This window comes from Telluria sp. Soil_C_11 (genome assembly GCF_057657395.1).
In genome coordinates, this window is the sequence record NZ_JBDGIN010000005.1 from 279,636 (window position 1) to 321,550 (window position 41,915).

The 41,915-nt window shown below is 66.1% G+C and carries 38 protein-coding genes and 1 pseudogene (1 of these 39 only partly in view); 26 read left to right on the forward strand and 13 right to left on the reverse strand.

All coding sequences use genetic code 11. The annotated features are described in order from the left end of the window. Positions 1 to 392, forward strand: the 3' portion of a protein-coding gene (locus tag AC3A6M_RS11555; protein WP_487852862.1) for a UPF0149 family protein. 298 nt of this gene lie to the left of the window's left edge; 392 of the gene's 690 nt are visible here — the last part of the coding sequence; the start codon falls outside the window, past its left edge; its stop codon occupies positions 390 to 392. Here AC3A6M_RS11555 and AC3A6M_RS11560 read toward each other — a convergent pair. From AC3A6M_RS11560 to AC3A6M_RS11575, 4 genes are all read right to left on the reverse strand, one after another. Continuing rightward, on the reverse strand, positions 361 to 711 hold the full coding sequence (locus tag AC3A6M_RS11560) for a cupredoxin domain-containing protein (protein WP_487852863.1): 351 nt from the start codon (positions 709 to 711) through the stop codon (positions 361 to 363). The two genes, AC3A6M_RS11555 and AC3A6M_RS11560, sit on opposite strands and share 32 nt — an antisense overlap. Further along, positions 708 to 1,235, reverse strand: a complete 528-nt coding sequence (locus AC3A6M_RS11565; RefSeq protein WP_487852864.1) for a DUF4142 domain-containing protein — start codon at positions 1,233 to 1,235, stop codon at positions 708 to 710. The genes AC3A6M_RS11560 and AC3A6M_RS11565 overlap by 4 nt, the downstream gene beginning before the upstream one ends. 74 nt (positions 1,236 to 1,309) lie before the next feature. Next, positions 1,310 to 1,999, reverse strand: coding sequence for an RNA polymerase sigma factor (locus tag AC3A6M_RS11570; protein ID WP_487852865.1), 690 nt, complete (start codon positions 1,997 to 1,999; stop codon positions 1,310 to 1,312). 161 nt (positions 2,000 to 2,160) lie between these two features. Next, positions 2,161 to 3,330: an HPP family protein gene (locus AC3A6M_RS11575; protein ID WP_487852866.1), complete on the reverse strand. Its 1,170-nt coding sequence runs from the start codon at positions 3,328 to 3,330 to the stop codon at positions 2,161 to 2,163. A gap of 150 nt (positions 3,331 to 3,480) precedes the next feature. Between AC3A6M_RS11575 and AC3A6M_RS11580 the strand changes: the two genes are divergently transcribed. The 3 genes from AC3A6M_RS11580 to AC3A6M_RS11590 all read left to right on the forward strand — a co-directional run bounded on the left by AC3A6M_RS11580 (position 3,481) and on the right by AC3A6M_RS11590 (position 6,675). Next, positions 3,481 to 3,825 (forward strand): MarR family winged helix-turn-helix transcriptional regulator, encoded by a 345-nt coding sequence (locus AC3A6M_RS11580; RefSeq protein ID WP_487852909.1) that lies wholly within the window; start codon positions 3,481 to 3,483, stop codon positions 3,823 to 3,825. 20 nt (positions 3,826 to 3,845) lie between these two features. Continuing rightward, on the forward strand, positions 3,846 to 5,603 hold the full coding sequence (locus AC3A6M_RS11585) for a chloride channel protein (RefSeq protein ID WP_487852867.1): 1,758 nt from the start codon (positions 3,846 to 3,848) through the stop codon (positions 5,601 to 5,603). Positions 5,604 to 5,709: 106 nt separating this feature from the next. Then, the gene (locus AC3A6M_RS11590; protein WP_487852868.1) at positions 5,710 to 6,675 is read left to right on the forward strand and encodes an MBL fold metallo-hydrolase; all 966 of its coding nucleotides are present in this window, start codon (positions 5,710 to 5,712) and stop codon (positions 6,673 to 6,675) included. A gap of 15 nt (positions 6,676 to 6,690) precedes the next feature. Here AC3A6M_RS11590 and AC3A6M_RS11595 read toward each other — a convergent pair whose 3' ends face one another. Together AC3A6M_RS11595 and orn are read right to left on the reverse strand one after the other, a co-directional pair. Next, positions 6,691 to 9,159: an ATP-binding protein gene (locus AC3A6M_RS11595; RefSeq protein WP_487852869.1), complete on the reverse strand. Its 2,469-nt coding sequence runs from the start codon at positions 9,157 to 9,159 to the stop codon at positions 6,691 to 6,693. A gap of 87 nt (positions 9,160 to 9,246) precedes the next feature. Then, positions 9,247 to 9,831: an oligoribonuclease gene (orn, locus tag AC3A6M_RS11600; protein WP_487852870.1), complete on the reverse strand. Its 585-nt coding sequence runs from the start codon at positions 9,829 to 9,831 to the stop codon at positions 9,247 to 9,249. A gap of 124 nt (positions 9,832 to 9,955) precedes the next feature. Here orn and AC3A6M_RS11605 point away from each other — a divergent pair, with 124 nt between their 5' ends. From AC3A6M_RS11605 to AC3A6M_RS11630, 6 genes are all read left to right on the forward strand, one after another. After that, positions 9,956 to 11,245, forward strand: coding sequence for a M48 family metallopeptidase (locus AC3A6M_RS11605; protein ID WP_487852871.1), 1,290 nt, complete (start codon positions 9,956 to 9,958; stop codon positions 11,243 to 11,245). After that, positions 11,242 to 11,586, forward strand: coding sequence for a 4a-hydroxytetrahydrobiopterin dehydratase (locus tag AC3A6M_RS11610; RefSeq protein WP_487852872.1), 345 nt, complete (start codon positions 11,242 to 11,244; stop codon positions 11,584 to 11,586). The genes AC3A6M_RS11605 and AC3A6M_RS11610 overlap by 4 nt, the downstream gene beginning before the upstream one ends. Continuing rightward, a complete protein-coding gene (rsgA, locus tag AC3A6M_RS11615) occupies positions 11,583 to 12,506 on the forward strand; it encodes a ribosome small subunit-dependent GTPase A (protein ID WP_487852873.1) in 924 nt (307 codons plus the stop codon). Before AC3A6M_RS11610 ends, rsgA begins: the two co-directional genes overlap by 4 nt. A gap of 40 nt (positions 12,507 to 12,546) precedes the next feature. Continuing rightward, positions 12,547 to 13,473, forward strand: a complete 927-nt coding sequence (argF, locus tag AC3A6M_RS11620; RefSeq protein WP_487852874.1) for an ornithine carbamoyltransferase — start codon at positions 12,547 to 12,549, stop codon at positions 13,471 to 13,473. 97 nt (positions 13,474 to 13,570) lie between these two features. Continuing rightward, positions 13,571 to 14,803 (forward strand): argininosuccinate synthase, encoded by a 1,233-nt coding sequence (locus AC3A6M_RS11625; protein ID WP_487852875.1) that lies wholly within the window; start codon positions 13,571 to 13,573, stop codon positions 14,801 to 14,803. A 179-nt stretch (positions 14,804 to 14,982) separates the two neighbouring features. Continuing rightward, a complete protein-coding gene (locus AC3A6M_RS11630; protein ID WP_487852876.1) occupies positions 14,983 to 15,303 on the forward strand; it encodes a YkgJ family cysteine cluster protein in 321 nt (106 codons plus the stop codon). On the opposite strand, the gene murB is transcribed toward AC3A6M_RS11630, so the two are convergent. After that, the gene (gene murB, locus AC3A6M_RS11635) at positions 15,300 to 16,322 is read right to left on the reverse strand and encodes a UDP-N-acetylmuramate dehydrogenase (RefSeq protein WP_487852877.1); all 1,023 of its coding nucleotides are present in this window, start codon (positions 16,320 to 16,322) and stop codon (positions 15,300 to 15,302) included. The two genes, AC3A6M_RS11630 and murB, sit on opposite strands and share 4 nt — an antisense overlap. Before the next feature lie 119 nt (positions 16,323 to 16,441). Between murB and AC3A6M_RS11640 the strand changes: the two genes are divergently transcribed. The 8 genes from AC3A6M_RS11640 to AC3A6M_RS11675 all read left to right on the forward strand — a co-directional run bounded on the left by AC3A6M_RS11640 (position 16,442) and on the right by AC3A6M_RS11675 (position 26,683). Beyond that, complete coding sequence (locus AC3A6M_RS11640; RefSeq protein ID WP_487852878.1) at positions 16,442 to 16,927, forward strand: YajQ family cyclic di-GMP-binding protein; 486 nt, start codon at positions 16,442 to 16,444, stop codon at positions 16,925 to 16,927. A gap of 102 nt (positions 16,928 to 17,029) precedes the next feature. Continuing rightward, positions 17,030 to 18,295, forward strand: a complete 1,266-nt coding sequence (locus AC3A6M_RS11645; protein ID WP_487852879.1) for a nitronate monooxygenase — start codon at positions 17,030 to 17,032, stop codon at positions 18,293 to 18,295. A 65-nt stretch (positions 18,296 to 18,360) separates the two neighbouring features. After that, complete coding sequence (locus tag AC3A6M_RS11650; RefSeq protein WP_487852880.1) at positions 18,361 to 20,754, forward strand: sensor domain-containing protein; 2,394 nt, start codon at positions 18,361 to 18,363, stop codon at positions 20,752 to 20,754. A gap of 335 nt (positions 20,755 to 21,089) precedes the next feature. Next, a complete protein-coding gene (locus tag AC3A6M_RS11655) occupies positions 21,090 to 22,490 on the forward strand; it encodes a sensor histidine kinase (RefSeq protein ID WP_487852881.1) in 1,401 nt (466 codons plus the stop codon). Positions 22,491 to 22,547: 57 nt separating this feature from the next. After that, entirely contained in the window at positions 22,548 to 23,327 is a 780-nt protein-coding gene (locus tag AC3A6M_RS11660) for a LytR/AlgR family response regulator transcription factor (RefSeq protein ID WP_487852882.1), read from the forward strand. A 75-nt stretch (positions 23,328 to 23,402) separates the two neighbouring features. Further along, a complete protein-coding gene (locus tag AC3A6M_RS11665; protein WP_487852883.1) occupies positions 23,403 to 24,557 on the forward strand; it encodes a PAS domain-containing sensor histidine kinase in 1,155 nt (384 codons plus the stop codon). Positions 24,558 to 24,645: 88 nt separating this feature from the next. Then, positions 24,646 to 25,668 (forward strand): porin, encoded by a 1,023-nt coding sequence (locus tag AC3A6M_RS11670; RefSeq protein ID WP_487852884.1) that lies wholly within the window; start codon positions 24,646 to 24,648, stop codon positions 25,666 to 25,668. A 142-nt stretch (positions 25,669 to 25,810) separates the two neighbouring features. Continuing rightward, the gene (locus tag AC3A6M_RS11675; protein ID WP_487852885.1) at positions 25,811 to 26,683 is read left to right on the forward strand and encodes an endonuclease/exonuclease/phosphatase family protein; all 873 of its coding nucleotides are present in this window, start codon (positions 25,811 to 25,813) and stop codon (positions 26,681 to 26,683) included. Positions 26,684 to 26,815: 132 nt separating this feature from the next. Here the strand turns inward: AC3A6M_RS11675 and AC3A6M_RS11680 are convergent, their stop codons facing one another. After that, on the reverse strand, positions 26,816 to 27,322 hold the full coding sequence (locus tag AC3A6M_RS11680; RefSeq protein WP_487852886.1) for a hypothetical protein: 507 nt from the start codon (positions 27,320 to 27,322) through the stop codon (positions 26,816 to 26,818). Position 27,323: 1 nt separating this feature from the next. Beyond that, the gene (locus tag AC3A6M_RS11685) at positions 27,324 to 28,265 is read right to left on the reverse strand and encodes a CysB family HTH-type transcriptional regulator (RefSeq protein ID WP_487852887.1); all 942 of its coding nucleotides are present in this window, start codon (positions 28,263 to 28,265) and stop codon (positions 27,324 to 27,326) included. 182 nt (positions 28,266 to 28,447) lie between these two features. Here AC3A6M_RS11685 and AC3A6M_RS11690 point away from each other — a divergent pair, with 182 nt between their 5' ends. Genes AC3A6M_RS11690 through cobA form a run of 6 tightly spaced genes read left to right on the forward strand, consistent with a single transcriptional unit; the run spans position 28,448 to position 34,557 of the window. Next, positions 28,448 to 30,139, forward strand: coding sequence for a nitrite/sulfite reductase (locus AC3A6M_RS11690; protein WP_487852888.1), 1,692 nt, complete (start codon positions 28,448 to 28,450; stop codon positions 30,137 to 30,139). Beyond that, on the forward strand, positions 30,132 to 30,698 hold the full coding sequence (locus AC3A6M_RS11695) for a DUF934 domain-containing protein (protein WP_487852889.1): 567 nt from the start codon (positions 30,132 to 30,134) through the stop codon (positions 30,696 to 30,698). Before AC3A6M_RS11690 ends, AC3A6M_RS11695 begins: the two co-directional genes overlap by 8 nt. Before the next feature lie 20 nt (positions 30,699 to 30,718). Further along, a complete protein-coding gene (locus tag AC3A6M_RS11700; RefSeq protein ID WP_487852890.1) occupies positions 30,719 to 31,435 on the forward strand; it encodes a phosphoadenylyl-sulfate reductase in 717 nt (238 codons plus the stop codon). Between the two features lie 41 nt (positions 31,436 to 31,476). Next, entirely contained in the window at positions 31,477 to 32,430 is a 954-nt protein-coding gene (cysD, locus tag AC3A6M_RS11705; RefSeq protein ID WP_487852891.1) for a sulfate adenylyltransferase subunit CysD, read from the forward strand. Continuing rightward, positions 32,430 to 33,782, forward strand: coding sequence for a sulfate adenylyltransferase subunit 1 (locus AC3A6M_RS11710; RefSeq protein ID WP_487852892.1), 1,353 nt, complete (start codon positions 32,430 to 32,432; stop codon positions 33,780 to 33,782). Before cysD ends, AC3A6M_RS11710 begins: the two co-directional genes overlap by 1 nt. Before the next feature lie 52 nt (positions 33,783 to 33,834). Then, on the forward strand, positions 33,835 to 34,557 hold the full coding sequence (gene cobA, locus AC3A6M_RS11715; protein ID WP_487852893.1) for a uroporphyrinogen-III C-methyltransferase: 723 nt from the start codon (positions 33,835 to 33,837) through the stop codon (positions 34,555 to 34,557). Positions 34,558 to 34,584: 27 nt separating this feature from the next. On the opposite strand, the gene AC3A6M_RS11720 is transcribed toward cobA, so the two are convergent. From AC3A6M_RS11720 to lptF, 4 genes are all read right to left on the reverse strand, one after another. Then, positions 34,585 to 37,098: a DUF4214 domain-containing protein gene (locus tag AC3A6M_RS11720; protein ID WP_487852894.1), complete on the reverse strand. Its 2,514-nt coding sequence runs from the start codon at positions 37,096 to 37,098 to the stop codon at positions 34,585 to 34,587. Between the two features lie 160 nt (positions 37,099 to 37,258). Further along, positions 37,259 to 37,630 carry a sirohydrochlorin chelatase gene (locus AC3A6M_RS11725; protein ID WP_487852895.1) on the reverse strand — a complete coding sequence of 124 codons (372 nt, stop codon included), beginning with the start codon at positions 37,628 to 37,630 and terminating at the stop codon, positions 37,259 to 37,261. 8 nt (positions 37,631 to 37,638) lie between these two features. Next, positions 37,639 to 38,823: an LPS export ABC transporter permease LptG gene (lptG, locus tag AC3A6M_RS11730; RefSeq protein WP_487852896.1), complete on the reverse strand. Its 1,185-nt coding sequence runs from the start codon at positions 38,821 to 38,823 to the stop codon at positions 37,639 to 37,641. Beyond that, positions 38,820 to 39,968, reverse strand: coding sequence for an LPS export ABC transporter permease LptF (gene lptF, locus AC3A6M_RS11735; RefSeq protein WP_487852897.1), 1,149 nt, complete (start codon positions 39,966 to 39,968; stop codon positions 38,820 to 38,822). The genes lptG and lptF overlap by 4 nt, the downstream gene beginning before the upstream one ends. A gap of 86 nt (positions 39,969 to 40,054) precedes the next feature. On the opposite strand from lptF, the gene AC3A6M_RS11740 reads away from it, so the two are divergent. Next, positions 40,055 to 41,551 (forward strand): leucyl aminopeptidase, encoded by a 1,497-nt coding sequence (locus AC3A6M_RS11740; protein ID WP_487852898.1) that lies wholly within the window; start codon positions 40,055 to 40,057, stop codon positions 41,549 to 41,551. Between the two features lie 95 nt (positions 41,552 to 41,646). Then, positions 41,647 to 41,915, forward strand: a pseudogene (locus tag AC3A6M_RS11745) (IS3 family transposase); the annotation flags it as partial.

Genomic DNA, 41,915 nt, shown 5'->3' on the forward strand with positions numbered 1-41,915 from the left:
CGCTCTACGTCGAGCACGAAGTCGACGGCGAAACCCTGATCGACGCCGAAGCCTGGTGCTGGGGCTTCTGGGAGGGCATGGACCTGCGCCCCGGCTCCTGGGACGCCATCTGGGATTCGGAAGCGGGTCCGCTGATGCGCCCGATCTACCTGCTGGGCGCCGACGAGATCGACGAAAGCGAGCTGGCCGAGGTCGAGGATCCGCGCCTGGCGCACAAGCTGGCCCTCGAGATCGAAGCCAACCTGCCCGCCATCCACCGCTTCTGGCTGCCGCGCCGCAAGGCCGCGGTCGAGACCGTGCGCCGCGACGAGCCGAAGGTCGGCCGCAACGACGACTGCCCCTGCGGCAGCGGCAAGAAGTTCAAGAAGTGCTGCGGGGCCGAGCAGGCTTGACGGCAGCCGCCTTCGCCTCGACCTCGACCCTGCCCGTCATCACCGGATGCAGGGTGCAGAGGTAGTCGAAGGTTTCTCCTTTCCCTACCTTGTGGCGCCAGCTCTGCCCCGGCTTCAGGTCGCCCGACCGGATGCCGGCGGCGGCCGCGGTGACGTTGTGGACGAACATGTCCTTGTTCACCCAGGTGATCGTATCGCCGGGCCGCACCGCCACCACCTTCGGCGTGAACGCCATGCCGTCGATGACCACGCGGTGGTCGGCGGCCAGCGCGGCGGCCGCCCACGACAACAAGCCTATCGCCACCGCCGCGGACTTCATTTCAGCTGCGCCTGGATGTGCTTCGCATGCTCCAGGTGGGCCACGAAGGCCGGCCGCACCTTGACCAGCAGCGCCTTCAGCTCGGCGTTGGAGGCGCTCGGGATCAGGGTCTTGTCGAGCGCATCGAGCACGGTCTGGTGGTAGCTCACCTCGTTGTCGACATAGGCCCTGTCGAAATCGGCGCCGGACAGGCCCTTCAGGCGGTCGCGGGTCGATTCGCCGCCCTGGGTGAGCGATTTGCTGGTGTCGTTCGCCTCCGGCGTGACGTGCAGTTTCTTCACCAGCGCCACGGCCTGCTGGTTGACGCCGGAGTGGTCGGTCACCATCCGTTTGGCGAAGTCGCGGACTTCCTTGTTCCTGGTTTTCGATTCGGCCAGCTTGCCGGCATCGATGTCGACCGTGTTGGCGGCGACGACGATGGCGGCGATCTGCGCATCGTTGGGGCCGGCCGGGTTGGCAAAGGCCAGCGGGCTGGCGGCCAGCAGCGCGATCAACATCGGGGCAAGGGTTTTTTTGATGGTCATGGCAGTCTCCATTGGTGACAGGAAGTGGAACATGCCATTCGATGCAGCAAACCGTCGCCGCGTTCCCGGAAAGTTCAGCCCGGCGTTTCTCCGCTTTCTTCACCCAGGCGCCGCATGACGCCCTCGACGATGCGGTCGCAGCGCGCGCCGTCGAAGCCGAACGCATCCTCCATCGCGAAGTCGAGTTCCCGCGCCAGCGCCTCGCGCAGCATGGCGCGCGCACGGAAGTAGCGGCTGCGCACGGTCGCCTCGGGAATGCCCAGCAGCTTGCCGGTCTCGTCGACGCTGAGCTCCTCGACGGCGCGCAGGATGAACACGGTGCGGAACACTTCCGGCAGGCCGTCGATCTTCGCTTCGATCAGGCCGCGGGCCTGGGCGCGCAGCGCGGCCTGCTCCGGCTGTCCGGACGCGTCCTGGTCCGGTGCGCCGCCGTGCTGCTCCATCACCGGCTCGGCGCCCAGTTCGATGACCTCGGCCATCCGCCCGGTACGGCGGCGGCGCATCAGGGCGGCATTCATCACGATGCGGGTCAGCCAGGTGGCGAGCGAGGAATCGCCGCGGAAGTCCGGCAAGGCACGGTAGGCCTGGAGATAGGCTTCCTGCAGCGCATCCTCGGCTTCGGCATCGTCGCGCAGGATGCTGCGCGCGACCCGGTAGAGCCGGCGGTTGTAGCGCCGCATCAACAGGGCGAAAGCAGCCTGCTCCCCGCCCACCACGCGCTGCCGGAGGGCGGCGTCCGAATCGTCGTCGACTGCAAGCTGCATGGGAGTCTCCCTGTAAAGTTCTTGCGCATTCGATGCACGCCGGGGACGCAACGTTCCCAAAATCCATAGCCAAAAACCGGGGTCAGACTCCGGTTTTTGGAAATATTCTGAGTGATATTGCCAAAATCGGGAGTCTGACCCCGGTTTGATTGGGCGCAAACTTAGGCTGCGGCAGTCAGCCGGCTTTCGTACAGGGCCGCCAGCAGGTCGGAATGGCTGACGATGCCGGCGAACACGCCGTGCGCATCCACCACCGGAATGTGGTGCAGGCCCTGGTTGGTCATCAGCGGCACCAGTTCGGCGATCGGCTCGTCCACCCCCACCGTCTTCACGTGGCGCCGCATGATCTCCACCACCTTGCCGGGACGGGAACCACGCATGCCCAGCAGGTGGCCGAACAGGCCGCGCAGGCGCTCGCCGAGGGTCTGGTAATCGTCCAGTCCCGCATGGTGCAGGAAATCGTTCTGGCCGACCATGCCGACCACGCGGCGCGCCTTGTCCAGCACCGGCAGCGCGTGCAGGCCATGCCGGCGCAGCAGCGGCCAGGCTTCGGCCAGCGGCATGCCGGGCCGCACCGTGACCGCATCCTTCGACATGATCATGCCGCAGGTGATGACGCCGAAGCGCCGTCCATAGGCCTGCGCCTCGGTCTCGAGCAGGATCGCTTCGAGGTCGTCGCGGCTGATGTCCAGCACCTGGCCATAGCGCGCCAGCGCGGCGTCCAGGTCTTCCTTGGTGAAGCCGAGGCGCGCGGTCGGCACCGGGTCGCGGGTCGCGTGCACGTTCTGCAGCATCGATTGCTGGGTGTGCGGATAGCGGCGCCCGGTCAGGTTGTTGAAGACCAGCGCGACCAGCACGATCAGGGTCGAGTTCAGGCACACCGGCACGAAGGCGAAGCCGAAGCCGGCCGCGTGCACGGCCGGGCCGCCCAGCACCGTGGTCAGCGCTACCGCGCCGCTGGGCGGGTGCAGGCAGCGCAGCAGGAACATCACCAGGATCGCCAGCGCGCCCGCCAGCGGCGCGGCCAGCAGCGGATTGCCGATCGCCCTGGCGCAGGCGATGCCCACCAGGGCGGAGATGGTGTTGCCGCCGATGACAGACCACGGCTGGGCCAGCGGACTGGCCGGCACGCAGAACAGCAGCACGGCCGAGGCGCCCATCGGCGCCACCAGGGCCAGCGGCAGGGTCGCGGTGCCGAGCACCAGCATGCTGAGGCCCGCGGTCAACAGCAGGCCAAGGAGCGCCCCGGCGACGGAACGCATGCGCTCGTGGCGCGGGACGGTATTACGTTGCGGCACGAAGGCGCGCATCCACTGCAAGGTCTGGTCCAAGATAAAACTTCTACGAAAAAAACATCACAATATGATATATTATCCGGCTCCTCTCTGCCACTACCCCTGTTCGTGAAACGTCCACCCCCGCTGTCCACATCCGCGCTTTCAAAGTCCGACTTTGCCGCATTGTCCGAGTTCCGCTACCAGATGCGGCGCTACGAGCACTTTTCCGAAAACGCCGTGCAGGCCGAGGGCATCACGCCCCTGCAATACCTGCTGCTCCTGCACATCAAGGGTTTCCAGGGCCGCGAGTGGGCCACGATCGGCGAGCTGGCCGAGCGCCTGCAGGCCAAGCAGCACGGCGTGGTGGCCCTGGTCACGCGCTGCGAAGACGCCGGCCTGGTCGAGCGGCGCGCCAACCTCGATGACCGCCGCCGCGTCGAAGTGCACCTGTTGCCGGCCGGCGAAGCCATCCTGACGCGCCTGGCCGAGATCCACCGCGCCGAACTGCGCGCCCTGCAAGGCGTGTTCACGATTCCCGACCTGTCCTGATAAACAGCTTTACACCGACGATGCCTACTCACCACCATGTACCCGAGCGCCGCGACTTTTCCGGCGACCTGCGGCTGCTCCTGATCGCCGCGATCGCCGCCGTCATCGGCGGGCTGGCCGTGCTTGCCGCCCACGTGCTGCTGCTCCTGATCCGCTTCTTCACCGACCTGTTCTTCTACCAGCGCTTCTCGGTGGCCGACCTGTCGCCCGCCCACCACACGCTGGGCGCCTGGGTGATCGCGGTGCCCGTCATCGGCGGCATCGTGATCGGCCTGATCGCCCGCTACGGCACCGAGCAGATCCGCGGCCACGGCATTCCGGAAGCGATCGAGGCGATCCTGTTCAAGGACAGCGCGATGTCGCCCAAGGTGGCGGTGCTAAAGCCGCTCGCTTCCGGCATCGCGATCGGCAGCGGCGGCCCGTTCGGCGCCGAAGGCCCGATCATCATGACCGGCGGCGCGATCGGTTCCCTGGTCGCCCAGCACTTCCACCTGACCGGCGGCGAACGCAAGTCGCTGCTGGTGGCCGGCGCCGTGTCCGGCATGACGGCGGTGTTCGGCACCCCGGTGGCGGCGGTGCTGATGGCGGTCGAGCTGCTGCTGTTCGAACTGCGCCCGCGCAGCCTGCTGCCGGTGGCGGTGGCGTGCGCGGTGGCCGGCTTCCTGCGCCCGCTGGCGATGGACGCGGGGCCGCTGTTTCCGCTGCAGACCGCGCCGGTGGCGCCGATCGCCCTGCTGTCCTGCGCCGCCGCCGGCCTGCTGTGCGGGGCACTGGCCTGGTTCATGTCGACCACCCTGTACAAGGTCGAGGACTGGTTCCACCGGCTGCCGATCCACTGGATGTGGTGGCCGGCGCTGGGCGCGCTGGCGGTCGGCATCGGCGGCTGGTTCCAGCCGCGCGCCCTGGGCGTGGGCTATGACGTGATCGGCGACCTGTTGCACAACCACCTGGCGATGGGCGCGCTGGCCGCCCTGCTCGGGGTGAAACTCGTGATCTGGCTGATCGCGCTCGGCTCCGGCACGTCGGGCGGGGTGCTGGCGCCGCTGCTGATGCTCGGCGCCGGCCTCGGTTCGCTGCTGTCGCCCTGGCTGCCGGGCGCCGAACCGGCCCTGTGGCCGCTGGTGTTCATGGCCGCCACCCTGGGGGGCATGATGCGCGCGCCGGTGATGGCGGTGGTGTTCGCGTTCGAGCTCACGCACGATGCCAACGCCCTGCTGCCGCTGCTGGCCGCTGCCGCCGGCGCCTACGGCTTCACGGTGCTGGCGATGGGCCGCTCGATCCTGACCGAAAAGATCGCGCGCCGCGGCCACCACATCTACCGCGAGTACGGCATCGACCCGCTCGAGCGCCATAGCGTGGCCGAAGTCATGACGGCGCAGGTCCAGAGCGTCGACGCCGGCGCCACCGTGGCGGCCGTGCTGGCATCGCACTTCGGCCCGGACCAGCGCCACCGCGCCTTCCCCGTCACGCGCGACGGCCTGCTGGTCGGCATGCTCGACCGCGAAGCGCTCGGCGGCCGGGCCCCGGAAGCGCCGGTAAGCAGCCTGTTCGGGATCAACCGCCCGCCCGTCGCGCTGGCCGGAGAAACCTGCCGCATCGTCGCCACCCGCCTGGCCGTGCACGGCATCGAGCGCCTGCCGGTGGTGGCCAGCGCGGCCGAACCGCGCCTGCTCGGCATCGTCAGCCGCAGCGACCTGATCAAGGCCACCGCCGGCCTGCACGCCGAGGAGCACGAGCGCCGGGTCCTGCGCCGCAATCCGCTGGCGCGCCGGGCCTGAGGGAGCGTCCGAACCCTGCGCTGGGTCGAGCGATTTGCTGAACAATCATGTACGATAGGCAATCCGCGCATCCGCGTGATTGCCTATCCACCTTGAGGACAAGAACATGATGAAACCGCTCAAGCGCACCCTGCCCGCCCTGCTGTCCACGTTCGCGCTGGCCGCCGCCCTCGCTCCCGCCGCCCAGGCCGCCGCGCCGATGGTGAAGAGCCCGGCTCCCGGCTTCTTCCGCGTGATGGTGGGCGACATCGAGGTCACCCCGATCAGCGACGGCACCGTCGACCTGCCGGTCGACCAGCTGCTGCGCCAGAAGCCGGAGCAGACCCGCGCCACGCTGGAAAAGAACTTCCTGAAAGTGCCGCTGGAAACCTCGGACAATGCCTTCCTGATCAATACCGGCAGCAAGCTGGTGCTGGTCGACACCGGCGCCGGCGCCCTGTTCGGCCCGACCCTCGGCAAGTTCCTCCACAACCTGAAGGCCGCCGGCTACCAGCCCGAGCAGATCGACGAGATCTACATCACCCACATGCACGGCGACCACGTGGGCGGCCTGGTCAGCGACGGCAAGCGCGTGTTCCCGAACGCGGTCGTGCGCGCCGGCAAGGCTGACGCCGACTTCTGGCTGAGCAAGGCGAACATGGACAAGGCCCCGGCCGACAAGAAAGGCTTCTTCCAGGGCGCGATGGCGTCGATCAATCCCTACGTCGAGGCCGGCAAGTTCAAGGCCATCGAAGGCAACGGCGAGCTGGTGCCGGGCGTGTCGGCGGTGGCGGAACACGGCCACACCCCGGGCCATACGACCTACCTGGTCGAGAGCCATGGCCAGAAGCTGCTGCTGATCGGCGACCTGATCCACGTGGCCGCCGTGCAGATGGAGAACCCGCAGGTGACGATCGGCTTCGACAGCGACGAGAAAGCTGCTTACGCCGCCCGCAGGAAGGCCTTCGACGAAGCCGCGAAGAACGGCTGGCTGGTGGGCGGCGCCCACCTGCAGTTCCCCGGCCTCGGCCACCTGCAGACCCAGGGCAAGGGCTACCGCTGGGTGCCGGTCAACTACACCCAGATGCGCTGACCCGGGCGCCTGCCTTCAGGAGCCGATGACTTCGGCGAGGATCGCCGCCAGTTTGTCCAGGTCGACCGGCTTGACCATGTGATGGTCGAAGCCGGCTTCCAGGGCGGCGCGCCGGTCCTGCTCCTGGCCGTAGCCGGTGATCGCCACCAGCAGCGCCGGCCGGGTGCGCGGATCGGCGCGCAGGCGGCGCGCCAGCTCGTTGCCATCCATTTCCGGCAGGCCGATGTCCAGCAGGGCCGCGTCCGGCCGTTCGCGCTGCGCCGTTTCCAGCGCGCGCAGCGAATCGTTCTCCACCATGACTTCATAGCCGCAGGCTTCCAGCAGCATCGCCAGGGTGGCCGCGGCGTCGACGTTATCGTCCACCACCAGCAGGCGCGCCGCATGGCCGTCCAGCGCCGCGGCAATGGCGACGCCGCCCTCCCCGCCGCGGGCCGCCGGCTGCATCAGCGGCAGGCTCACGATGAAGCTGCTGCCGCGCCCCAGTCCCGGGCTGTCGCACACCACGGTGCCGCCATGCAGCTCGACCAGGTGCTTCACCAGCGCCAGCCCCAGCCCCAGCCCGCCCTGCGAGCGGTCGGACGAGCGCTTGGCCTGGGCGAACAGCTCGAACACGCGGACCGCCAGCTCCGGCTCCATGCCGATGCCCTCGTCGCGCACCGCCAGCACCAGGCGGTCCGCACGGGTGCGGGCTTCGACCGCGATGCGGCGCTCCTCGGGCGTGTACTTCGAAGCGTTGTTGAGCAGGTTGGCCAGCACCTGCACCAGGCGCGCCTTGTCGCCGAGGACCGTGGCGTCGGGATCGGCCAGGTCCACCGCCAGCGCCTGGCGCCGCGCCTCGAACAGCGGGCGCACCTGTTCGATCGCCTCGTCGACGATGGTGCGCGCCGCGACCGGCGCCCGCGCCAGCGTCACCAGTCCGCGCGTGACGCGCGAGACGTCCAGCAGGTCGTCCACCAGGCTGGTCATGTGCCTGACCTGGCGCCCGATGATGGCGCTGCTCTGGCGCACCCGCGCTTCGTCGAGGCGGCCGATCTTCAGCAGGTCGGCGGCGGCGCTGATCGGCGCCAGCGGGTTGCGCAGCTCGTGCGCCAGCATGGCCAGGAATTCGTCCTTGCGCTGGTCGGCGGCGCGCAGCTTTTGCTCGGCCTGCTTGCGCTCGGTGATGTCGAGGAAGAAGCTGACGATGCCGCCGTCGCCGGCCGGATAGGCGCGCACCTCGTAATTGCGCACCTCGCCGTCCGGCAGGCGGTGCAGGTACTCGGCGGAGCCGGCGACGCGATTGTGCATGACCCGGTGGTACATGCGGCCCATGTCGGTATCCAGCGCTTCCGGCCAGACCTCCCAGTGATTGCGGCCGATGACCTGCGCCGCAGTGCGGCTGCCCAGGCGCAGCCCCTCGGCGTTCATTTCCAGCACGGTCCAGTCGCGGGCGATCAGGCCGAAGCCCTCGGCGATCGAATCCAGGATCGCCTGGCTGCGGTCGCGCTCGTCGCGCAGGGCCTGCTGGGCGCGCGCCAGGTCGACCGCGCTCCACAGGCGTTCGGACATGCTGCGCGCCAGCGCGATCTCGGCCTCGCTCCAGCGGTGCGGATGCTCGTGCCCCAGCGCCAGGAAGGACAGCAGGCGGCCATGCTTCACCAGCGGCACCAGCAGGCTGGCGGTCACGCCCATCGCCATCAAGTAGGCCTGCTGGCAGGCTGCGGTGCGCGGATCGGTGCGCACGTCGGTGATGGCGATGATCTCGCCGGCGCGCCCGGCACTGGCCACCTCCGCGCCGAAGGCTTCGATCGCGAAGGTGTTGCCGGACAGGTTAGAGCTGCCGTGCCGCTTCCAGTCGCGCGGCACGTAGAAGGTATTGCGCTCGTCGTCGACCTCGCCGTACATCACCCGCTCCACGCCCAGCTCCTCGCCCAGCAGCGCGCTGGCGGTGGCGATCGCGTCCTCGCTGGACGCGATCGGACGCAGGGCGTCGGCCAGCGCCAGCTCGAAGGCGGCGCGCTGTTCGGCCACCACGCGGCCGGTGGTCTCGATGCAGGTGCAGTACATGCCCATCACCCTGCCCGCGCCGTCGTGCAGCGGCGAATACGAGAAGGTGAAATAGGTCTGCTCGGTATAGCCCTTGCGCTCCATGATGAGCGGCATGTCCTCGAGGAAGGAGGAGTGGCCGGCCATGGCACGTTCGGCGATCGGGCCGAGGTCGGTCCAGATCTCCCACCAGACGCGGTGGAACAGCTCGCCGAAGGCGGACGGGTGCTTGTCGCCGAGGACCGGGATGTAGGCGTCGTTGTAGAGGAAGACCCGCTGCGGGCCCCAGGCCACGAACATCGGGAAGGTCGAGCTGAGGGCCATCGACACGGCGGTGGCCAGTTCGGGCGGCCAGGATTCGGGAGGACCGAGCGGCGACGCCCGCCAGTCGCGCGCGCCCAGCAGGCGGCGCGTCTCGCTGTCGCCGAGCCCGGCGGTTATACGCAAAATATCGGCCATGGATGGATTATTCCACACTTCATGGCCGAATAATTCACATTTTCAACATTGTGCCGGGCCGGCTTCGTTCATTTCACAGCTTGCGCATCACAGCTTGATGAAATGTTCGCGGTAATAGCGCAACTCTTCGATCGACTCGACGATGTCGGCCAGCGCGGTGTGCTTCTGCGCCTTCTTGAAGCCGGACGCCAGTTCCGGCTTCCAGCGGCGGCACAGCTCCTTCAGGGTCGACACGTCCAGGTTGCGGTAGTGGAAGAAGGCTTCCAGCTTCGGCATGCCGCGCGCCATGAAGCGGCGGTCCTGGCAGATCGAGTTGCCGCACATCGGCGACTTGTTGGCCGGAACCCACTGTTTCAGGAAGGCAATCAGTTGCTCTTCGGCCTGGGCTTCGTCGACGGTCGAGGCTTTCACGCGGTCGATCAGGCCCGATTTGCCGTGCGTGCCCTTGTTCCAGGCATCCATCTTGTCCAGCGTCTCGTCGCTCTGGTGGATGGCGAACACGGGGCCTTCGGCCAGGATGTTCAGTTCGGCATCGGTCACGACGACGGCGACTTCGATGATGCGGTCGGTATCCGGATCGAGGCCGGTCATTTCCATGTCGAGCCAGACGAGGTTCATATCGTTGGGGCGCGGGGTCGTGGTCGGGGCTTGGGTTTCGTTGGCTTGTGACATAATCTGTTCTTTATAAGTGGCTCTAGGCAGTCGGGGATGGATTCGGGGTCAGAGCACGGTTCTCACGGTTGTGCTCTGACCCCGAATCCGGCCCCGAAAAACAGGATTTTCTCACAGGCACACGATGCTTTCATTCGCGTTTTCGGTTTTGTTCGTCATTTTTTTCATGCTGACCCTGGTATTGCGGTACTGGCTGGCGAGCCGGCACATCCGCCACGTCCTGCTTCATCGTGAACAGGTGCCGGCCGAATTCGCCGGCAGGATCCCGCTCGAGGCCCACCGCAAGGCCGCCGACTACACGGTCGCCAAGACCCGCTTCGGCCTGATGCATGCGCTGTACAGCGGCGTGGTGCTGATCGGCTTCACGCTGCTGGGCGGCCTGCAGGCGCTGTCGACGGCGCTGCTGCATGCCTTCGGGCCGGGCATGGCGCACCAGGTCGCGCTGGTCGTGGCCTACGTCGTCATCGCCGGGCTGCTCGACCTGCCGTTCACGTACTACTTCCAGTTCGTGCTGGAGCAGCATTTCGGCTTCAACAAGATGACGATCAAGCTGTGGCTGGCCGACACCCTCAAGGGCGCCCTGCTCGGCGCCGCGATCGGCCTGCCGCTCCTGTGGGTGGTGCTGGCCCTGATGGAGCGCAGCGGCGCGCTGTGGTGGCTGTATGCCTGGCTGGCCTTCAGCGCCTTCCAGCTGCTGCTGATGGTGATCTACCCGACCGTCATCGCGCCGCTGTTCAACAAGTTCACGCCGCTCGCCGACGACAACCTGAAACAACGCATCGAAGGCCTGATGGCGCGCGTCGGCTTTGCCTCGAAAGGCCTGTTCGTGATGGACGGCAGCAAGCGCTCGGCGCACGGCAACGCCTATTTTTCCGGCTTCGGCGCCAACAAGCGCATCGTCTTCTTCGACACCCTGCTGGAACGACTCGCCCCTGCCGAGATCGAAGCCGTGCTGGCCCACGAACTGGGCCACTTCAAGCTGAAGCACATCGTCAAGCGCATCGTGGTGGCGTTCGCGCTGTCGCTGGCCTTCCTGGCCCTGCTCGGCTGGCTGAAGAACCAGGTGTGGTTCTACACCGGCCTGGGCGTAGTGCCGCTGCTGGGCCAGAACAACGACGCGATGGCGCTCCTGCTGTTCATGCTGGTGCTGCCGGTGTTCACCTTCCCGTTCGCGCCGCTCACCTCGATCACCTCGCGCAAGCATGAGTTCGAGGCCGACGCCTTCGCCGCCAGCCATAGCGATGCGCGCGACCTGGTCTCGGCCCTGGTCAAGATGTACGAAGACAATGCCTCGACCCTGACGCCCGACCCGCTGCATTCGGCGTTCTACGATTCGCATCCGCCGGCCTCGATCCGGATCCGCCGCCTGCACGAAGCCGGCAACCTGGCCGGCGCCGGCATGGAGCCCGCATGAGCGCCGCGCTGCCGCTGGGCCAGCGCCACTGCACGCACGGCGCCCCGGCGCTGGACGATGCGGCCCTCGCCGCCCTGCTGCCCGAGGTGCCGGACTGGCGCATCGACGGCCACCGCCTGGTGCGCGAGTTCGTGTTCCGCGACTACCACGAGACCATCGAATTCGTGAACGCGCTGGCCTTCATGGTGCACCGCGAAGACCATCATCCTGACTTGCAGGTCGGCTACCGCCGCTGCACGGCGTCGTGGACCACGCATTCGGCCGGCAACCGGATCAGCGAGAACGACCTGATCTGCGCGGCCAAGGCCGACGCGCTGTACGCGGGACGGGCCGGCGCATGAACAAGACGGCTGAACTGACCGGCACCATCGTCGCCGCCCACGGCCGCCATTACCTGGCCGACGTCGACGGCGAATTCCTCCAATGCGTCACGCGCGGCAAGAAGACCAACGTCGCGGTCGGCGACATCGTGCACCTGAAGCGCACCTCGAACGACCAGGCCGTGATCGAGAAGATCGCCGAGCGCAGCACCCTGCTCTACCGCTCCGACCAATATAAATCGAAGCTGCTGGCGGCGAACATCACGCGCCTGTTCATCGTCGTCGCCACCGAACCGAGCTTCGCCGACGACCTGGTCTCGCGCGCCCTGGTGGCCTGCGAGGCGGCCGGCGTCGAGGCCCACCTGATCCTCAACAAGATCGACGTGACCGAACCGCTGGCGCGGGCGCGCGAGCGCGCGGGCCTGTACGCGAGCCTCGGCTATCCGCTGCACGAGGTCTCGGCCAGGGCCGATCCCGAAGGCACGGTGGCGACACTGATGCCGCTGCTGAAGGGCCAGTCCTCGATCTTCATCGGCCAGTCCGGCATGGGCAAGTCCTCGATGATCAACCTGCTGGTGCCGGACGCCGACATCGCCGTGCGCGAGATCTCGGAAGCGCTGGACACGGGCAAGCACACCACGACCTTCACGCGCCTGTACCGCCTGCCGAAGTCGGAAGACGGCAGCGGCGGCGGCGGCGGCCAGATCATCGACTCGCCGGGTTTCCAGGAATTCGGCCTGTACCACCTGACGGAGGGCATGCTGGAACGCGCCTTCGTCGAGTTCAAGCCCTTCCTGGGCGGTTGCAAGTACTACAACTGCCGCCACTTGGCCGAACCCCAGTGCGCGATCCTGGAGGCGGTCAAGGATGGCAAAATCGCACGCATCCGGCACGAGCTTTATGCGCAATTGCTACATGAGTCCGAACAGACCCTGTATTGATGGCATATAATTCATAGGATCCCCGCATCCCCGACATAACATGGCTGGCCAGAATCCCATCAAGCACTTCCTGCAGTTCTCCGACTTCACCCGTGAAGAATTCGAGTACGTCATCGAGCGCGCGGCTGTCATCAAGCGCAAGTTCAAGAATTACGAGATCTATCATCCGCTGATCGACCGCACCCTGGTGATGGTGTTCGAGAAGAACTCGACCCGCACCCGCCTGTCGTTCGAGGCCGGCATGCACCAGCTGGGCGGCGCGGCGATCTACCTGAACACGCGCGACAGCCAGCTGGGCCGCGGCGAGCCGGTGGAAGACGCCGGCCAGGTGATGAGCCGCATGTGCGACATCATCATGGTGCGCACCTTCGGCCAGGACATCATCGAGCGTTTCGCCGCGCACTCGCGCGTCCCGGTGATCAACGGCCTGACCAACGAACACCACCCCTGCCAGGTGCTGGCCGACGTGTTCACGTTCCACGAGCACCGCGGTTCGATCACCGGCAAGACCGTCGCCTGGATCGGCGACGCGAACAACATGCTGTATTCGTGGCTGCAGGCGGCCGAGGTATTCGGCTTCCACCTGAACGTGTCGACCCCGAAGGGCTACGACATCGACCCGGCGCTGGTCACGACGAAGAACTACACCTTCTTCGAGAACCCGCTAGATGCCTGCCAGGGCGCGCACCTGGTCAACACGGACGTGTGGACCAGCATGGGCTACGAAAAAGAAAATGCCGAACGCCTGAAAGCCTTCGACGGCTTCATGGTCGACGGCGCCAAGATGGCGCGTGCCGCACCCGACGCGCTGTTCATGCACTGCCTGCCCGCGCACCGCGGCGAGGAAGTGGCGGCCGAAGTCATCGACGGTCCGCAATCGGTGGTGTGGGACGAAGCCGAGAACCGGCTGCACGTGCAGAAGGCGCTGATCGAGTACCTGCTGCTGGGCCGCATCGAGGACAAGTAATCCGCACCATCACCACACTAATCTAGTTTGATCGTCGGCCCGGGCATCCGGGCCGGCTGACCATCATCCCCTCCCTCTCTCATTCACTGGAACTCCCATGAGCGACATTAAAAAAGTAGTCCTCGCCTACTCCGGCGGCCTCGATACCTCGGTCATCCTCAAATGGCTGCAGGATAACTACAAGTGCGAAATCGTTACCTTCACCGCCGACCTGGGACAGGGTGAAGAGCTGGAACCGGCGCGCGCCAAGGCCATCAAGTTCGGCATCAAGCCGGAAAACATCTACATCGACGACGTGCGCGAAGAATTCGTGCGCGACTTCGTGTTCCCGATGTTCCGCGCGAACACCGTCTACGAAGGCGAGTACCTGCTGGGCACCTCGATCGCGCGTCCGCTGATCGCCAAGCGCCTGATCGAAATCGCCAATGAAACCGGCGCCGACGCCATCTCGCACGGCGCCACCGGCAAGGGCAACGACCAGGTGCGCTTCGAACTGGGCGCCTATGCGCTGAAGCCGGACGTCAAGATCATCGCCCCGTGGCGCGAATGGGACCTGCTGTCGCGCGAAAAGCTGCTGAAGTACGCGGAAGACGCCGGCATCGACATCGACATGAAGCACAAGAACGGCGGCGCGCCCTACTCGATGGACGCCAACCTGCTGCACATCTCCTTCGAAGGCCGCCACCTGGAAAACCCGAGCGCGGAAGCCGAGGAATCGATGTGGCGCTGGACCGTGTCGCCGGAAGCGGCGCCGGACCAGGCCGAGTACCTCGACATCGAATACGAGCGCGGCGACATCGTCGGCCTGAACGGCGTCAGGATGACCCCGGCCCAGGTGCTGACCGAGCTGAATCGCCTGGGCGGCAAGCACGGCATCGGCCGCCTCGACCTGGTGGAAAACCGCTACGTCGGCATGAAGTCGCGCGGCTGCTACGAAACCCCGGGCGGCGCCATCATGCTGCGCGCCCACCGCGCGATCGAATCGATCACCCTGGACCGCGAAGTGGCGCACCTGAAGGACGACCTGATGCCGCGCTACGCATCGCTGATCTATAACGGCTACTGGTGGGCCCCGGAGCGCGTCGCGCTGCAGACCCTGATCGACCACACCCAGCAGAACGTCAACGGCTGGGTTCGCGTCAAGCTCTACAAGGGCAACGTGATCGTGGTGTCGCGCGACTCGAAGACCGACTCGCTGTTCGACATGAACATCGCCACCTTCGACGAAGACGGCGGCGCCTACAACCAGGCGGACGCGGGCGGCTTCATCAAGCTGAACGCACTGCGCATGCGCATCGCTGCGAAGACCAAGGCCAAGCGCGGTCAATAAACCGTTCGATGGAATGCGAAAGCCGCCGATCCGGAAGGGTCGGCGGCTTTTTTATTACCCGCAGCCTTAACACCGTCGTCCCCGCGCAGGCGGGGACCCAAGTTTGCGTGCGTCTCGACTGCGCATGCTGCGGGCTTGATCAGAAGCGGCTAACATATGCGCTTCTTCCCGCGACCGACATGAGCGACACGAGCGACACCAACCCCTGCCTCTCCTGCGGCGCCTGCTGCATGAGCTACCGGGTTTCCTTCTACTGGGCCGAAGCCGAAGAGCGTGGCCTGCCTGCCTCCCTGACCGAACAGGTCAATCCGCACCTGGCCTGCATGGCCGGCACCAACGCCAGGCAGCCGCATTGCGCGGCCCTGGAACATTCTCCGGACGGGGCGTTCGCCTGCCGCGTGTATGCGCAGCGTCCCGGTCCCTGCCGCGAAGTGCAGATCGGCGACGACAAGTGCTTGCAGGCCAGGGCGCGCCACGGGCTGCCGCCGCTGGCGCCCTAGATCATCACCGGTTCCGGCTCCAGCAGCACGCCGAAGCGCGCCTGCACGTCGGCCTGGATCGCGCGCGCCAGCGCCAGCACTTCCTCGCCGCTGGCGCCGCCATTGTTGACCAGCACCAGCGCCTGCTTCGGGTAGACCCCGGCGCGCCCCATGCTCTTGCCCTTCCAGCCGCACTGGTCGATCAGCCAGCCGGCCGCCAGCTTTTCGCTGCCGTCGGGCTGGCGGTGGTGGACCAGGTTCGGCCAGGTTTCCAGCAGGCGGGCGCAGTGCTCGCCCGCGACCACCGGGTTCTTGAAGAAGCTGCCGGCATTGCCGATCTCGGCGGGATCGGGCAGCTTGCGGCGGCGGATCGCGACCACCGCGTCGGAGACCTGGCGCGGGGTCGGCGCCGCGACGCCGTCCAGCTCCCGGGCCAGCTCGGCGTAGCGCAGGTTCGGCGTCCAGGCGCGCGGCAGCGCGAAGGTCACGTCCAGCACGGCCAGGCTGCGTCCGTCCTGGTGCTTGAAGACGCTGTCGCGGTAGCCGAAGCGGCAGTCCGCGGCGTCCATCGTGCGCACCGTGCCGGACGCGAAATCGAAGGCGGTGAGCGAATGGAACAGGTCCTTGACCTCGGCCCCGTAGGCGCCGATGTTCTGGATCGGCGAGGCGCCGACCGTGCCCGGGATCAGCGACATGTTCTCCAGCCCGCCCAGGCCCTGCTCCAGGGTCCATTGCACGAAGCCGTGCCAGTTCTCGCCGGCGCGGGCGCGCACCAGGATGGCCTGCGGCGTCTCGCCGACGATCTCCTTGCCCACCAGGGCCATGTGCAGCACCAGCAAGTCGATCTCGGCATGCGTGATCAGGAGGTTGCTGCCGCCGCCCAGCACCAGGCGCGGCAGCGCGGCCAGGGTGGGATCGGCGCTCACGGCGGCCAGCTGCGCGGCGTCTTCCACGCGCAGGTAGCGCCGCGCGCGGGCCGGGATGCCGAAAGTATTGAATTGCTGGAGAGAGATGTCGTGTTCGATGGGCAGTGCGTGCATGGCTGGGTCCGGAGTTGGCCCGCTGATTATAGTGGGAAACAGGCGCCCGGACGCCAGGCGCCTGTGTCGTCCGTTACAATATCGTTATCTACACCCCGGTAAAACAAAAGGAACACAAGATGCCATCGTTTGATGTGGTCTGCGAAGCAGACATGGTTGAAGTCAAGAACGCCGTCGAAAATTCGAGCAAGGAAATCGAGACCCGCTTCGACTTCAAGGGCACCTCGGCCAAGGTCGAGCAGAAGGACAAGGAAATCACGCTGTTCGGCGACTCCGACTTCCAGATCGGCCAGGTCAAGGACGTCCTGCTGAACAAGATGACCAAGCGCAAGGTCGACGTGCGCTTCCTGGACGAAGGCAAGATCGAGAAGATCGGCGGCGACAAGGTCAAGCAGGTGCTGAAAGTGCGCAACGGCATCGAGAGCGAAGACGCCAAGAAGATCACCAAGCTGATCAAGGAAAGCAAGATGAAGGTGCAGGCCTCGATCCAGGGCGAATCCGTGCGCGTCACCGGCAAGGATCGCGATACCCTGCAGGAAGCGATCGCCATGCTGCGCAAGGACGTCACGGACCTGCCGCTGGCCTTCAACAATTTCCGCGATTAAAGGTCACCCTTACCGCACGACCGTGCGGTAAATGGTCCTCTCCGCCCGCGTTCTCCTAAGGTAGAATGGCGGGCGATTAGTCTTTGGTTGGTAAGGAATGCAATGAAACGTGTTGATGATTTCCGCCTGCGTTTGGGCAACAAGGAATATGTGCCCATCATGATCGGCGGAATGGGGGTCGATATCTCGACGTCTGAACTGGCGCTGGAGGCGGCACGCCTCGGCGGCATTGGCCATATTTCCGACGCAATGGTTCCGGATGTCTCGGACCGCAAGTTCGATACGAGCTTCGTCAAGGAAAAGACCAAGCTCTACAAGTTCAACATCAACAACATGGACAAGTCGGTGGTCCAGTTCGACCTCGACCGCCTGGCCGAAGCCACCCGCCTGCACGTGGGCGCGACCATGCAGGCGAAGAAAGGCGATGGCCTGATCTTCGTGAACTGCATGGAAAAGCTGACCATGAACGCGCCGAAGGAAACCCTGCGCACCCGCCTGTCGGCCGCGCTCGACGCGGGCATCGACGGCATCACGATGTCGGCCGGCCTGCACCTCGGCTCGTTCGAACTGATCAAGGACCACCCGCGCTTCCGCGACGCCAAGCTGGGCATCATCGTCTCGTCCGTGCGCGCACTGCAGCTGTTCCTGCGCAAGGTCTCGCGCCTGGACCGCCTGCCCGACTACATCATCGTCGAAGGCCCGCTGGCCGGCGGCCACCTGGGCTTCGGCATCGACGACTGGCAGCAGTACGACCTGCACACCATCATGGACGAGATCCACGCCTTCATGCGCGCCGAGCAGCTGAACATCCCGCTGATCGCCGCGGGCGGCATCTTCACCGGTTCGGACGCGGCCGGCTTCCTGGAAAAAGGCGCCGGCGGCGTGCAGGTGGCGACCCGCTTCACCGTGACCCACGAGTGCGGCCTGCCGGACGATGTCAAGCAGGAGTACTACCGCGCCAGCGAGGAAGACATCATCGTCAACGGCGTTTCGCCGACCGGCTATCCGATGCGCATGCTGAAGCAGACCCCGGCGATCGGCTCGGGCATCCGCCCGGGTTGCGAATCCTACGGCTACCTGCTGGACGCCACCGGCAACTGCGCCTACATCAACTCGTACAACCGCGAGGTGCAGGCGAACCCGGACTCGAAGAACATCCGCGTGTTCGACAAGACCTGCCTGTGCACGCACATGCGCAACTTCAACTGCTGGACTTGCGGCGCCATGACCCACCGTTTGAAGGACACGACCCACAAGCTGGCCGATGGCAGCTACCAGATCCTGTCCGCGGAGCACGTGTTCAAGGACTACCAGTTCAGCATCGACAACCAGATCGCCCTACCGCCGCGCGAGGAAGCCGCCGCCTGACGTTCAGGCGGAACAGTTCTCCGGAACTGCTGTCCAATAGCGGTGGCCTTGCACAGGGGAACCGCATGTTCGACACCGATCCTCCCGCCCGCGCCGTCTTCATGACGGACGACGCGGGCAGCATCATTACCTGGAACAGGGGCTGCGAGGCCCTGTTCGGCATGCCCGCCGAGGGCGCCCTCGGCCGCCCCGTCACCGGCCTCTTCGTCGCCAGCGCACGCGACGCCTGGACCGCAGGCTGGGCCGCCCTCGCCCAGCATCCCGAAGGCGCGCAGATCAACGCCGACCTGCGCTGCAGCGACAGCCGCATCTTCTCCGCCACCCTGGCGCTGGCCCCGCAGTTCGACGCCGCCGGCAAGCCGCTGGGCTGCGCCATTGCCGTCACCACCGGCTTCGAGCGCGGCGCCCCGGAGTCCGAGCACGTGGCGAGCACGCCGCTGTCGGCCGTCGTCGACCTCTTTCCCGGCACCTTCTACGCCCTCAACCGCGAGGGCCGCTTCGTGCTCTGGAACCACAACGTGGAGCGCCTCACCGGCATGACGCCGGAAGAACTCGCGGCCTCGCGCGCGCCCGACCTGCTCGACCTGGCCCAGCGCCCGCTGCTGGCCAAGGCCATCCGCCGCGTGTTCGAGGAAGGCGCGGAGATGCGCCTGGAACTCGACTTCGTCGCCAGGAACGGCAAGGAGATCCCGGTCCTGCTGCGCGGCACGCGGGTCCACTGCAACGGCGGCGAATACGTGTTCGGCATCGGCATCGACATCGGCGAACGGCGCCAGCGCGAGGAACAGCTGCGCCTGCGCGAACGGGCCCTGCACGCGGCCAGCAACGGCATCGTGATCGCCCGCGCCGAGGGGAAGGACAACCCGATCGAATACGTCAACCCGGCCTTCGAACGCATTACCGGCTACAGCGCGGCGGATGCGGTCGGGCGCGATCCGCGCTTCATGGCCGCCGCCGGCATGGATACGGCCGAACGCGCCGAGCTGCGCGAAGCGATCGCGGCCCGGCGCGCGGTCAACGTGGTGCTGCGCAACCTGCGCAAGGACGGCGAGCTGTTCTGGAACGACCTGAACATCACCCCGGTCCATGACGAACAGGGCACGGTGACCCATTTCATCGGCGTCATCAACGACGTCACCGCGACCATGCAGCGCACCGCCCACCTCGAGCACGAGGTCAACCACGACGCGCTGACCGGGCTGGCCAACCGCAACCTGCTGTGGGACCGGCTGGAACAGGCGGTGCACGTGGCGCAGCGGCATAAGTCGCTGGTAGCGACGGTGCTGATCGACCTGAACAACTTCAAGACCATCAACGACACCCTGGGCCACGAAGCCGGCGACGTGGTGCTGCAGGTGGTGGCGCGGCGCCTGCAGGCCTCGGTGCGCGACAGCGACACGGTGGCGCGCATGTCGGGCGACGAATTCGTGCTGGTGCTGGCGAACCAGCCCTCGCTGCGCTTCACGCTGCGCATGGTCGAGCGGCTGCGCCAGAGCTTCGCGATCCCGGTGTCGTTCAACGGCCGCGAGATCCCGGTGGGCGCCAGCGTCGGCGTGGCGCTCTATCCGCACGACGGCAGCACCGCTACCGAACTGGTGCGCGCCGCCGACGTGGCGATGTACCACGGCAAGGGCAAGGGCCACAACGACGTGCACTTCTTCTCGGCCGACATGCGCTCGAGCAGCGACGCCAGGCGCAAGATCGAAGAAGGCCTGCACCATGCGCTCGGGAACGACGAGCTGTTCCTGCTCTACCAGCCGCGCGTCTCGCTGCGCACCGGCAGGGTGATGGGCTTCGAGGCCCTGCTGCGCTGGCGCCATCCGGACCACGGGGTGCTGGCGCCGGGCCGCTTCCTGGCCGAGGCGGAAGAGCATGGCGTGATCGTGCCGATCGGCCAGCGCGTGCTCGACCAGGCCTGCGCCTTCGCCGCCCAGCTGCGCCAGCTCGACGTGCGCGACGTGCCGGTCACCGTCAACGTGTGCTACCGCGAATTCAGCCAGAACGATTTCGTCGAGAACCTGTCGGCCATGCTGGCGCGCCATGCCCTGCCGGCCGACAGCCTGCAGCTCGACCTGCCGATCGACGCCCTGCTGCGCAATCCCGGGCTCGGGCGCGACCTGTCGCGCCAGCTGCGCACGCTCGGCATCCCCCTGTCGGTGGACGGACTCGGCGCCGGCCTGTGCGACCTGGCCTTCCTTCAGCAGCTCGAAGCCGGCCAGATCAAGCTGTCGCGCAGCACCGTGCACGGGATCACGGACGGCACGCGGGCGCTGGTGAAGAGCCTGATCGACATCGGGCACAACCTGAACATGGAAGTGGTCGGCGAGGCCGTGGAGAACGGCAGCCAGGTGGAGTTCCTGAAATCGCATGGCTGCGACCAGTTGCAGGGCATCTGGTTCAGCGAGCCGCTGGCGGCGGACGCGGCGCAGCAAATGGTGAAGACCCGCCAGCCAGCATAGTTGTGCTCGTAAAGCTACTGCGCAGCCCGGGGCGCGGCCTACGGTGCGCGCTACGCTTTCCGAGCACAACCCTACAACTTCGGTTAAAAACCTTTTAGCCTTCCGACGTAAATCCGTCGAATCAACTGCATCTTTCATAGTCGCCATTGCACCTGATCTGCAATCCACTCCCCCGTTCCTGCAGGCTGTCGCATTCCGCTGGCATTGGCGGCGGCGAGGAATTAAAGTTGCAACATCCCAACAGTGATGATGGGGGAAAGAACGGGTTTTCCTGCCGGTACAGGTGCTAGCAGTTACACTCGCCGATTCGATACCGTTTACTCAAGAAGAGCTCCATGCAGACCCGGCGTTCGACCCAGCAGACTTTTTCCAACACCCTGTCGTGGCTGTACCACGCGTTCGACGCGGTCGCGACTTGGGTGACGCAGCTGTCGTGGTGGAAGTTCTTCCTGTTCGCCGCGCTGATGCTGGTTGCCGGACAAATCCTGCAGGACGAGCTGTTCTCCGGCGGCGAGGAAGAAATCACCCGCACGGAACGTAACGCACGCAAGGCCGAGCCTGCCATCACGATCGACGACAGCGGCATCCATATCAATCCGCGCGCCAAGCAGCGCCGCGGCAACGAGGAAGATGCGGAAAAGGCGGACAAGGCGGCCCAGGCCGCCGGACGGATCGCGGAGAACGCGCTCAAGCGCGCCGAAGAGGCCGGCAAGTCCGCCGAAGAGGCCGGCAAGAACGCCGCCGAAGCCGGTGCGAATGCCGAGGCCGGCGGCAAGGCGCCGGACGGGGCCAGCCCGCCGCAGCCGCCCCAGCCGCCGGCAGTGCGCGGCAAGGGCGATGCCCGCCCGGGCGCCAAGCTGATCCGCGGTGCGAACGGCGAGGAAGTCCACATTGATTTGCCGCCGCAGATCGGCGAAGAACTGTCCGACGCGATCGAGGCGGCGGTCGACGATGCCGCCGAAGCCAAGGCCAGGAGCTACCACAAGCAGGCTTCGACCTGGTTCACCAGCTTCGTCTGGCTGCTGGTGATGGCCCTGTTCGGCACCAAGGCCCTGATGGGCGGCAAGAAGCGCGCCGAAGCCGAGATGCAGAGCGCCACCGCGGTGGCCGAGCGCGAATCGATGCAGCGCCAGCTGTCCGAAGCGAGGATGGCCGCCATGCAGGCCCAGGTCGAGCCGCACTTCCTGTTCAACACCCTGGCCTCGGTCGAGCACCTGATCGAGACCGACCCGCCGCGCGCCTCGGCCATGCAGCGCACCCTGATCCAGTACCTGCGCGCCGTGATCCCGCAGATGCGCGACGCCAACCTCACCACCAGCCTCGGGCGCGAAGTCGACATGGTCACTTCCTACCTCGACCTGCTCAAGATGCGCATGGAAGAGCGGCTGACGGTCGACATCCAGGTGCCGGACGGCCTGCGCAGCGCCGCCTTCCCGCCGATGATGCTGCAGTCGATGGTCGAGAACGCGATCAAGCACGGCCTGGAATGCAAGCCCGAAGGCGGCCACCTGGCGGTGAAGGCGGAGATCGCCGACAGCAAGCTGCGCGTCACCGTGGCTGACGACGGCGTCGGCTTCGGCGTGATGCCCAGCAAGGGCACCGGGCTGGGCCTGTCGAACATCCGCGAACGCCTCAAGCTGCTGCACGGCGAGGCCGGCCAGTTGCACATCGCCGCCAACATCCCGAGCGGCGTGATCGCCACCATCGAAGTGCCCTATCAACTGGCATCGAAATGATTGCCTGGCGGGCGATTTCGTTGAATAATCGTCACTCTGCCACTTATCCTTTTTGCCATGCCTACTGCAATCATTGCCGATGACGAAAGACTGATGCGCGACCTGCTCCGTACCCGCCTGTCGCAGGTATGGCCGGAACTGGAGATCGTCGGCGAAGCCAAGAACGGCGACGAAGCCGTGCAGCTGGTGTCCGCGCTCAAGCCGGACCTGACCTTCCTCGACATCCGCATGCCGGGCAAGACCGGGATGGAGGCCGCGCGCGACATCGGCGGCGCCAGCCAGGTCGTGTTCGTGACCGCCTACGACCAGTACGCGGTCGAGGCCTTCGAGCGCGGCGCCGTCGACTACGTGCTGAAACCGCCCGAGCCGGAGCGCCTGCAGATCACCGTCGAGCGCCTGAAGGAGCGCCTGGCGACGCCGGCCGGCCAGGCGACCGCCAGCGCCAACGCCAGCGACACCGTGACCGCCATGCTGTCGCAGCTGGCCGAGAAGATCGCCGCGCCGAAGCCGAAGTACCTGCAATGGATCCAGGCCAGCATCGGCCAGGACCTGCGCATGATCCCGGTCGAGGAAATCCTGTTCTTCCGCTCGGACGAAAAGTACACCTGCGTGCAGACCGAGAAGTTCGAGGCCCTGATCAGGAAGCCGGTGCGCGACCTGGCCGAGGAACTCGACCCGTCCCTGTTCTGGCAGATCCACCGTGCGACCCTGGTCAACGTCAACGCGATCGAAGGCGTGACGCGCGACATCCGCGGCCGCCACCTTGTCCTCATCAAGGGCCGCTCGGACAAGCTCGAGGTCAGCCGCAGCTTCCTGCATTTGTTCAAACAGATGTAAATCAAGCCACGCCGGGGCGCCGCCGCGTAAGGTAGATGCCGGACCCGCTTTGCGGGTCGTTTTCCAACCGCATCCATGAAACGACAGCGCCTTCGCTCGACCGCCTGGGCCGCGATCTGGTTCCTGGCCGGGTTCGCTGCGGGCCGTCGACTGGGCCGCCTGTCTCCCGGAGACCTCGACACCGTGCCGGCCAGCCGCCAGATCGTTCACGACGCCAACGACGCCATCGTCTCCACCGACGGCAGCTACCGGATCGTCATGGCCAATCCGGCGGCGGCCGTCCTGTTCGGCACCACCGTGGAGCAGATGGTCGGCAGCCCGCTGACGCGCTACATCGAGCCGGCCGAAGCGGAAACCGACATCGAGGGGCCGCCCGACATGTTCCGCGCCGGCAGCGGGCGCGCCGGCCGCCGCGCCACCGACTACGCCGTCACCGGCCTGCGCGCCGACGGCCAGCGCTTTCCCATCGAGGGCTCGATTTCGCGCGCGAACGAAGGCACGCCCTTCTACACCGTGATCATGCGCGACGTCTCCGAGCGCAAGCGGGTGCAGGAAAAGCTGACCCGTTCGCACGACCAGTTGCGCCAGCTGTCGGCCGCCCTGCAGACCATCCGCGAGGAAGAGCGCACCCACATCGCGCGCGAGCTGCACGACGACCTCGGGCAGATCCTGGCCTCGCTGCGCATGGACCTGAACCTGCTGCAGAAGACCGACGGCATTCCCGGCGACAGCCTGCACCTGATGGCGGGCATGGAACAGAACCTGCTGACGGCGATCGCCTCGCTGCGCCGCATCGCCACCAACCTGCGCCCGCGCGCCCTCGACGAAGGCGGCCTGTACTTCGCCCTGAAGGGCCTGCGCGACGATTTCGTGGAGCGCTACGGCATCTCCTGCACCCTGCTGGCCGACGAGGCCGAGCTGCGCCTGGACGATGCCGCCAGCACGGCGATCTTCCGCATCGTGCAGGAGGCGCTGACCAACATCGCGCGCCACGCCCAGGCGAGCAGCGTCACCATGAACCTGTTCCGCTCGAACAGCGAGCTGCTGGTCACGATCCGCGACGACGGCCGCGGCATCCGTCCCGAAGACATGGAAAAGGCCGAATCGCTGGGCCTGATCGGCATGCGCGAACGGGTCTGGGCCATGAACGGCGAGATCAGCGTCAGCGCCGACGAACCGCCCGGCACCCGGATCGACATCGTGCTGCCGGTGCATGAGCACCTCGTCTGATTTCCTTTTGTCATCAACAGGAAATATCTCTTCAATAAGATGCAGCTCGTTTCACGATCTGTTTCGTCATCTACCTGGAGAGTTCTGAATGCAAGCCAAACGCCTGGCCGCCACCCTGGTCGCCCTTACCCCGCTGTTCGCCGCCGCCCAGACCAACGTGACCCTGTACGGCATCCTCGATGCTGCCATCTCGTCCCAGGACACCGGCGGCTTGGGCGGCCGCACCACCGTGGTCAACTCGGGCAACCAGTCGAGCAGCCGCGTCGGCTTCCGCGGCACGGAAGACCTGGGCAATGGCCTGAAAGCCATCTTCAACCTCGAAGCCGGTACCGCGATCGATACCGGCGCCGGCGACTCGGCCCTGTTCGGCCGCCGCGCCGTGGTCGGCCTGGAAGGCGGCTTCGGCACCCTGACCCTGGGCCGCGAATACTCGCCGATCGCCTCCGTCGCCGGCGCCACCGACGCCTTCGGCCAGGGCTTCTACGGCAGCAACCTGTCGGCCTTCACCACTAACCGCCTGACCCGCCGCCTGGCGAACTCGGTCAACTACAAGTCGTCCTCGTGGAACGGCCTGAAGGTGCTGGCGGCCTACGCGGCCGGCGAAGTCACCGCCGCCAACACCCCCTCTGGCGACCTGAAGGGCGTGGGCGTCGAGTACACGCTGGGCGGCCTGTACCTGGGTGCGGCCTACCATGAGATCAACCGCGTGGCGGCCGACAAGGACAAGGAATCGGCGATCGGCGCCGCCTACAAGTTCGACCAGCTGGGCGGCTTCGAAGTCAAGGCCAACTGGATGGAAGCCGACCGCGAAGGCACGGCCGCGAAGTACAAGCAAGTCAACCTGGGCGGCTCGATGCCGTTCGGCCCGCACCGCGTGTACGCCAACTTCCAGCAGCAGAAACAGGGCGCCGCCAAGGGCAACGCCTGGGCGCTGGCCTACACCTACTCGCTGTCCAAGCGCACCAATCTCTACGCCAGCTACGCCAGCCTGGACAACAACGGCAGCAGCGCGTTCGGCCTGAGCTCGTCGTCGGTCACCATCGCACCGGCCGCGACCGCGCTGGGCGCCGATCCGGACGTGTTCTCGCTGGGCCTGCGTCACACGTTCTAAGCCGCTCCGGCTGACGGCATCGCGGAGGCGGGCATCGCCTGCTTCCGCGGCACTTCGCGCGCCCTTTTTCATTTGCGCAAGATGGATAGTGGCTTATGATTAACCTTGTTCCGATCAGGCACAAGTTTTCAGGACCACTCCAATGAAAAGAATCCTTTCCCTTCTCACGTCCGTCCTCGCGATGGCGATGCTGCTTGGCGTGGGCTTCACCCCTGCCGCATCGGCAGCCCCCCATGCATCGGCGCCGATCAATGTCGCTACGTATAACTTGCGCCTGAACCACGCTGGAGATGGGCCGAACGCCTGGCCTGCCCGCAAGGAAATGGTGAAAGCGCTGATTCGCTATCACGAGTTCGACATTATCGGCACGCAGGAAGGACTTCCCGACCAGATCGCCGACCTGGCGCAAATGGAAGAATTCGACCATGTCGGCGTCGGCCGCGACGATGGCAAGGACGCCGGCGAGCATTCCGCGATCTTCTTCCGCAAGAGCCGCTTTGCGCTGCTGGACAAGGGCGATTTCTGGCTCAGCGAAACGCCCGACCGTCCCTCGTTCGGCTGGGACGCCAGGTGCTGCCACCGCCTCGCATCGTGGGCGCGCCTGCGCGACCGCAGCAATTCGCGCGTGCTGTTCGTCTTCTCGGTCCATTTCGACCATGAAGGCGAAGTGGCGCGCCGCGCCTCGGCCGATCTGATGCTACGCAAGATCGCCGAGATCGCCCGCGGCGAACCGGCCATTTGCGTGGGCGACTTCAACTCGACGCCGGACACGGTGCAGATCCAGACGATGTCGAAGGCGATGCGCGACGCCTACCAGGCCAGCAAGGCGCCTCCGTACGGACCGGCCGGCACCTTCAACGGCTTCCATGTCGACGAGGTGCCGACCCAGCGCATCGACTATGTTTTCGTCGACCGGCATTTCGATGTTCTCAAGTATGGGGCCTTGAGCGATTCGCTCGATCGTCGATATCCATCCGATCATTTTCCGGTCGTTGCGCGGGTCGTGTTCAGGTAGCGCGCGGAGCATCGGGGATTTGCTGGGCTGGCTGCGCTTGCCTTGTGGCCAAAAAAGCGTGGCTAGGAGCAGATCAAACGAAAAAAAACCGCCGAAGAATCGACGGTTCAGAACTGATCAGCAACCCGGCCCTTACTTCAACCGGCAGGTCAGCACCCAGAAATACTCCCAGCGCGCGACCCTGATTTCCTTGGCCACGTTCGCCAGGCGCTTGCGCAGCGCACTGTCGGTCGGATAGCTCATCGGGCGTTCGACCCGCGCGCCATCCGGCGCGTTCACCATCTCATAGGTATTGCCCTGCGCATCGGTGCGCGCCACCGGATTGCTGGTCCCTTCGACATACACGTCGTCCAGCAGCACCAGCAGCGCATTCTTGCCGGCCGCCTTGCGTACCTTGGCCAGGAAAGCGTCCTGCTCCTCGCGCTTCAGGCGCGACCAGCAGAATTCCGCCACCACCGCGCCGTAGCCGCTGGCGTCGTCGGGAATCGGCGGCACCGCGCCATCCTCGCCGGTCAGGGTCAGCGTTTCGTGCCCGTCGGTCAGCTCGGCAACCTGCTCGCGCACGTCTTCCAGGTCCATCTCGCGGTCGGAGATGTCCTCGTCGCCGTCTTCGTAGTCTTCGTAATCGTCGTGATCCATGTTACAGCTCGTAGTTGTCGGCCGTCCCGCGCATCGCCGACTCGACCATCTTGCGGTTGAGCGTCGGCGCGAGCAGCTCGATGAAAGTATAAATATAGCTGCGCAAATAAGCGCCCTGCTTGACCGCCACCCGCGAGACGTTCATCCCGAACAGCTGGCCGACCGGGATCGCGCGCAGGTTGCGGTCGCGCTCCGGGTCGAAGGCCATGCCGGCGATGATGCCCACGCCCATGCCCAGCTCGACGTAGGTCTTGATGACGTCGGCGTCGATCGCTTCCAGCAGCACGTCGGGCTTCAGGTTGCGCAGTTCGAAGGCGTGGTCGATCTTGCTGCGGCCGGCGAAGGCGGCATCGTAGGTGATCAGCGGATAACTCGCAATCTCTTCCAGCGAAATCGCCTTCGACCGGGTCAGCGGATGCTCGTGCGGCAGCACCAGCACGTGTTCCCACTGGTAGCACGGCAGCGTGATCAGGCCGTCGACGGCGGCGATCGATTCGGTGGCGATGGCCAGGTCGGCCTGGTCGTTCTTGACCATCTCCGCGATCTGGCGCGGATTGCCCTGCAGCAGCGACAGCCGGACCTTGGGGAAGCGCTGCATGAAGGCCTGCACCACCTTCGGCAGCATGTAGCGGGCCTGGGTGTGGGTGGTGGCGATGGTGAAGCTGCCGCTGTCCTGGGCCGCGTATTCCTTGCCGATCCGCTTCAGGCTTTCGATCTCCTGCATGATCAGCTCGACGGATTCCAGCACCAGCCGTCCCGGCTCGGTCAGGCCGCGGATGCGCTTGCCATGGCGGGTGAAGATATCGACCCCGAGCTCTTCTTCGAGCTCGATGATGGCCTTGGAGACCCCGGGTTGGGACGTGAACAGCGCCTTGGCGGCGTCGGTCAGGTTGAAGTTCTGGCGGACCGCTTCGCGGACGAAGCGCAATTGATGTAGGTTCATTGCCCTTTTTGTATTGATAACAGCGGTATCCGCATTTTACAAGCTTGCTTATGCCGCTGGCTCATATAAGCAAATAAATTCTCAGTAGTTTGGAATAAGACGCCATTTTATTAATATTCCGCATAGTCTACCGGGCCCCTCGCCGTTTCATGAGGCGGGCGGCCGTAACCAGGATCCATGCCATGTACCGTTACGACCAATACGACCACCTCATCGTACGCGAGCGCATCGCCCAATACCGCGACCAGGTACAGCGCCGCCTCAACGATGAGCTGACCGAAGAAGAATTCCTGCCGCTGCGCCTGCAGAACGGCCTGTACATGCAGCGCCATGCCTACATGCTGCGCATCGCCGTGCCCTACGGCCTGCTCTCCACCAAGCAGCTGCGCATGTTTGCCCACATCGCCCGCACCTACGACCGCGGCTACGGCCACTTCACGACGCGCCAGAACATCCAGTTCAACTGGATCGAGCTGGAGCAGACGCCGGACATCCTGACCGACCTCGCCTCGGTCGAGATGCACGCGATCCAGACCTCGGGCAATTGCATCCGCAACACCACGACCGACCAGTTCGCCGGCGTGGCCGCGGACGAGATCATCGATCCGCGCCCGTTCTGCGAGATCATCCGCCAGTGGAGCACCTTCCACCCCGAGTTCATCGCCCTGCCCCGTAAATTCAAGATCGCCGTCAACGGCGCCGTCGCGGACCGCGCCGCGATCGCCGTGCACGACATCGGCCTGACCGCCGTGCGCAACGACGCCGGCGAAGTCGGCTTCAAGTTCATGGTCGGCGGCGGCCTGGGCCGTACCCCGATCATCGGCAGCGTCATCAACGAGTTCGTGCCCTGGCAGCACCTGCTGACCTACCTCGAGGCGGTCATGCGCGTGTACAACCAGTTCGGCCGCCGCGACAACAAGTACAAGGCCCGCATCAAGATCCTGGTGAAAGCCACCGGTCCGGAGGAATTCGCACGCCTGGTCGAGCAGGAATTCGCCGACCTCAAGGACGGCCCGGAGACCCTGACCCGCGAGGAAGTGGACCGCGTCGCCGCCTACTTCAACCCGCCGCCGTACGAGCAGCTGGAAAGCATCGATCCGCGCGCCGGCCATGAAGACAACAAGGCCTTCGCCAACTGGCTCCAGCGCAACGTCAAGCCGCACAAGATCCCGGGTTATGCCTCGGTCGTGCTGTCGCTGAAGAAGACCGGCGTGCCGCCGGGCGACGCCACCGCCGAGCAGATGGACTTCGTGGCCGACCTGGCCGACCGCTACAGCTTCGGCGAACTGCGCGTGACCCACGAGCAGAACCTGGTGCTGGCCGATGTCGAGCAATCGAAGCTGTTCGAGGTCTGGCAGCTGGCCAAGTCGAAAGGCCTGGCGACGCCGAACATCGGCCTGCTGACCGACATCATTTCCTGCCCGGGCGGCGACTACTGCTCGCTGGCGAACGCGAAATCGATCCCGATCGCGGCCGCCATCGCCCAGCGCTTCGACGACATCGATTACCAGCACGACATCGGCGACATCGAACTGAACATCTCGGGCTGCATCAACGCCTGCGGCCACCACCATGTCGGCCATATCGGCGTGCTGGGCGTCGACAAGGACGGCGCCGAGTGGTACCAGGTGTCGATCGGCGGCGCCCAGGGCAACCAGGCGGCGCTCGGCAAGATCATCGGCCCCTCGTTCTCGGCCTCGCAGATGCCGGAAGTCGTGCAGCGCCTGCTCGACGTCTACCTGCGCGAGCGCGTCGAGGGCGAGCGCTTCGTCGACGTCGCCCAGCGCCTCGGCATCGCGCCATTCAAGGAACATGTGTATGCCACGCCGATTCCGACCGGCGAACTGGCTGTCGGAGAAGACCAATATGCCTAATATTCAACAACACGCCCAGATCATCAAGGGCCGCGAGGTCGTCGCCGACGACTGGAGCGTGCTGCGCCTCGACGAGGGCGATGTGCCCGAGAGCATCGAGGTCCGGGCCGGCAAGGTCATCGTGCCGCTGAAGGTCTGGCAGGCGCAGCGCGACACGCTGCTCGCCCGCGCCGGCCAGATCGGCATCTGGTTCGCTTCCGACGAACTGGCGGCGAGCGTCAAGGAAGACCTCGACAAGTTCGCGCTGATCGCCGTCGACTTCCCGAAGTTCAGCGACGGCCGCGGCTATTCGATCGCCTTCAACCTGCGCAAGCGCCTCAGCTACACGGGCGAGTTGCGCGCGATCGGCGACGTGCTGCGCGACCAGCTGTTCCAGATGCAGCGCTGCGGCTTCGATGCCTATGCGACGCGCCAGGACCGCTCGATCCACGACGCCCTGAAGGGCCTGACCGTGTTTTCGGAAACCTACCAGGCGTCAATCGACCAGCCGCTGCCGCTGTTCCGCCGCCATCAGCGCGACGTTCCGCTGGAGCACAGCGACGTCGGCGCCGGTATCTAATCAGGTAACAGGAAGAAACCATGAGCGACCTGCACGCACGGGTAGAAGAAACCCGCGGCATCCTGGAGCGCATCGCGCGCGATTTTTCGCCGGCCGTGTTCGCATCGAGCCTGGCGGCCGAGGACATGGTCCTGACCGACCTGATCCTGAAAGCCGGCCTGCCGATCTCCATCTTTTCGCTGGAAACCGGCCGCCTGCACAAGGAAACCCTGGAAGTGCTGGACAAGGTCAAGGCCCACTACGGCCATGACATCGCCCTGTACCGTCCGCAGCCGGAACTGGTCGAGGAATACGTCAGCAAGAACGGCCTGAACGCCTTCTACGACAGCGTCGAGATGCGCAAGGGCTGCTGCCATGTGCGCAAGGTCGAGCCGCTCGGGCGCGCCCTGGCCGGCAAGAAGGCCTGGATCACCGGCCAGCGCCGCGCCCAGTCGACCACCCGCGCCGATCTGGCCGTGCAGGAAGACGACGCGGCGCACGGCATGGCCAAGTTCAACCCGCTCGCCGACTGGTCCGAGCAGGATGTCTGGGAATATATCCGCGCCAACGACGTGCCCTACAACAGCCTGCACGAGCGCGGCTACCCGTCGATCGGCTGCGAACCCTGCACCCGCGCGATCCAGCCGGGCGAGGACATCCGCGCCGGCCGCTGGTGGTGGGAAAACCCCGAATCCAAGGAATGCGGCCTGCACCTGGTCGACGGCAAACTCATCCGTATCAAATCCGTGGCCGCCTGAGCGGGACGGACGAACACAAGACATCCATAGGCACAGTCACCATGACGAATTTTATTGATATCCCGGCGGCGTCCAGCCCTGGCGCACTCGGCGACGTGAATGCGCGCCACCTCGACGCCCTCGAATCGGAAGCGATCCACATCCTGCGCGAAGTGGCGGCCGAGTGCGCGAATCCCGCCCTGCTGTTCTCGGGCGGCAAGGATTCCGTGGTGCTGCTGCGCCTGGCCGAAAAGGCCTTCCGCCCCGGTAAATTCCCGTTCCCGCTGGTGCACATCGATACCGGCCACAATTTCGACGAAGTGATCGCCTTCCGCGACGCCCGCGTTGCCGAGCTGGGCGAGCGCCTGATCGTCGGCTCGGTCGAGGAATCGATCAGGAAGGGCACCGTGCGCCTGCGCAATCCGCAAACCGACTCGCGCAACGCAGCCCAGGCCGTGACCCTGCTGGAGACCATCGCCGAGCACGGCTTCGACGCCTGCATCGGCGGCGCCCGCCGCGACGAGGAAAAGGCCCGCGCCAAGGAGCGCATCTTCTCCTTCCGCGACGAATTCGGCCAGTGGGACCCGAAAGCCCAGCGCCCCGAACTGTGGGACCTGTATAACACCCGCGTCCACCCGGGCGAGAACATGCGCGTGTTCCCGATCTCGAACTGGACCGAGCTCGACGTCTGGCAGTACATCGCCCGCGAAAAGCTGGCCCTGCCCCCGATCTACTATGCGCACGAGCGCCAGGTGATCCCGCGCAACGGCCTGCTGGTGCCGCTGACCCCGCTGACCCCGGCCCGCGAAGGCGAGCAGGTCGAGACCCGCACCGTGCGCTTCCGTACCGTCGGCGACATCTCCTGCACCTGCCCGGTGGCCTCGACCGCCTCGACCCCGGCCGACATCATCGCCGAAACCGCGATCACCCAGATCACCGAGCGCGGCGCGACCCGCATGGACGACCAGACCTCGGAAGCGTCGATGGAAAAACGCAAGAAACAAGGATATTTCTGATGAACGCCCGCATCGTCACCTCTGACAAAGACTTGAACCACGCCGCCGACCAGTCCGGCCAGGCCAGCCTGCTGCGCTTCATCACCGCCGGCTCCGTCGACGATGGCAAGAGCACACTGATCGGCCGCCTGCTGTACGACAGCAAGGGCATCTTCGCCGACCAGCTGGCGGCGGTGTCGCGCTCGAAGCACAAGCGCACCGTGGGCGACACGATCGACCTGTCGCTGCTGACCGACGGCCTGGAAGCCGAGCGCGAACAGGGCATCACGATCGACGTGGCCTACCGCTACTTCGCCACGCCGAAGCGCAAGTTCATCATCGCCGACACGCCGGGCCACGAGCAGTACACCCGCAACATGGTGACCGGCGCCTCGACCGCGGACGCCGTCATCATCCTGGTGGACGTGTCGAAAGTGAAGCTGAACGACGACGGCAGCGTCGAGCTGCTCACGCAAACGAAGCGCCACTCGACCATCGCCAAGCTGCTGCAGATCGAGCACGTGATCGTGGCCGTCAACAAGATGGACCTGGTGAACTACGACCGCACGGTGTACGAGCGCATTATCAAAGCCTACACTGGGTTCGCGCAGAGCCTCGGCCTGCAGGACATCACCGCGATCCCGCTGTCGGCCCTGGCCGGCGACAACGTGGTCGAGAAGACCGACAACATGCCGTGGTACCAGGGCCCGACCCTGATCGAACTGCTGGAATCGATCAGCGTGTACGACGAGACCCACGACGCGCCGTTCCGCTTCCCGGTGCAGCTGGTGGCGCGCCACAACGGCCACGAAGCCAACGATTTCCGCGGCTACATGGGCCGCATCGAGTCGGGCAAGGTATCGGTCGGCGACAAGCTGGTCGTGCAGCCGTCCGGCGTCGAAGCCACGGTCAAGGAAATCCAGACCTTCGACGGTTCCCTGCAAAGCGCGGTGGCCGGCCAGTCGATCACCCTGCTGCTGAACGAATACGTGGACATCTCGCGCGGCGACGTGCTGGCCGGGGCCGCACAACCGGCCACCCTGCTCAAGCAGGTCAAGGCCGACGTCTGCTGGATGGCCGACGAGCCGCTGGACGTGCGCCGCAAGTACTGGATCAAGCACGGCACCCGCCAGACCATGGCCAAGGTGAAGGCGATCGAGTCCATCCTGGACGTGAACACCCAGCAGCGCAGGCCGCTGGAAAACCCCGCCGACGGCCTGAAGCTGAACGACATCGCGCGCATCGAACTGGCCGTGCAGCAGCCGCTGGCCGCCGACGCCTACGAAGACATCCGCGCGACCGGGGCGTTCATCCTGATCGATGAAGTGACCCACCAGACCGTGGCTGCGGGTATGATCCGGTTGGGCGAATAAGTACTACGTCGTCCCCGCCTGCGCGCGGACGACGCGTATGTGAAAGGAAGATATGGCAGTGCTGGGAAAAGTGTATTTGATAGGAGCCGGTCCCGGCGCCGCCGATCTCATCACCGTACGCGGCGCGCGCCTGCTGGCGCAGGCCGACGTCGTGCTGTACGACGCCCTCGTCACTCCCGACATGCTGGAACTGTGCGCGCAGGCCGAGAAGATCTCGGTCGGCAAGCGCTCCGGCCAGCGCTCCACCGCCCAGACCCTGATCAACCAGCAGCTGGTCGACTGCGCCCGGCGTTTCAGGAACGTGGTGCGTTTGAAGGGTGGCGACCCGATGCTGTTCGGGCGCGCCGACGAAGAATTGCGCGCCCTCGAAGAAGCCGGCATCGAGGTCGAAGTCGTCCCCGGCATCACCACCGCGGTGGCCGCCGCCGCCGCGACCAGGCAGCCGCTCACCAAGCGCGGCGTGGCGCGCAGCGTCGCCTTCTTCACGTCCAGCACGGCGCCTGACCATCCGGAGCACCCCGCGCTGCCGGAAACCGACACCATGGTGCAGTACATGGGCGGGCGCGAAGCCGCCGCCACCGCCGAGCGCCTGCTCGCGCTCGGGCGCCGGCCCGAGCTGCCGGTGGTGGTGATCGAAAACTGCAGCCGTCCCGACCAGCGCATCCTGCGCCTGACCCTATCCGACCTGGCGCACGGCCTCGACACGGCGAGCGGCCCGGTGCTGGTGATGATCGGGGAGGCCCTCCAGCGCCGCCCCCACCAGGCGCCCGACTAACAACCCTCAGGGCCGCCATCGGGGTTTTTAACCCCAGGGAATGTAGCCGATTCCGTTCTCGATCGCCCCGATCACCTGGGCCTGGTTTTCCGCGCTCTCGCTGAAATTCACCAGCACCTCGGGACGCGGCGAGACCGCCAGCGTATGCAGCCAGTAGTCGTAGCCACCGGCATCCGGCTCGCGGTGCAGCACGTTGTGGTACAGCGCCTGCACGTACTGGGTATCGGTCGGGTTGGCGCCGTACATGCTGGCGAACTCCGCGCTGTGGATGAAACCGTCCGCCACGCTCTTCAGGCTCTGGCCCTTGTCCAGCGCATCGATCCAGTAGCCGACGCCCGCCTTGTCCGGGGTGCGGTTGAACGCGGCCTGGTACAGGCGGTAGGCTTCGCCGGCATTGCCGTGGATATCCAGCGCCACGTTCTGGTCGCTGAAATGGAGCCGCTCGACGTTCGAGAGCACGGTGGTGGCGCCGTTCGCGGAGTCGACGACCGACACCTTGCTGCCGTCGTTCGACAAGGCATACTGCGCGCGCAGGCTTCCGAACACCGCCGTGTCGACGCCGGCCGTCCCGGCCAGGTAGACCGGCGCCGGCACGCTGGGGCTGGTCGTCACCGGGGCCGTTGCACCGCTGCCGCTGCCACTGCCCGCGTTCGATTCCTGCGTGCCGCCCTGGACCGGCTCGGGGGCGACCTCCGCATTCGTGAAGACCCTGGCCTCGATCGACACGCCACCCGCCTGGCTGTCGACCCAGGCCGCGGCGAAGCCGCCGTTGTCCAGCGCCACCACGTCGGGACCGGACTGGTCGCCGGCGCGCATCTGGTTGATCTCGAATTCCTGCAGGTCGACCGCGCTGCCATCAAGGCCGAAGCGGCGGCCGAAGATGCCGCTGCCGTCGTAGTCGCCGGTCTGCGACTGCCAGGCGACCATGAAGCCGCCGTCGGAGAGCGCCGTCACCGCGGCGTCGTAGTTGCCGCTGCCGCCTGCCAGGTTGGCCTGTACCGGGCCGCCCAGGGCGTGGCCGGTGCTGTCGTACACCTGGAAGAAGATGTCGCTGCTGGCGAAGCCGAACGGCGCGTTGACGTAGCTGTCCCAGGCGATCACGAAGTTGCCGTTCGCGAGCGTGGTCACGTGGGGCAGCGGCGCCGCGGTCGCCATGCTGGCCGCGTAGCCGTCGCCGTTGACGACGAAGGGCTGGCCCGAGCCGCTGGTGGCGGCGTAGACGTTGCCGTCGTTGATCTCGCCCCAGGACACGACGTAGCCGCCAGTCTTCAGCGCCGCGATGCTCGGGCTGAAGGCCGACGCCAGCGCGCCGTAGTCCTTCTGCGCACCGGCCAGGCTGCCGTCGGCGGCCGCCTGCTGCACGTGGACCATGCCGCCGCTGCGCCAGCCGACCGCGAAGGAACCGTCGGCCAGGGTGGCGACAGTGGGCATGGCGGCATCGCCGGCGGCGCCGCCGTCGAGCACGTGCTCGGCGCCGGCGCCGCCGTTCGCGTCGACCACGCGGTAGGCGATGCGGGTGGCGCTGCCATCGCTCACGGAATACGCGACCACGAAGCGGCCGCCCGACAGCGCCGCCACCGCCGGCTCGCCTTCGATCTTCGCATCGCCGTTCGGGGTCAGCGCGAACGCCGCACCGGTGGCGGCGCCGCCGGCGTCGCGCAACTGGGCCCACAGGCCTGCGCTGGCGCCGCCCGCGACCGGAGCGCTGCCCTGCCAGACGGCGACGAAGCCGCCGTTCGACAGGGTCGCCATCGCCGGGTTGGCGTTCCAGGCGTCGCTGGCTGCGCCGAGTTTCATGTCGTTGCCGAAGCCGGGCAGGTCGTGCGTGACGCCGTCTTCCACCGTGTAGGACAGGGTGCGGGTGACGCCCTGGCCGGCGATCGGGTTGCCGTTGGTGTCGAGCTGGTAGCGGTCGTAGTAGTGGATCGTCACTGCCGCCGACAGGCCGGGCGGCGGCAGCTTGCCGGCGTCGGCGATCACCAGGCGCGCGCTGGTGTCCGTCGCCGGGTTGTAGGCGATCGAGAACAGGCCGGGCTGCGACTGGCTGTCGATCACCCAGCGGCCGCCCGTCAGCGAGCCGCTGTCGACCGGGGACAGCTGGTCGACCACGGCGCCCGCCTGCAGGGTCGAGAACATGGTGTCGTTCTCGCCGGTCAGGCTGGCCGGCGGGTTATCGACGATGACCGTGTTGTCCTGCGAGACCACGCTGCCGTCCGCCAGCTTGTAATGGGCGCCGAAGGTGTTCGGCGTCGTTACGTCGCCGGTAGCGGCGTCGAGGAAGCGCCACAGCGTACCGGTGGCCTGGACATAGGCGCCCTGCCCGTCGACCGGCACGCTGTACACGTTCCAGGTCTTGCCGTTATCGAAGCTGTACTGCAGCTGGCCGCGCGAAAACTGCTGGCCGGCCGCGCTGGAGACGTCGAAAGCGACCGCGGTCACCGCGCTCGATGCGGCGCCCGACGGCATGCTGGTGCCGGCATAGGTCCAGGTATAGCTCGCCCAGCCGGGGTGGACGTAGATATTGGTCGATGGGGTCGTCATAGGACATTATGATTCCCCATGGAAAATTCAAATGCAACGAGGAAATTGTTTCGCGCGCGAGAATTACGTCGGAAAGCAACAAAAGATTAGCCTGGAAATAACTCAGTTGGCATAAACCATTGCAGCGGTAACAACTCAGTTAACGAACATTCCAGGTGCCTCAACCAGGAAGCGCGGCCACGCAATACGCCGCCATCGCCGCCAGCACGCCCGGGTCCTCGCCGACCGCGGGCACGGTCGAGAACGCGATGTCGGGATAGGCGGCGTGCAGTTCGTCGACCAGTTTCGGCAGGTCGCGCAGCAGGTGCCCGCCCTGCCCCAGGAAGATCGGCACGATGGTGACTTCGCGCACCCCGCGCGCGGCAAGCAGCGCCACTTCATCGGGCAGGCTGGGCGTCATCAGCTCGAGGAAGGCTAGCGAGACGGCGACGTCGGGCCGCTGCTGCGCGGTCAGGTCGCGCAGGCGCTGGAACGGCGCGGCCCAGGAAGCGGCGCGGGCGCCGTGCGCGAACAGGATCAGGGCGCGTTGCATGAGGTCTCCTAGTGCCGCTCGACCCAGCGCAGGGCGCCGAGCGCGAGCAGCAGGAACAGCACGCTGGGCGCGGCGGCCGTCATGAAGGCCGGCCAGGTCGACAGCATGCCGATGTGCGAGAACAGGTTATTAATCAGCAGGAAGCTCACGCCGATCATGATGCCGATGAAGATCTTGAAGCTGACCCCGCCGCTGCGCACCTGCAGGTAGCCGAAGGGCAGCGCCAGCGCCATCAGCACGAAGATCGACAGCGGGTCGATCAGCTTGCGCCAGAAGGCGATCTTGAAGCGTTCCGTCTCCTGGCGGTTCTCGGCCAGGTGGCGCGTGTAGACCGCCAATTCGTTGGCCGACATCCGCTCGGGATCCGAGCGCGACACCGACAGGATCTTCGGCGTGATTTCCGATTCCAGGTCGAGGGTCGGCAGCTTGCGCGTGCTGACCGCGGCGGTCTCCTGGCCGAAGCTGTTCTGGATGCTCTGGCCGTTCGGCAGCGGCGCGCCGGGCGCCGGCAGGGTACGGCTGTTGGTGAACTGGGTCTCGGTCACGTCCTGCAGGCGCCAGGTGTGGTTGCCGCCGAAGTCGGCGCGCGCGGCCGTGATCAGGGCGCGCATGCGCATATTGTTGTCGAACTCGTAGAGCCGCACGTCGACCAGCCGGCCGTCCGGGCTGATCTGGCGCGCATTGAAGAAGCGCGAACCCGTCACCGGGCCTTTCGGGCCGCCCGCGTGGATGGTGTCCTTGGTCCACATCCCGGAACGGAATTCGGCGGACACCGTGGCGCCCTTGGCCGACAGGCGCAGGCGTTCGGCCAGCGGCGCGGTGCGCGGCGTGACCAGTTCGCCGAAGATGAAGGTGAGGACGACGAACACGATGCCGATCTTGAACAGCATCCAGGCCGCCATCCGGGTCGTCATCGAGGACGCGCGCATGATCGTGAATTCCGAGCTCTGGGCGAACTGCGCCATCGTGTAGATGGTGCCGATCAGGGCGGCGACCGGCATCACGCGGTACATATTACCCGGCACCAGCAACAGCACATAGAGCAGCGCGTGCTGGATCATGTAGCCGCCCTTGCCCACCGAAGGCAGTTCGCCGGTCAGGTCCATGAAGGCGGCCAGGGCCAGGAAGGCCACCAGCACGAAGGCCACCGCCTGGGCGATGCTGACGAAGAAGTAGCGCTGCAGGATCTTCATTTCGCGCCCTCCTTCGCGGCCGCGCTTTGCAGCAGGCGGCGGCGCTTCCAGGCGTTCGCCAGCAGCAGCGGGTGCCAGCGGTGGTGGATGTTCAGGCGCCAGGCGAACAGGCCCAGCGCGGCCAGCAGCACCAGCGCGTGCAGCGGCCACCAGGCGGCGCCGAAGCCCAGCTTGGCCTGCTTGACCGCCTGTTCCGCGGTCTTGGTCAGGTTCAGGTAGGTGAAGAAGATCAGCAGCGCCAGGATCAGGTTGGTCGAGGCGCCGGCGCGCGGATTGACGAAGCCGAGCGGGATCGCCAGCAGCATCAGCACCACGCACATGATCGGCCACGTGATGCGGTACTGGAGTTCGGCGTCGGCGTACTGGTTGCGCGGCATCGCCAGCAGCGCCGCCGTGGACATGCCTTCGACCTTCAGGTCGCCCATCACCGGCGCCTGGCTCCCGACCCGCATGCGGTAGCGTTCGAACTCCATCGACTGGAAGTCCGGCTTGCCGGGGGTGCCCTGGTAGCGGCGGCCGTTCTTCAGCACCAGGTACTGGCCGCCCTTGCCGTCCGGTTCGATCTGGCCTTCCTTGGCGACCACGGTGGTGTTCACGCCCTGGTCGATGGTATTCACGAACACGTTCTGCACCACGGTGGTGGAACGCGCGGCCGAACTTTCGACGAAGAACACGCGGTCGGCGGCCGCCGATTCGCGGAACTGGCCGGGCGCCACGCGCTGCAGGTCTTCGCGCTTCTCGAAGCGCTCGGTGAACTCGTTGCTCTTGAGCTGGGCCCAGGGAATGGCGACCAGCGAGATGACCGCCACCAGGATCACCAGCGGCAGGCCGAACACCAGCACCGGCGCGATCCAGCGCGTCAGCGACTGGCCGGAGGCGAACCAGACGACCATCTCGGAATCGCGGTAGCTGCGCGTGATCACCACCAGCACCGAAATAAAGCTGGTGAGGATCAGGATAGTTGGCAGATAATTCAGCACCGCAAAAGCGATCAGTGCCAGCACGTCGCCGGACGCGACCTTGCCCCCCGCCGCCTTACCCAGGATGGTGATCAGGGTCCAGGTGACGAGGATGGAAAACAGGACGGTGAAGGTTGCGCCGGCGACGCTGGCCAATTCACGCTGTAGGGCGCGTCGGAAAATCATTCGATAGTTATAATTGCAGGTTGGGCAGACAGGCAGGCGTCGATCACGCGGATGCCTCGGCCTCGAATAGACAAACGGAGAACCAAATGGACTTTAGCATAAAAGCATTCGACACAAAAAACACGCTGGCGGCAGCCAAATCCGGCTGCATCGCAGTCGCAGTGTTCGAGAACAAGAAACTGTCGGAGGCCGCCAAAGCCCTCGACCTGAACGGCGAGATTGCGGCCGCCGTCAAGTCGGGTGACATCTCCGGCAAGGCCGGCACCACCCTGCTGCTGCGCGGCGTGGCCGGCGTGAACGCCGCCCGCGTGCTGCTGGTGGGCATGGGCGCCGACGAAGCGGTCAGCGAGAAGAACTTCGCCGGCGCCGTCACCGCCGCCCTGAAGGCCTTCTCCACGCTGGGCGCGCAGGATGCCATTATCGCATTCCCGCTGGAGAATGTGAAAGAGCGCGATCTGGCCTGGGCCATCCGCAGCATCGTGGTCGCCGCCGGCGAAGCGGAATTCCGCACCGACGCGCAAAAGAGCAAGAAGGACCCGGTACCGACCGGCGTGCGCAAGCTGGCGCTGGCCGTCCCGCAGGCCACCCCGCAGGTCAAGGCCGTGCTGGCCCAGGCCCAGGCGATCGCCAACGGCATGAACCTGACCAAGGAACTGGGCAACCTGTCGCCGAACGTCTGCACCCCGACCTACCTGGCCAACACCGCCAAGAAGCTGGCCGGCGACTACGGCTTCGACATCGAAGTCCTGGAGCGCAAGCAGCTCGAAGCCCTGAAGATGGGCAGCTTCCTGTCGGTCACCCGCGGCAGCGACGAACCGCCCAAGTTCATCGTCCTGAAGCACAACGGCGGCAAGAAGAACGAAGCGCCGGTGGTCCTGGTCGGCAAGGGCATCACCTTCGACACCGGCGGCATCTCGCTGAAGCCGGGCCCGAACATGGACGAAATGAAGTACGACATGTGCGGCGCCGGCTCGGTGCTGGGCACCTTCCGCGCGATCGGCGAGATGGGCCTGAAGCTGAACGTGGTCGGCATCGTGGCGGCCTGCGAGAACATGCCCTCGGGTCATGCGACCAAGCCGGGCGACATCGTCACCGCGATGAACGGCACCACCATCGAGATCCTGAATACCGATGCGGAAGGCCGCTTGATCCTGGCAGACGCCCTGACCTACGCCGAGCGCTTCAAGCCGGCCGCGGTGGTCGACATCGCGACCCTGACCGGCGCCTGCATCGTGGCGCTGGGCCACCACACCTCGGGCCTGTTCACCCGCCACGACGACCAGCACAACGCGCTGGCCGAAGAACTGATGGACGCCGGCCGCCAGGCAGGCGATGCCGCATGGCGCCTGCCGATCGGCGAACAGTACAACGAGCAGCTGAAGTCGAACTTCGCCGACCTGGCGAATATCGGCACCCCGGGCGGCGCCTCGATCACCGCGGCGTGCTTCCTGGAGAACTTCACCCGCAACTACACCTGGGCCCACCTGGACATCGCCGGCACCGCCTGGAAATCGGGCGCGGCCAAGGGCGCGACCGGCCGTCCGGTGCCGCTGCTGACGACCTTCCTCCTGAACCGCGTGTAATCCGCGGATTCGACGCAAAAAAGGACGCCGCGGCGTCCTTTTTTTATTTGTGATGACCCGTCCTGGAATAAGTTGACACTTCTGAGGAGTGTTCAATGGATACCAGGGAAAAACGAACCCAGCGTGACTACACGCTGGCTTTTAAATTGGCAGTGGTCGATGAGGTTGAAAGAGGCGAACTGACATACAGACAGGCACAACGACGCTATGGAATCCAGGGGCGATCGACAGTGCTGGTCTGGCTTCGTAAGCATGGGCGACAGGATTGGAGTAGTCTCAAAGGACCGAACCGGCACAGGAGCGATCCCGTGAGCAAGCAAGCCAAACCACAGACGCCAGAGCAGCGCATCAAGGATCTTGAAAT

Excerpts from the sequence above, each read along its gene's own strand:
- AC3A6M_RS11560 (WP_487852863.1), bottom strand. The coding sequence starts at position 711 with ATGAAGTCCGCGGCGGTGGCGATAGGCTTGTTGTCGTGGGCGGCCGCC.
- AC3A6M_RS11565 (WP_487852864.1), bottom strand. The coding sequence starts at position 1,235 with ATGACCATCAAAAAAACCCTTGCCCCGATGTTGATCGCGCTGCTGGCC.
- AC3A6M_RS11570 (WP_487852865.1), bottom strand. The coding sequence starts at position 1,999 with ATGCAGCTTGCAGTCGACGACGATTCGGACGCCGCCCTCCGGCAGCGC.
- AC3A6M_RS11580 (WP_487852909.1), top strand. The coding sequence starts at position 3,481 with ATGCGGCGCTACGAGCACTTTTCCGAAAACGCCGTGCAGGCCGAGGGC.
- AC3A6M_RS11585 (WP_487852867.1), top strand. The coding sequence starts at position 3,846 with ATGCCTACTCACCACCATGTACCCGAGCGCCGCGACTTTTCCGGCGAC.
- AC3A6M_RS11590 (WP_487852868.1), top strand. The coding sequence starts at position 5,710 with ATGATGAAACCGCTCAAGCGCACCCTGCCCGCCCTGCTGTCCACGTTC.
- AC3A6M_RS11595 (WP_487852869.1), bottom strand. The coding sequence starts at position 9,159 with ATGGCCGATATTTTGCGTATAACCGCCGGGCTCGGCGACAGCGAGACG.
- orn (WP_487852870.1), bottom strand. The coding sequence starts at position 9,831 with ATGTCACAAGCCAACGAAACCCAAGCCCCGACCACGACCCCGCGCCCC.
- AC3A6M_RS11605 (WP_487852871.1), top strand. The coding sequence starts at position 9,956 with ATGCTTTCATTCGCGTTTTCGGTTTTGTTCGTCATTTTTTTCATGCTG.
- AC3A6M_RS11610 (WP_487852872.1), top strand. The coding sequence starts at position 11,242 with ATGAGCGCCGCGCTGCCGCTGGGCCAGCGCCACTGCACGCACGGCGCC.
- rsgA (WP_487852873.1), top strand. The coding sequence starts at position 11,583 with ATGAACAAGACGGCTGAACTGACCGGCACCATCGTCGCCGCCCACGGC.
- argF (WP_487852874.1), top strand. The coding sequence starts at position 12,547 with ATGGCTGGCCAGAATCCCATCAAGCACTTCCTGCAGTTCTCCGACTTC.
- AC3A6M_RS11625 (WP_487852875.1), top strand. The coding sequence starts at position 13,571 with ATGAGCGACATTAAAAAAGTAGTCCTCGCCTACTCCGGCGGCCTCGAT.
- AC3A6M_RS11630 (WP_487852876.1), top strand. The coding sequence starts at position 14,983 with ATGAGCGACACGAGCGACACCAACCCCTGCCTCTCCTGCGGCGCCTGC.
- murB (WP_487852877.1), bottom strand. The coding sequence starts at position 16,322 with ATGCACGCACTGCCCATCGAACACGACATCTCTCTCCAGCAATTCAAT.
- AC3A6M_RS11640 (WP_487852878.1), top strand. The coding sequence starts at position 16,442 with ATGCCATCGTTTGATGTGGTCTGCGAAGCAGACATGGTTGAAGTCAAG.
- AC3A6M_RS11645 (WP_487852879.1), top strand. The coding sequence starts at position 17,030 with ATGAAACGTGTTGATGATTTCCGCCTGCGTTTGGGCAACAAGGAATAT.
- AC3A6M_RS11650 (WP_487852880.1), top strand. The coding sequence starts at position 18,361 with ATGTTCGACACCGATCCTCCCGCCCGCGCCGTCTTCATGACGGACGAC.
- AC3A6M_RS11655 (WP_487852881.1), top strand. The coding sequence starts at position 21,090 with ATGCAGACCCGGCGTTCGACCCAGCAGACTTTTTCCAACACCCTGTCG.
- AC3A6M_RS11660 (WP_487852882.1), top strand. The coding sequence starts at position 22,548 with ATGCCTACTGCAATCATTGCCGATGACGAAAGACTGATGCGCGACCTG.
- AC3A6M_RS11665 (WP_487852883.1), top strand. The coding sequence starts at position 23,403 with ATGAAACGACAGCGCCTTCGCTCGACCGCCTGGGCCGCGATCTGGTTC.
- AC3A6M_RS11670 (WP_487852884.1), top strand. The coding sequence starts at position 24,646 with ATGCAAGCCAAACGCCTGGCCGCCACCCTGGTCGCCCTTACCCCGCTG.
- AC3A6M_RS11675 (WP_487852885.1), top strand. The coding sequence starts at position 25,811 with ATGAAAAGAATCCTTTCCCTTCTCACGTCCGTCCTCGCGATGGCGATG.
- AC3A6M_RS11680 (WP_487852886.1), bottom strand. The coding sequence starts at position 27,322 with ATGGATCACGACGATTACGAAGACTACGAAGACGGCGACGAGGACATC.
- AC3A6M_RS11685 (WP_487852887.1), bottom strand. The coding sequence starts at position 28,265 with ATGAACCTACATCAATTGCGCTTCGTCCGCGAAGCGGTCCGCCAGAAC.
- AC3A6M_RS11690 (WP_487852888.1), top strand. The coding sequence starts at position 28,448 with ATGTACCGTTACGACCAATACGACCACCTCATCGTACGCGAGCGCATC.
- AC3A6M_RS11695 (WP_487852889.1), top strand. The coding sequence starts at position 30,132 with ATGCCTAATATTCAACAACACGCCCAGATCATCAAGGGCCGCGAGGTC.
- AC3A6M_RS11700 (WP_487852890.1), top strand. The coding sequence starts at position 30,719 with ATGAGCGACCTGCACGCACGGGTAGAAGAAACCCGCGGCATCCTGGAG.
- cysD (WP_487852891.1), top strand. The coding sequence starts at position 31,477 with ATGACGAATTTTATTGATATCCCGGCGGCGTCCAGCCCTGGCGCACTC.
- AC3A6M_RS11710 (WP_487852892.1), top strand. The coding sequence starts at position 32,430 with ATGAACGCCCGCATCGTCACCTCTGACAAAGACTTGAACCACGCCGCC.
- cobA (WP_487852893.1), top strand. The coding sequence starts at position 33,835 with ATGGCAGTGCTGGGAAAAGTGTATTTGATAGGAGCCGGTCCCGGCGCC.
- AC3A6M_RS11720 (WP_487852894.1), bottom strand. The coding sequence starts at position 37,098 with ATGACGACCCCATCGACCAATATCTACGTCCACCCCGGCTGGGCGAGC.
- AC3A6M_RS11725 (WP_487852895.1), bottom strand. The coding sequence starts at position 37,630 with ATGCAACGCGCCCTGATCCTGTTCGCGCACGGCGCCCGCGCCGCTTCC.
- lptG (WP_487852896.1), bottom strand. The coding sequence starts at position 38,823 with ATGAAGATCCTGCAGCGCTACTTCTTCGTCAGCATCGCCCAGGCGGTG.
- lptF (WP_487852897.1), bottom strand. The coding sequence starts at position 39,968 with ATGATTTTCCGACGCGCCCTACAGCGTGAATTGGCCAGCGTCGCCGGC.
- AC3A6M_RS11740 (WP_487852898.1), top strand. The coding sequence starts at position 40,055 with ATGGACTTTAGCATAAAAGCATTCGACACAAAAAACACGCTGGCGGCA.